This window comes from Granulicella sp. L46 (assembly GCF_009765785.1).
GTDB lineage: Bacteria > Acidobacteriota > Terriglobia > Terriglobales > Acidobacteriaceae > Granulicella.
Map to the genome: position 1 here is coordinate 226,144 of NZ_LMUT01000012.1, position 57,671 is coordinate 283,814.

At 58.3% G+C, this 57,671-nt stretch carries 48 protein-coding genes, 1 tRNA gene and 2 pseudogenes (1 of these 51 running past the window's edge); 31 read left to right on the plus strand and 20 right to left on the minus strand.

What is annotated here, in order from left to right; genetic code table 11:
- The 4 genes from GSQ80_RS10255 to GSQ80_RS10270 form a co-directional block, all read right to left on the minus strand.
- A partial coding sequence (locus tag GSQ80_RS10255; protein WP_371315728.1) for a dTMP kinase occupies positions 1-176 on the minus strand: 176 nt, incomplete at its 3' end.
- Positions 177-665: 489 nt separating this feature from the next.
- Complete coding sequence (locus tag GSQ80_RS10260; protein ID WP_158787556.1) at positions 666-1,025, minus strand: hypothetical protein; 360 nt, start codon at positions 1,023-1,025, stop codon at positions 666-668.
- A 181-nt stretch (positions 1,026-1,206) separates the two neighbouring features.
- Complete coding sequence (lpxD, locus tag GSQ80_RS10265) at positions 1,207-2,244, minus strand: UDP-3-O-(3-hydroxymyristoyl)glucosamine N-acyltransferase (protein ID WP_158787557.1); 1,038 nt, start codon at positions 2,242-2,244, stop codon at positions 1,207-1,209.
- A 10-nt stretch (positions 2,245-2,254) separates the two neighbouring features.
- Positions 2,255-2,797: a hypothetical protein gene (locus GSQ80_RS10270; protein WP_158787558.1), complete on the minus strand. Its 543-nt coding sequence runs from the start codon at positions 2,795-2,797 to the stop codon at positions 2,255-2,257.
- Positions 2,798-3,117: 320 nt separating this feature from the next.
- On the opposite strand from GSQ80_RS10270, the gene GSQ80_RS10275 reads away from it, so the two are divergent.
- A complete protein-coding gene (locus tag GSQ80_RS10275) occupies positions 3,118-4,320 on the plus strand; it encodes an OmpA family protein (RefSeq protein WP_158787559.1) in 1,203 nt (400 codons plus the stop codon).
- A gap of 26 nt (positions 4,321-4,346) precedes the next feature.
- Here the strand turns inward: GSQ80_RS10275 and GSQ80_RS23895 are convergent.
- Positions 4,347-4,658 (minus strand): annotated as a pseudogene (locus GSQ80_RS23895) (hypothetical protein); the annotation flags it as partial.
- A gap of 72 nt (positions 4,659-4,730) precedes the next feature.
- On the opposite strand from GSQ80_RS23895, the gene GSQ80_RS10280 reads away from it, so the two are divergent.
- From GSQ80_RS10280 to GSQ80_RS10295, 4 genes are all read left to right on the plus strand, one after another.
- Positions 4,731-5,252, plus strand: a complete 522-nt coding sequence (locus tag GSQ80_RS10280) for a glutathione peroxidase (RefSeq protein ID WP_371315729.1) — start codon at positions 4,731-4,733, stop codon at positions 5,250-5,252.
- A 398-nt stretch (positions 5,253-5,650) separates the two neighbouring features.
- On the plus strand, positions 5,651-6,607 hold the full coding sequence (locus tag GSQ80_RS10285) for an OmpA family protein (RefSeq protein WP_216850260.1): 957 nt from the start codon (positions 5,651-5,653) through the stop codon (positions 6,605-6,607).
- Between the two features lie 324 nt (positions 6,608-6,931).
- Complete coding sequence (locus GSQ80_RS10290) at positions 6,932-8,782, plus strand: CCA tRNA nucleotidyltransferase (protein WP_158787562.1); 1,851 nt, start codon at positions 6,932-6,934, stop codon at positions 8,780-8,782.
- Positions 8,783-8,905: 123 nt separating this feature from the next.
- Positions 8,906-10,564 carry an FAD-dependent oxidoreductase gene (locus GSQ80_RS10295; RefSeq protein WP_158787563.1) on the plus strand — a complete coding sequence of 553 codons (1,659 nt, stop codon included), beginning with the start codon at positions 8,906-8,908 and terminating at the stop codon, positions 10,562-10,564.
- A 249-nt stretch (positions 10,565-10,813) separates the two neighbouring features.
- Here GSQ80_RS10295 and GSQ80_RS10300 read toward each other — a convergent pair whose 3' ends face one another.
- The 3 genes from GSQ80_RS10300 to GSQ80_RS10310 form a co-directional block, all read right to left on the minus strand.
- Positions 10,814-12,676: an APC family permease gene (locus GSQ80_RS10300; protein ID WP_158787564.1), complete on the minus strand. Its 1,863-nt coding sequence runs from the start codon at positions 12,674-12,676 to the stop codon at positions 10,814-10,816.
- Positions 12,677-12,773: 97 nt separating this feature from the next.
- The gene (locus GSQ80_RS10305) at positions 12,774-13,205 is read right to left on the minus strand and encodes a VOC family protein (RefSeq protein WP_158787565.1); all 432 of its coding nucleotides are present in this window, start codon (positions 13,203-13,205) and stop codon (positions 12,774-12,776) included.
- Between the two features lie 92 nt (positions 13,206-13,297).
- Positions 13,298-13,648, minus strand: coding sequence for a hypothetical protein (locus GSQ80_RS10310; protein WP_158787566.1), 351 nt, complete (start codon positions 13,646-13,648; stop codon positions 13,298-13,300).
- Between the two features lie 248 nt (positions 13,649-13,896).
- Here GSQ80_RS10310 and GSQ80_RS10315 point away from each other — a divergent pair, with 248 nt between their 5' ends.
- Complete coding sequence (locus GSQ80_RS10315; RefSeq protein ID WP_158787567.1) at positions 13,897-14,547, plus strand: response regulator transcription factor; 651 nt, start codon at positions 13,897-13,899, stop codon at positions 14,545-14,547.
- 16 nt (positions 14,548-14,563) lie between these two features.
- Here the strand turns inward: GSQ80_RS10315 and pruA are convergent, their stop codons facing one another.
- Positions 14,564-16,126: an L-glutamate gamma-semialdehyde dehydrogenase gene (gene pruA / locus GSQ80_RS10320; RefSeq protein WP_158787568.1), complete on the minus strand. Its 1,563-nt coding sequence runs from the start codon at positions 16,124-16,126 to the stop codon at positions 14,564-14,566.
- 599 nt (positions 16,127-16,725) lie between these two features.
- Here pruA and GSQ80_RS10325 point away from each other — a divergent pair.
- Positions 16,726-18,420, plus strand: a complete 1,695-nt coding sequence (locus GSQ80_RS10325; RefSeq protein ID WP_216850262.1) for a hypothetical protein — start codon at positions 16,726-16,728, stop codon at positions 18,418-18,420.
- 183 nt (positions 18,421-18,603) lie between these two features.
- Here the strand turns inward: GSQ80_RS10325 and GSQ80_RS10330 are convergent, their stop codons facing one another.
- Complete coding sequence (locus tag GSQ80_RS10330) at positions 18,604-22,131, minus strand: polysaccharide deacetylase family protein (protein ID WP_158787569.1); 3,528 nt, start codon at positions 22,129-22,131, stop codon at positions 18,604-18,606.
- A gap of 94 nt (positions 22,132-22,225) precedes the next feature.
- On the opposite strand from GSQ80_RS10330, the gene GSQ80_RS10335 reads away from it, so the two are divergent.
- The gene (locus GSQ80_RS10335; protein ID WP_158787570.1) at positions 22,226-23,602 is read left to right on the plus strand and encodes a glycosyltransferase family 39 protein; all 1,377 of its coding nucleotides are present in this window, start codon (positions 22,226-22,228) and stop codon (positions 23,600-23,602) included.
- 12 nt (positions 23,603-23,614) lie between these two features.
- On the opposite strand, the gene GSQ80_RS10340 is transcribed toward GSQ80_RS10335, so the two are convergent.
- The 3 genes from GSQ80_RS10340 to serS form a co-directional block, all read right to left on the minus strand.
- Complete coding sequence (locus tag GSQ80_RS10340; RefSeq protein ID WP_158787571.1) at positions 23,615-24,337, minus strand: outer membrane lipoprotein-sorting protein; 723 nt, start codon at positions 24,335-24,337, stop codon at positions 23,615-23,617.
- Positions 24,338-24,455: 118 nt separating this feature from the next.
- Positions 24,456-24,833, minus strand: a complete 378-nt coding sequence (locus tag GSQ80_RS10345) for a hypothetical protein (protein WP_158787572.1) — start codon at positions 24,831-24,833, stop codon at positions 24,456-24,458.
- On the minus strand, positions 24,830-26,161 hold the full coding sequence (gene serS, locus GSQ80_RS10350; protein WP_158787573.1) for a serine--tRNA ligase: 1,332 nt from the start codon (positions 26,159-26,161) through the stop codon (positions 24,830-24,832). Before serS ends, GSQ80_RS10345 begins: the two co-directional genes overlap by 4 nt.
- 105 nt (positions 26,162-26,266) lie before the next feature.
- On the opposite strand from serS, the gene purH reads away from it, so the two are divergent.
- The 4 genes from purH (at position 26,267) to GSQ80_RS10370 (ending at position 31,506) form a co-directional block, all read left to right on the plus strand.
- The gene (gene purH, locus GSQ80_RS10355) at positions 26,267-27,850 is read left to right on the plus strand and encodes a bifunctional phosphoribosylaminoimidazolecarboxamide formyltransferase/IMP cyclohydrolase (protein ID WP_158787574.1); all 1,584 of its coding nucleotides are present in this window, start codon (positions 26,267-26,269) and stop codon (positions 27,848-27,850) included.
- Positions 27,851-27,996: 146 nt separating this feature from the next.
- The gene (locus GSQ80_RS10360; RefSeq protein WP_158787575.1) at positions 27,997-30,078 is read left to right on the plus strand and encodes a tetratricopeptide repeat protein; all 2,082 of its coding nucleotides are present in this window, start codon (positions 27,997-27,999) and stop codon (positions 30,076-30,078) included.
- 65 nt (positions 30,079-30,143) lie between these two features.
- Complete coding sequence (dgt, locus tag GSQ80_RS10365) at positions 30,144-31,313, plus strand: dGTP triphosphohydrolase (protein ID WP_158787576.1); 1,170 nt, start codon at positions 30,144-30,146, stop codon at positions 31,311-31,313.
- A 118-nt stretch (positions 31,314-31,431) separates the two neighbouring features.
- Positions 31,432-31,506, plus strand: a tRNA-Glu gene (locus tag GSQ80_RS10370).
- 64 nt (positions 31,507-31,570) lie between these two features.
- On the opposite strand, the gene GSQ80_RS10375 is transcribed toward GSQ80_RS10370, so the two are convergent.
- Together GSQ80_RS10375 and GSQ80_RS10380 are read right to left on the minus strand one after the other, a co-directional pair.
- Positions 31,571-31,837 (minus strand): tyrosine-type recombinase/integrase, encoded by a 267-nt coding sequence (locus tag GSQ80_RS10375; RefSeq protein ID WP_158787577.1) that lies wholly within the window; start codon positions 31,835-31,837, stop codon positions 31,571-31,573.
- A gap of 448 nt (positions 31,838-32,285) precedes the next feature.
- Complete coding sequence (locus tag GSQ80_RS10380; protein ID WP_158787578.1) at positions 32,286-32,594, minus strand: hypothetical protein; 309 nt, start codon at positions 32,592-32,594, stop codon at positions 32,286-32,288.
- Between the two features lie 379 nt (positions 32,595-32,973).
- Between GSQ80_RS10380 and GSQ80_RS10385 the strand changes: the two genes are divergently transcribed.
- The 11 genes from GSQ80_RS10385 (at position 32,974) to GSQ80_RS10435 (ending at position 46,916) form a co-directional block, all read left to right on the plus strand.
- Complete coding sequence (locus GSQ80_RS10385; protein WP_158787579.1) at positions 32,974-33,306, plus strand: hypothetical protein; 333 nt, start codon at positions 32,974-32,976, stop codon at positions 33,304-33,306.
- A gap of 130 nt (positions 33,307-33,436) precedes the next feature.
- Positions 33,437-34,654 (plus strand): YcaO-like family protein, encoded by a 1,218-nt coding sequence (locus GSQ80_RS10390; RefSeq protein ID WP_158787580.1) that lies wholly within the window; start codon positions 33,437-33,439, stop codon positions 34,652-34,654.
- Positions 34,647-35,276: a TOMM precursor leader peptide-binding protein gene (locus GSQ80_RS23900; RefSeq protein WP_158787581.1), complete on the plus strand. Its 630-nt coding sequence runs from the start codon at positions 34,647-34,649 to the stop codon at positions 35,274-35,276. Before GSQ80_RS10390 ends, GSQ80_RS23900 begins: the two co-directional genes overlap by 8 nt.
- 59 nt (positions 35,277-35,335) lie before the next feature.
- Positions 35,336-36,535 (plus strand): YcaO-like family protein, encoded by a 1,200-nt coding sequence (locus GSQ80_RS10400; RefSeq protein WP_158787582.1) that lies wholly within the window; start codon positions 35,336-35,338, stop codon positions 36,533-36,535.
- The gene (locus GSQ80_RS10405; protein WP_158787583.1) at positions 36,532-37,887 is read left to right on the plus strand and encodes a TfuA-like protein; all 1,356 of its coding nucleotides are present in this window, start codon (positions 36,532-36,534) and stop codon (positions 37,885-37,887) included. The genes GSQ80_RS10400 and GSQ80_RS10405 overlap by 4 nt, the downstream gene beginning before the upstream one ends.
- Positions 37,874-39,643 carry a nitroreductase family protein gene (locus GSQ80_RS10410; protein WP_158787584.1) on the plus strand — a complete coding sequence of 590 codons (1,770 nt, stop codon included), beginning with the start codon at positions 37,874-37,876 and terminating at the stop codon, positions 39,641-39,643. Before GSQ80_RS10405 ends, GSQ80_RS10410 begins: the two co-directional genes overlap by 14 nt.
- A gap of 2 nt (positions 39,644-39,645) precedes the next feature.
- Positions 39,646-40,338 carry a nitroreductase family protein gene (locus GSQ80_RS10415; RefSeq protein WP_158787585.1) on the plus strand — a complete coding sequence of 231 codons (693 nt, stop codon included), beginning with the start codon at positions 39,646-39,648 and terminating at the stop codon, positions 40,336-40,338.
- 92 nt (positions 40,339-40,430) lie between these two features.
- Positions 40,431-42,536, plus strand: coding sequence for a lantibiotic dehydratase (locus GSQ80_RS10420; protein WP_158787586.1), 2,106 nt, complete (start codon positions 40,431-40,433; stop codon positions 42,534-42,536).
- A 19-nt stretch (positions 42,537-42,555) separates the two neighbouring features.
- Entirely contained in the window at positions 42,556-43,374 is an 819-nt protein-coding gene (locus GSQ80_RS10425; protein ID WP_158787587.1) for a thiopeptide-type bacteriocin biosynthesis protein, read from the plus strand.
- Positions 43,371-44,993, plus strand: coding sequence for a hypothetical protein (locus GSQ80_RS10430; protein WP_158787588.1), 1,623 nt, complete (start codon positions 43,371-43,373; stop codon positions 44,991-44,993). Before GSQ80_RS10425 ends, GSQ80_RS10430 begins: the two co-directional genes overlap by 4 nt.
- A gap of 1,035 nt (positions 44,994-46,028) precedes the next feature.
- Entirely contained in the window at positions 46,029-46,916 is an 888-nt protein-coding gene (locus GSQ80_RS10435) for an MBL fold metallo-hydrolase (protein ID WP_216850264.1), read from the plus strand.
- A 155-nt stretch (positions 46,917-47,071) separates the two neighbouring features.
- Here GSQ80_RS10435 and egtD read toward each other — a convergent pair.
- Positions 47,072-47,948, minus strand: a pseudogene (gene egtD / locus GSQ80_RS23905) (L-histidine N(alpha)-methyltransferase).
- A gap of 388 nt (positions 47,949-48,336) precedes the next feature.
- Here egtD and GSQ80_RS10445 point away from each other — a divergent pair.
- The 3 genes from GSQ80_RS10445 to GSQ80_RS10455 are packed head-to-tail and all read left to right on the plus strand — an operon-like array spanning position 48,337 to position 49,544.
- Positions 48,337-48,594, plus strand: coding sequence for an alcohol dehydrogenase catalytic domain-containing protein (locus GSQ80_RS10445; RefSeq protein WP_256369889.1), 258 nt, complete (start codon positions 48,337-48,339; stop codon positions 48,592-48,594).
- Positions 48,587-49,150 carry a zinc-binding dehydrogenase gene (locus tag GSQ80_RS10450; protein ID WP_158787590.1) on the plus strand — a complete coding sequence of 188 codons (564 nt, stop codon included), beginning with the start codon at positions 48,587-48,589 and terminating at the stop codon, positions 49,148-49,150. The genes GSQ80_RS10445 and GSQ80_RS10450 overlap by 8 nt, the downstream gene beginning before the upstream one ends.
- Before the next feature lie 40 nt (positions 49,151-49,190).
- On the plus strand, positions 49,191-49,544 hold the full coding sequence (locus GSQ80_RS10455; protein ID WP_158787591.1) for a UBP-type zinc finger domain-containing protein: 354 nt from the start codon (positions 49,191-49,193) through the stop codon (positions 49,542-49,544).
- Between the two features lie 72 nt (positions 49,545-49,616).
- Here GSQ80_RS10455 and GSQ80_RS10460 read toward each other — a convergent pair whose 3' ends face one another.
- Positions 49,617-50,483 carry an N-acyl homoserine lactonase family protein gene (locus GSQ80_RS10460; RefSeq protein ID WP_216850266.1) on the minus strand — a complete coding sequence of 289 codons (867 nt, stop codon included), beginning with the start codon at positions 50,481-50,483 and terminating at the stop codon, positions 49,617-49,619.
- Between the two features lie 342 nt (positions 50,484-50,825).
- On the opposite strand from GSQ80_RS10460, the gene GSQ80_RS10465 reads away from it, so the two are divergent.
- The gene (locus tag GSQ80_RS10465; RefSeq protein ID WP_158787593.1) at positions 50,826-51,428 is read left to right on the plus strand and encodes a cytochrome P460 family protein; all 603 of its coding nucleotides are present in this window, start codon (positions 50,826-50,828) and stop codon (positions 51,426-51,428) included.
- 35 nt (positions 51,429-51,463) lie between these two features.
- Here the strand turns inward: GSQ80_RS10465 and glgX are convergent, their stop codons facing one another.
- The 3 genes from glgX to GSQ80_RS23910 all read right to left on the minus strand — a co-directional run bounded on the left by glgX (position 51,464) and on the right by GSQ80_RS23910 (position 54,247).
- Positions 51,464-53,533, minus strand: a complete 2,070-nt coding sequence (glgX, locus tag GSQ80_RS10470; RefSeq protein ID WP_158787594.1) for a glycogen debranching protein GlgX — start codon at positions 53,531-53,533, stop codon at positions 51,464-51,466.
- 321 nt (positions 53,534-53,854) lie between these two features.
- Positions 53,855-54,001 carry a hypothetical protein gene (locus GSQ80_RS23040; protein WP_216850268.1) on the minus strand — a complete coding sequence of 49 codons (147 nt, stop codon included), beginning with the start codon at positions 53,999-54,001 and terminating at the stop codon, positions 53,855-53,857.
- 27 nt (positions 54,002-54,028) lie between these two features.
- Positions 54,029-54,247, minus strand: coding sequence for a redoxin domain-containing protein (locus GSQ80_RS23910; protein ID WP_216850356.1), 219 nt, complete (start codon positions 54,245-54,247; stop codon positions 54,029-54,031).
- A 224-nt stretch (positions 54,248-54,471) separates the two neighbouring features.
- Between GSQ80_RS23910 and GSQ80_RS10480 the strand changes: the two genes are divergently transcribed.
- The 4 genes from GSQ80_RS10480 to GSQ80_RS10495 form a co-directional block, all read left to right on the plus strand.
- Entirely contained in the window at positions 54,472-55,350 is an 879-nt protein-coding gene (locus GSQ80_RS10480; RefSeq protein WP_158787595.1) for an enoyl-CoA hydratase/isomerase family protein, read from the plus strand.
- A gap of 479 nt (positions 55,351-55,829) precedes the next feature.
- A complete protein-coding gene (locus tag GSQ80_RS10485; protein ID WP_158787596.1) occupies positions 55,830-56,552 on the plus strand; it encodes an SDR family NAD(P)-dependent oxidoreductase in 723 nt (240 codons plus the stop codon).
- On the plus strand, positions 56,546-57,043 hold the full coding sequence (locus GSQ80_RS10490; protein WP_158787597.1) for a RidA family protein: 498 nt from the start codon (positions 56,546-56,548) through the stop codon (positions 57,041-57,043). Before GSQ80_RS10485 ends, GSQ80_RS10490 begins: the two co-directional genes overlap by 7 nt.
- Before the next feature lie 164 nt (positions 57,044-57,207).
- Positions 57,208-57,671, plus strand: the 5' portion of a protein-coding gene (locus GSQ80_RS10495) for an alpha/beta fold hydrolase (RefSeq protein ID WP_158787598.1). The gene runs 403 nt beyond the window's last position; 464 of the gene's 867 nt are visible here — the first part of the coding sequence; its start codon is at positions 57,208-57,210; its stop codon lies beyond the right edge, outside the window.

The window sequence follows — 57,671 nt, forward strand, 5'->3', positions numbered from 1 at the left end:
CGGATGCGGTCGCCGAGGGGCGTGCCGCCGGGCTGGCGGAGAGTGACGACACGGTGGCCGCCGGCTACGAGCGCCGTGGCGAGGTGCTTGAGTTGCGTGGTTTTGCCGGAGCCGTCGAGGCCTTCGAAGGTGATGAAAAGGCCGCGGTTCGGGGTTGGGATGGATGCTTGGCTCACGATGCGAGTCTACTGCAATGGCCGGTGGGCTCACCTATGCGCGGGAGGCGGCATCTCACTTGGAGGAGACGGAGAACGAGGCGCCTTCGGAAAGGAAGCCGCATGATCACAGTCATCTTTATTTGTTTTCTGGCAATTCTTTCTGTTTTCTTTGTTGCGACGGCCTGGGGGGCTAGTGAGCCTCGGCCTGTGGAGATACGGCGCCGTCGTTAGCTCCGCCGCGAAGTCGGAAGGGCGTACCTAGTTGGAGGGGGTGGGCATCCAACAGCAGAAGACCGAGCAAGGCGGGCTTCGGGAGGACGTCTTATGGGTATCGCGCTGCTTGGTGCGTTTGTTACGGTTTTGGCTGTATTTCTTGTCGGCCTGATTTGGGCGGGGACTGCGCGGCGGAAGGGAGAACAACCCGGGCTTCCGTCTGAAGAGACTCCGAACGGGCAGGAGATCGATCAGTCACCGGGTCAGGGGCCGGAGGGTCGGCAAGGGTGAGGGTTAGTTGGAACGGAGATTGGACTGCCACGTTGCCGTGGTGGGGGTGATGGTGGTGGTGAGGGTGCCTTCCTGGCCTTCGGTGAGGTTGGGGCCGGGGACGGTGTGTTGTTGCTGTGCGGCGTCGGTCCAGAGGATTTTGGTGGGGCCGTCGCCTAGGATTTTGAAGCGGTAATGGTAGGTGGCGCCGGCGGCTAAGGTGTCAACGCCAAAGCTGGCGGTGGGGTAATCGACTTCTACCAGGGTGATGGGGTTGGGGGTGGTGTTGTGGATGTCGATGGAGACGTAGTGGGAGTGGCAGCCGGTTAGGGCGGCGAGGGTGAGGAGTGCGAGAGAGACGCGTGTGGTTGTGAAGAGTCTCATGGGTTTAGGGTAGCAGCGGTTTCGCGTGGGATTACTGGGATTCGAGCAGAGGGCATACCCAAGGGCTAAAGCCCGACTTTACTTTTGGGCCATGAGACCCAAGGCTGAAGCCTTGGGGTACCTGGAGACAAGGGAGAAGATCCTCTGCTGGCCTCGAAGAATGACATGCTTGAGCGGCGAATTATTCGTCGTTCTTAATGTGCTTTTCCAGGAGGGTGACGCGCTTGAGGAGGTCGGGGAGGCGGTTGAGGGCGGCTACGGTGCGGAGCCAGGTGCGGTTGTCGGTAGCGGGGTAGCCGCTGACGATGGCGCCGGGAGCTACGTCGGAGGGGATGCCGCTCTGGGCCGTGGCGACTGCGCCGTCGCCGATGGTGAGATGGCCGGCTACGCCTACCTGGCCCGCGAGGATGACGTTCTTGCCTACGGTGGTGGAGCCGCTGAGGCCGGTCTGTGAGCAGAGAAGGGTGTTTTGGCCGACGGTTGAGCCGTGGCCTACCTGGACCAGGTTGTCGATTTTGACGCCGCTTGCGATGTGGGTTTCGCCTACCGAGGCGCGATCGACGCAGGCGTTGGCCTGGACTTCCACGGCGTCTTCGAGGACCGCGGGGCCGGACTGGACGATCTTGGTCCAGCGGCCATCGGCGTTCTTGGCAAAGCCGAAGCCGTCGGCGCCGATGATGGCCCCATTCTGGAGGACTACGTCGTCGCCGAGCTGGCAGCCTTCGCGGACGACGGCGTGGGCGTGGGCGAGGAAGCGGTTGCCTACGCGGACGTTGTCGTAGAGAACTGCGTGCGGGAGTAGAACAGCGTCGTCGCCGATTTGGCAGTGTTCGCCGATGACGACGTAGGCGCCGATGTGGGCGCGTACGCCGATGCGCGAAGTGTGGCCGATGACGGCGGTGCGATGAATGCCGGGCTCGTAGGAGGGAGCGGGGTGGAAGAACTCGATGGCACGGGACCAGGCGAGGTAGGGATTGGGGGTGCGGAGGGTCGGGGCTTGGATGGCGGGGAAGCCGGGCTCGACGATGAGGGCAGCGGCGCGGGTGGTGCGGGCCTGTGCGGCGTACTTGGGATTGGCGATGAAGGTGAGGTGGGTGGGGCCGGCGGTTTCGATGCCGGCAACTCCAACGATGGCGCGCAGGGCAGCGGCTTCGAGGGTTTGGCCCTCGCCTGCAACCAGTTCGGCTTTCAGATGCTTGGCTAACTCGCCGAGGTTCATAGAGCGAATTTTACTCGTCGAAGAGGCTTGGTTGCGTGTCGGTTGTCACGCGAGGCTTCGACTTGGTTCCGGATTGGGCTGCGCGCTGGGCGGCTAGGCGGAGGGAGGGAGCGGTAACGAAGCCGAGAACTTCGATGGAATTGAGCGCCATGCGAGGAACGAAGAGGCGCAAGGTGTTGGAACGCGGGTCGGGTGGTGTGAGGAAGAGTCCGTGGTCGTCGAGGAGGGTGTCGGCGAAGGCCATGTCGAGGGTGGTGAGGCCTTCGAGGAGCTCATCGTCGCGGAAGGTGAGTTTTAGCCAGATACCGTCGCCGCGAGGGCGGGCGGGGAAGGTCATGCGGCCGATGCGCTCGGGGTCTACTTTGTCGTCGAGATTGAAATCGCGGATATAGGCTATGCGCTTGAGGGCCTTGACGGGGTAGGGTGTGAGGCGGCCGTCGGTGGCCATGAGAGTGATTTGGCCGTCGCGCAGGAAGCCGGATTGGGGAAGGTATCCCCAGGCGAGTTCGTTCGTGAAGCTGCGAAGGATGACTTTCTTCTGAGCTGGAGCCATGGGGTGTGGATGAGTGACGTTGCTGACACCATGATAGAGCCGTGGCGGGTGGGTTTGGGTAGGAGGCAAGCAAGGTAGCTGAAAACTGCGTTTCTCGGACTCAATGCGTCCCTGGTGGCGTCTTGCTCACCGAGAAACTTCGCTTCAAGGGGTTGCGTGCCGTCCCTATGTACGGACTTGAACAAGGTTATTGATGCGACGAAAAAGCTATTGTGAAAATTCGTTCGTCCTGCTTGCATTTCTCGGCGTCAGGAGTCTAGGCTAGCCCTCGAAATACGATGTGTCCGTTCGTGCTTTTCCATCCAGGAGGCAAGCTAACGGTGACAAATCCTACCTTCACAAATCTTCTTTCCTCAGCCCTCCCCACAGAGTCGATTCAAGGGCTCGCTAGCCACTTCGGGGCTTCGCCCACCACCATCGCCAATGGGATCCAGTCATCGATAGCCGCAGTCGTCAGCGGTCTTGCACAGCGATCCGGCGATCAGGGCTTTCTCAGCCAGTTGTTGAACTCGGCTTCAGCGACACCTGCGAATGCAGTGGGTTCCGCACTGTCGAGCGGTTCACTGACCAATCCCACATCGAGCTTTTTCACGGGGGGATCGCAGCTGCTCTCCACCATCTTTGGCGGTCGGCTCGGCTCGATCGCGGAAGCTCTTGGCACCCAAACAGGGTTGCGTGGTGCGGGCGCCACCGCACTCCTGGTGCTGGGCGTTCAGACGGTCATGGGCTTCGTCGGCGGGAAGGTCCGCGATGGCAGCCTGAATGTGAGTAATTTCCCGGGCTTTCTTGCGCGCGAAAGCGACGCGTTGAAAGGGTTCCTACCCGCGGGCTTCCAGCAACAGCCTGCGCCCGTTGCCGCGCACGTCAATCCAGTCGTAGCTCGGCCCGTGCTCGAAGAGAAGAAGAGCTCGGTACTGCCGTGGCTGCTCGGCCTGTTGGTGCTTGCGCTCTTGCTGGGCTTCTGGTGGTATCACTCGCGTCAGCCTGAAGTCGCGACTCAGCCAGTGACCGCTCCCGCTGTAACGACTCCTGCCACGATCACTTCGTCTAACGGGGTTAACCTTGGCGGGTTAGTTGACGTCACCTTGCCAAATGGGACTGTCATTCACATCCCGGAACTCGGAGTCGAGAGCAAGCTTCTTGCGTTCATCAAAGATCCGGCACTGAGTCCTGACAAAACTACGTGGTTTGACTTCGACCGGCTGCTGTTCGACACAGGCTCAGCTACGCTGCAGCCGCAGTCGCAGGATCAACTCAACAACATCGCCGCGATTCTCAAGGCCTATCCCGCTGTGCACCTCACTATTGGCGGCTACACCGATAACACGGGGGACGCGGCGCAGAACCTGAAACTCTCGCAGGATCGCGCCGACAGTGTTGTGCAACAGTTGGAGTCCGTGGGCATTGGCGCAGACAGGCTGGTGGCGAAAGGATACGGAGAAGAGCATCCGGTAGGGGACAACTCGACTGCTGATGGTCGAGCTGCCAACCGGCGCATCTCCATGTTGGTGACCGCGAAGTAGCGAGGACGGCGCGTGGCTTCGAGCCAGAGGCCGTCGCCGCGAGGGCGAGCGGGAAAGGTCGTGCGGCCGATGCGTTCGGGATCGACTTTGTCGTTGAGGTTGAATTCCCGCACAGAGGTGAATTTCCGCACATACGCTATGCGCTTGAGGGTTTTGATGGGGTAGGGAGTCAGGCGGCCATCGGTTTCCATAAGGGTGATTTGCCGGCGCGCAGGAAGCCGGACTGGGGAAGGTATCCCCAGGCGAGTTCGTTCGTGAAGCTGCGAAGGGATCCGCCCCGGAGTTGCCGGCGGGGTGGGGCACGCGGTGCGAACATCGGTGACGGCGCTGTGCCTCAAATTGACCCCACAATTACACTGGGAACATAACGATTTCTGGAGGCGCCCGTGCGAAAGATCTATCTGGTTCTGATGTTGTTGTTCCTCAGCGGCGTGGCCGTGGCCGATGCCGGCGCGCCCATCTACAAGTTCAAACTGAGCACCATCGATGGCGACCCCACCACGTTGGGTGCATACAAGGGCAAGGTGCTGCTGGTGGTCAACGTGGCCAGTGCCTGCGGATTTACGCCGCAGTACACCGCGCTCGAGGCCGTCTACGAGAAGTACAAGGACAAGGGCCTGGTGATCGTCGGCGTGCCGGCCAACAACTTCGCCAACCAGGAGTCCGGCACCAATGCAACGATCAAGGAGTTCTGCAGCTCCAAGTTCCACGTCAAATTTCCGATGATGGCGAAGGTCTCGGTAAAGGGCGACGATAAAACGCCGCTCTACCAGTACCTCACTGCTGCGCCCAACGTTAGCGGCGAGATCAAGTGGAACTTCACCAAGTTCCTCATCGCGCGCAACGGACAGCCGATCGCTCGCTTTGAGCCGGCCGTGACGCCGGATTCGCCAGAGGTCATCGCGGCAATCGAGTCTGCGCTGAAGTCATAGCCATTGCGACGTGCGCGAGCCCGCTCTTCGGAGCGGGCTTTTTTTTAAGCTGCATCTCGTGCAGGAAGAGTCGTTCGACTTCGCCCTCATACTTCAGCAGAGGTTCCCGATAAGTCGGCTCTTCGGAAAGTTCGAGAGAGTAGGGACCTAGCGTCACGTGATTTGAAGCTGTTGAGGTCTCAGATGGATCGTGTAAGTCTCTTGTTATCAATCGGGCGAAAAGTTTTGCACTGGTGGGTGGAAACGATTTACTTATGCTGGCCTCCCTTTGCGGGAAATTGGCGTCCTAGTGTAAAGCTTCGCCGCGACCCCTACACGGGTGTCGGGGGCGAGGATACGGTCGCGATAGAACGGACATCGAGCCGCGGGACCGGGACTTATATCTAAGGGAGTAATGCATGCAAATACAGCGTCAGCTTAGAACTACCTGTGGCTTGGCACTTTCGTTGGCGATGGTCTCATCGCTTGGTCTCACGGCAATTGCCCAGGAAGCGACGGTCCAAGGTATGGTCATCGGAAGAAATGGTCCGCAGATGGCGGTCAAGACGGCCGATACCCCGAGGCTCATCGTGCTTCTATCGGACAGCACCAAGGCTACGCAAAAAGGTGGCTTTCTTGGTATGGGCGGAAGGGACCTCGGCGTCGAGGCTCTTGTTCCCGGCCTGTCGGTAAAGGTTGAAGGGGCGTATAACCCCGATCACCAGTTGCTGGCAAAGAAGGTCGTTTTCTCGAAGGGTTCACTGAATACGGCAAGGGCAATCGATGCGGGTCTGGACCCTGTGAACGCGAAGCTTGGCGAACAGCAGGATCAGCTTGCGAGCAACAAGCGGGACATCTCGCAGAGCCAGGACATGATTGCGAAGAACTCGCAGGATATCGACGCGACCAAGCAGGGTCTTGCGACGACTACCCAGGCGACCACACAGAACACAACGCAGATTGGACAGACCAACACGCGCATCGGCACGCTGGATCAGTACGACACCAAGGACAGCATGACGATCAACTTTGCCAATGGCAAAGCGACGGTTAAGCCGCAGGATAAGGACGCACTCACAGACTTTGTGAAGGCGGCTGCCAATACTCCGGGCTTCATGATCGAGGTGCAGGGTTATGCCTCGACCGTTGGGTCCGCAACGTTGAACCAGAGGTTGAGTGCGGAACGTGCTGACGCTGTGCTGGCAATCATTCAGCAGTCAGGCGCGGTTCCGATGACCAGAATCCTTGCGCCCGCGGCGATGGGCACGAGCAACCAGGTCGACACCGATCACACGCGGAAGGCGCAGGCTCAGAACCGGCGCGTCGTGGTGACGATTGTAGTCAACAAGGGAATTGTCGGTTCAACGGGCAGCTAAGCGCCGTTGGACTGCTACCTCACGGCGGTTTAAAGGACTGCCATTCTCGGCAAAATCACGCGATAGTGTGCGAACGCAATGTTCGCGCACTATCGCGTTGCCGCGTAGGGACTCAATAAGGTATTGCCTCCATATTTTTCGGAGACTTTATCGCTTCGATGCGAACTGACCCTTTCCCAGTGCAAAACAGTAGCCAAGTGCTTGAAAAGGGTGTAGAATTGGACGTTGTGTCCTCAGGTTACACCTATGTAAACGATTGATATGCAGCAAGTTAGGGCGGGCGCTTGAGATGCCGGCGACCGCTCGGAGCAAAGTACATTTCTCATGGCTGACTACATTTATCTGCTGCAGACCCGCCTTACGCCGTACCAACAATCCGCCCTCGAACATGTTCGCCAGGTAGCCAAGGCTCGCGCGATGACCGTATTTCTGGTCGGCGGAGCGGTGCGCGACTTGACCAGCGGAAGCCCGATTCGCGACCTGGATTTCGCTGTCCAGGGCAATGCGACCAAACTCAAGAAAGAGTTGCAGAAGGCTGGCGGGGTGGTGATCGGCGAAGACGAACCGACGCAGACTCTTTACTTTACGTTCCCGGGCGGGGTTCGCCTGGAGGTTGGTTCGACGCTGTGGGCGACGTATCCCAAGCCGGGCAAGCCGGTGTATAAAGCGGCGCCGATTTTGGACGACCTGCATCGCCGTGACTTTACGGCGAATGCGATGGCGCTGTCGCTGAACGACGGATCGTTTGGGCTGCTGATGGATCCGCTGAACGGCGTGGCCGATATTGAGAATCGCGAGCTGCGGCTGGTGTCGAATTACGGGTTCATTGAGGATCCGGCGCGGATGATCCGAGCGGCACGTTTTGGCGCGCGTCTGGGCTGGCAGATGGAAGAGAAGACTCGTCAGCGGTATGAGAATGCCAAGGCCGACAACGCGATCGCGGCGCTGAGCACGACGCTGCACCACTATGAACTGGAAGAGGTGTTCCATGAGGAAGATCCGCTGCGGGTGCTGAAGCGCCTGGAGGCTGAGGGTTGGGCGAAGGTGCTGTTCCCGGCGTGGACGTCGTCGAAGGCGAACGAGGCGGAGCTGGATAAGCTGCGCGACTTGATTGGGCGGCTGGAGTCGATGGGGATCTCTCCCGATCCGTCGGCTGCTTACTTTCCGTTGCTGACGGCAAAGTTGACACCGAAGGACGTGGCGGACCTCAAGAAGAAGTTTGCGCGGCCTGGATTTGCTGAGCAGATTCCTGCGCTGGAGGCGGACACGAAGGAGTTTGCGACGCTGTTTACGAGCAAGGCTGCGGCTGCGCCGTCGGACGCCTGGAAGATGCTGTTTGCGGCGAGGCCGGAGGCGGTGTTGTGGCTGGCGCATACGACCAAGAGCGCTCCGTTGAAGGCGAGGTTTGAGGCGTTCTTCAATGACTGGTCGCAGGCGCGGTTGAAGATTCCGTACCAGCTTATGCAGGAGATGCGGATTACGCCCGCGCTGCCCGGCTATAACGAGCTGGTGGAGAAGTTGTTTTTTGCGGTGATGGACTCGAAGCTGGACACGCCGGAGGCGGCACGGGCATTCCTTGAGCCGTTCTCTCCGCCGGCGCCACCACCTCCGGTGAACATGCGGCGGCGTGCGGTGAAGCGCGAGGCGAAGGTTCCGAAGCCGCGCGGGAAGAAGGCTGCTGCGGCGGTTGCGGATATTGATCTGGCTGAGGGCGGCGATACCGCTGCAAGCGCGCCGGTCGATGGCGCGAAGGCGAAGGGTACTGCGAAGGCTGTGGCGGTTGCTGCTAAAGCTGCGCCGGTCGCTGCCAAGGCTTTGCCAGTCGCGAAGAAAGCGGTGGCCGATAAGGCTCCGGTGAAAGCCGCTGCCAAGAAGGTTGTGGCGAAGCCTGCAGCGAAGAAGGTTGTGGCTAAACCTGTTGCCAAGAAGCTGCCCGCTAAGCCTGTCGCGAAGAAAGCTGCTAAGCCTGTGGCCAAGAAGGTTGTCGCCAAGAAGGCTGTGAAGGCGGTAGCGAAGAAGGTTGTCGCGAAAAAGGTGACGAAGCCTGTCGCGAAGAAGGCTGCTGCGCCGGCTAAGAAGAAGCCGGTGGCGAAAGCCAAGCCAGCCGCGAAGAAGGCTGCTAAGCCGGTGGCGAAAAAGGTGGCCGGAAAGCCGAAGCCGAAAGCTAAGCGCTAGGAGCGCCGCAGGGCGCTAGTGTGAGTAACCGCGACGGTAAGCCGAAGGGCTAACGACCTTCGGCACCCGTTGGCCCCGTTCGCGATACATACTCTTGCAACCGGGAACATGGGACAATCTAGTATGATTTCTCCCACCGAACTACAGGCCATCCCCATCTTTGCGTGTTTGGACGAAGCGGACCGGAAGCGGTTTGCTGAGCGGGCAGCGGACGTGCGCCTGCAGCCTGAAGAGTGGCTGATTCGCGAGGGGGAGGCGCCGGGCTTCTTCGTGTTGCTGGAGGGGGAGGTGCAGCTGGTGAAGGATATCCTGGGGCGACCGAAGGAGCTTCGGGATTATAAGGCTGGGGATTTCTTCGGTGAGCTGCCGATCCTGCTGGGTGCGCCTTCGCTGGCTTCGTGCCAGGCAGTATCGAAGTCGCGGGTGGCGCGGTTTGAGGCGCAGCATCTGCTTGAGTTGATCCAAGGTTCGGCCGCTTGCAGCGCTCTGATCCTGCAGACGATGACGGACCGGTTGAAGACGGTTCGACAGTTTGTGTCGGAGCTGCCGACCTCGCGAGTGCTATTGATAGGTACGCAATACGACAATGACTGCCGGGAGATTCGGCAATTTCTTTCGGCGAACCGGATACCCTATGAGTGGATTGATGCGGATAAGGACGCCAGCCGGATGCCGGTGTGCATGAATGGCGAGTATGACGGGCCGGCGGTGGTGGTGGATCAACATTATTGCGTGGAGACGCCGACGGTGCGGAGTGTGGCCGAGGCGCTGGGGATTCGGACGCAGCCGCGCTTTGAGGACTATGACGTGGTGGTGGTGGGAGGCGGGCCGGCGGGCCTGGCGGCCGGCGTGTACGGCGCGTCGGAGGGTCTGAAGGTGCTAATCGTGGAGAGGTCGGCGGCGGGCGGGCAGGCGGGGACGTCGTCGCGGATTGAGAACTATCTTGGGTTTCCGAATGGGATTTCGGGCGAGGATTTGAGTGAGCGGGCGCTGAAACAGGCGGGACGGTTTGGCGCGGAGATCGCGATGACGCGCTGCGTGGAGCATATCGAGCCATTGGGCGATGGGCGGTACTGCGTGGAGTTGGATGGCGGGCAGAGGGTGTCGGCGTGCGTGGTGCTGATTGCGACGGGGGTGGAGTGGCGGATTCTGAAGGCGGAGGGCGTTGAGCGCTTTCTGGGGCGCGGCGTGCTGTATGGGGCTTCGCGCAATGAGGCGAGCAACGTGGTGGGGAAGCGGGTGGTCATTGTGGGCGGCGGAAACTCGGCGGGGCAGGCGGCTGTGTTCTTTGCCAACTACGCGGCGAAGGTGGTGGTGCTGGTGCGGGGCAAGGGGCTGGAGCTGACGATGTCGTCTTATTTGATCGATCAGATTGCGACAAAGAAGAACATTCACGTGGCGTCGTATACCGAGGTGGTGAAGGCCGAGGGAGACGACCACCTGGAAAGGGTGACGGTGCGTACGCGTCCTCCGGAGGGTGAGGAGACGACGGGGACATATGATGTGGATGCGCTGTTCATCATGATTGGGGCGAAGGCGAGTACGGGCTGGCTGCCGGAGAGTTTGCAGAGGGATGCGGCCGGTTACCTGTGTACGGGGCGCGACCTGACGGCTTGGGGGCTTCAGGAGCGGGTGCCGTTTCCGCTGGAGACGAATCTGCCGGGTATCTTCTGCGCGGGGGATGTGCGGCATGACTCGATTAAGCGGGTGTCGAGTGGTGTGGGCGAGGGAAGCATGGCGATCGCGTTCATTCACCAATATCTGGCGCTGAAGAATTTCTAGTCCTGCGCGGACAGCGAGAGTTAGTCGTGGTGGGGATGGAGATGGGAGGCCGGTCGCGCGTTGCGCGGTACCCACTCATGACGACGGAACCGTCATGAATGGGGCACCCGGCAACAGCAAAAGATGAAGCAGATTCCCAGAGAGAATGACTGAAAGATAAGCAACGGCAAGAACGGGAGACAGCAGGTTCCTCGCTGCGTTCGGAATGACAAGTTCTTTTGGAAATTGTCAAAAAAAGGCGAAGACGGCTTAGAGGTACCAGGGGATATTGATGACGGTGATGCGGGGATTGCCGCGCATCAGTAATAAGAGCTTGAGGAGTTGCGCACGCTGGTTGTGGAGGGGTGTCTGCCACCAGTGCTTCACGACGAGTTCGGGGACGAGGACGGCGATCTGGCACTCGGGGTGGTCTTGCTCCAATTGCAGAACGTAGTCGAGCAGCGGCGTGAGAACGAAACGATAGGGTGAGGCGAGAAAGACGAGCTTCGGGACGGGCAGGCCCGCTGCAGAGATTGGCGCGACGACGTTGCGCTGCCACATGGCTTCGACGTCGTGGCGAACTTCCTCGGCGTCGACATGCACGCCTTCGACGCGGTCGGTGAGCTTCATGGCGAAGCGCAGACCTTTCTCGGTGATGCGTGTCCAGCGGTCGATGGGGACTACGACGATGGGGCGGTTGAGGTTGTCGAGGTGAATGGGGCGATCGATGTTGATCTCTTTGGAGACGCCGTCGTAGTGGCGGCGGACGCCGGACATCAGATAGATGAGCGCGGGAACGAGGATGGCGGTAATCCATGCGCCGTCCTTGAACTTTGCGACGAGGACGATGAGGAGGGTGATGCCGGTGGCGGTGGCTCCGATGGCGTTAATGATAATGCGGTGGTAGGAGCGTGGGCCGGGCTGGCGCATCCAGTGCACGACCATGCCGGCCTGCGAGAGGGTGAAGGCGAGGAAGGCGCCGATGGCAAAGAGCGGGATGAGGCGGTCGGTGACGCCTCCGAAGGCGATGAGCAGGAGGGCGGAGAAGGTGACGAGCGCGTAGATGCCGTGGGAATAAAGGAGGCGGCGTCCGCGGATGAGGAAGACGTGCGGAAGGTAGTTGCGTTGGGCGATGGCTCGGGTGAGGCGGGGGAAGTCGGCGTATGAGGTGTTGGCGGAGAGAGCAAGGACGAGCAGGATGGAGCCGATGCCGACGTAGTAGAACCACCCGCGGCCGAGGACGGCGGAGATCAACTGGGACAAGATGCTCTGGTAGCCGGCGCCTGTGGGGTCGGTGGCACCGATGTTGTAGGCGCGGCAGAGGAGCGCGATCCCTCCGAGGAAGATCATCAGGAGGACGATGATGATGGTGAGGGTGCGTTTGGCGTTGCCCTGGGTAGGTTCGCGAAAGGCACCTACGCCGTTGGAGACGGCCTCGACGCCGGTCATCGCTGTGCAGCCGCTGGCGAAGACCTTGAGCAGCAGCCAGGGAGACAGTGCGAGCGCGACCATGGGCAGGTGCGGCGGCGAGATGACGGGGATGGGGTGGCCGTGTGCGAGGATGGTGCGGATGCCTCCAACGGCGATGACGAGAAGCAGCGTTCCGATGAAGAGATACGTGGGGATGAGGAAGGCTTTGCCGGTGTCTCGAACGCCGCGCATGTTGATCACGGTGAGAATGAAGAGGATGAGCAGGCACAGAGCGAGCGTGTGGGGCTGGAGTGAGGGAAAGGCGGAGACGAGCGCACCAACGCCTGCCGAGATGCCTACGGCGACGTTGAGAATGTAGTCGATCATGAGCGCAGCCGCGGCGAAGAGGCCTGCAGTGTCGCCGAGGTTTTCGGAGGCTACGGTGTAGCTGCCGCCGCCGTTGGGGTACGCGTCGACGGTCTGAAGGTAGGAGAAATAGACGATGGCGAGAAGGCCGATGATGGCGAAGCTGATGGGAACGATGTGCGCGATGCCGGCGACGCCGAGGGGGATGAGGAGGGTGAGCGCGGCTTCGGGACCGTAGGCGGCGGAGCTGAGAGCGTCGAGACCGAAGACCGGGATGCCGGCGATGGGGCCGATGTGCTCGGCGCGTTCCTCGGAGGTTGCGAGGGGCTTGCCGGCCAGAAGATCGAAGAGGGACATGCGCTTCCTTCGGGCGCAATAAGACCGGCCCGGCGTAAGGGTACGCCGGAAGCGTGTAAGAAATCCGTAAAATTTGCGATGAACTTCGGTGGGGATTTTATTTGGCGAAGAGCTGGCCGAGGTCGGCGAAGGCTTTGAACTCGAGGGCATTGCCGGCGGGGTCGAGGAAGAACATGGTGGATTGTTCGCCTACCTGGCCTTCGAAGCGGGTATAGGGCTCGATGACGAAGGCGATGTTGGCGGCACGAACGCGTTCGGCTAACTGCTTCCAGTCGGAGGGTGTGAGGACTACGCCGAAGTGGGGGACGGGGACGTCGTGGCCGTCGACCGCGTTGGCGTCTGCCGCGTTGCGATTACGTGGCGCGGCGGCTGGTTTGAGGTGTGCGACGATCTGGTGGCCGTAGAGGTTGAAGTCGATCCAATGGTCGGCGCTGCGGCCTTCGGGGCAGCCGAGGATGGATGCGTAGAAGTGGCGAGCGGCGTCGAGGTCGTCGACTGGGAAAGCGATGTGGAAGGGTTGGACCGACATAGGTCGATGATACCTAGAACGGAATGCTGGCGGCCAGCGCCTCAGGCTCAAGCAATTGAGCGAGCGGCGCTGGCCACTGTTTCATGCGATGACTAATTGCGGTTGTAGCCGCGTTGATAGCCGCGGAGATAGGCGTTGCGGAAGGCATCGCGGTAGACAGGGAAAGGCCCTAGCTGCGGGTCGTATCCCGGGGTGTCATGGAAGGCGCGGGTGTGTTGCGGGCGAGGCGGCATGCCACGCTGAGCGTCCATAGCTCCATCGGAGCGACCGGTCTGGAATCCGTTGCGGTCGGCGAGTTGAACGAGTGTAGGTCCTTGGGCCATGGGAGGGGGTGGCGGTGGTGGGGGAGGGTAGTAGGGGTGAGAGCAGCCCAGCGCAACAAAGAGCAGAGGTGAAGTTACGGCGAGCATCAAGATGGACCGTTTCATGAGCGTGTTTTTCATCAGGTTCTCCATGCCGCGAGCGGCATTGTTGTCTTCAACGCGGGCAGGGAAACAAAGTTGCTGAAAAACCGCGGACATTCATGTGCGGAGTGTCATTGTCTTCGCCGAGGGGCTCTCCTTGTAGTGAGTGACTGGGGAAACTTCAATGATGTCCCATGAAAATACACACGCGGAATTTCATTGCATTGCCGATAAGGAATTCAGAGCTGCGAAACAAGTTGCACGCGAGCCTAAAGGAGTTTTGGCAGATGCAGGTGATTCTTGCAGACAACCAGGCGATTTATCGCGCAGGCATCGCGAGGGTGCTATCGGAGGAAGTGACGACGGAGGTTGTGGCGGAGTGCGCCAAGCTTTCGGAGCTGATGGAGGCGGTGGCGAACCTGCGCTGCTCAGTCGTGGTCTTTCCGTCGAGTTTTGCATGGGAGCAGCACAAGCTTCTGGATCGAATCGAGCAGGCTGGAAGCCGGGCAGTGATGATGCTGGAGCCGGGCGTGGATCTGGATGAGTCGATCAGTGAGCGGCTGCAGGGCGTGGTGACGCGTTCGGTGGCGGCTTCGCAGCTAATTGAGTGCCTGTATACGGTTGCAGCGGGGGAGCGCTATGTTCGGCGTGGGGTGGTGAAGACGATGGCAGGTCCCGACCATCTCGGCGTCAAGGCTGCACAGCGGCTGACCGCGCGTGAGCTGCAGATCGTCGCTCTGATCTGCGAGGGGTTGAAGAACAGACAGATTGCGCACCAGCTGGGAACCAAGGAGCAGGTGGTAAAGAACTACCTGCGCAATATCTACGCGAAGACCAATGTGTCCGACCGGCTGGAGCTGGCGCTGTTTACGGTGCACCACCGCGCGCTGGCGGAGGTGGTGGAGGCTACGCGGCTGGAGTTGGTGCGAACCGCGTAGCCGCTCGCGCGAGAAACTAGCTGCGTTTTTCGGCGATGGACTTGGCTTGGGTGAAGAGGGTGAGGTAGTCGGGGCCGCCGGCTTTGCTGTCAGTGCCGCTCATGTTGAAGCCGCCGAAGGGATGAGCGCCGACCATCGCGCCAGTGCACTTGCGATTGAAGTAAAGGTTGCCGACGTGGAACTCGGCTTCGGCGCGATCGAGCTTCTCGCGGGAGCTGGTGTAGATGGCGCCGGTGAGGCCGTACTCGGTGTTGTTGGCCATGGCGAGGGCTTCGTCGAAGTTGTTGGATTTAATAATGGCGAGAACGGGTCCGAAGATCTCTTCCTGCGCGATGCGGGCCGTAGGGGCGACGTCGGCGAAAACGGTGGGGGCTACGTTGAAGCCGTTGCCGGGGGTGTCGACGGCGATGCCACCGGTGATCAGGCGGCCTTCTGTTTTGCCAATGGCGATGTAGTCGAGGACGCGCTTTTTGGCGACTTCGTTGATGACAGGACCGGTTTGGAAATTGTCGGCTGGCGTGCCGTGGGTGAGGGCTTCGACACGCTCCTTGAGGCGGTCTAGGAAGGTGTCGTAGATGGGCTCGGCGACGATGGCGCGGGAGCAGGCGGAACACTTCTGGCCATTGAAGCCGAAGGCGGAGGCGGTGACGCCGTCGACGGCTGCGTCAAGGTCGGCGTCGGCGTCAACAATGATGGTGTCCTTGCCGCCCAGCTCGAGGATGGTGCGCTTGAGGAAGTGCTGGCCGGGCTGGGTTTTGGCAGCGCGCTCGTGGATCTCGAGGCCTACTTTTTTGGAGCCGGTGAAGGCGATGAAGCGGACTTGCGGGTGCTCGACGATGGTGCGACCGACTTCCGGGCCGCCCTGGACGAGGTTGATGACGCCGTCGGGGACGCCGGCTTCTTCCATGACGGAGAGGAATTTGGCGGCGATGGTGGGGGCGTCGGGTGAGGGCTTGAGGACTACTGTGTTGCCGCAGACTATGGAGGCGGTCGTCATGCCGGCCATGATGGCGAGAGGGAAGTTCCATGGAGGAATGACGGCGCCGACGCCGAGGGGCACGTAGCGGAGGAGGTTTTTCTCGCCGGGGTATTGGATGGGGGTGGTGGCGGCGTCGAGGCGCAGGGCTTCGCGGGCATAGAACTCGAGGAAGTCGATGCATTCGCCTACGTCGGCGTCGGCCTCGGCGTAGTTCTTGCCGACTTCGAGGACGAGCCAGGCGCAGAAGTCGAAGTGGCGCTGGCGGATGAGGTCGGCGGCGCGGATGAGGAGGGCGACGCGGTCGGCGACGGAGGTCTTGCGCCAAGCGGCGAAGGCGAGCTGCGCGGCTTCGACCGCGGCGTTGGCTTCCTTGGCGGTTGCGGCGTAGTGGATGCCGATGACCTCGGAGGGATTCGCGGGGTTCACGGACTTTAAGGTGTCGGAGGTCTGGAGATCGCTGCCGCCGATGATGAGGTCGTAGGTCTGGCCGAGCTCGGCGCGGGCGCGGTCGAGGGCCAGGTGCATGGCGCGCTTGTTCTCCGCGGTGGAGAAGTCGGTGAAGGGCTCGTTGCGGAAGGGCGGGAGGGACGGGTTAGCCATCCTTATAGTTTATGCGATTGGGGGGTCCTGCGCGGATGGCCAGAGGCTTCGGTGGTGGGCGAAGGGTGGGTGGTTGAGCAGGTTCCTCGTCGTAATTTGTTCGAGCCAAACAATTCCAATCTGAGTACATTACCGGGATGAACAAAGAACAGAAATCCGATACTTCCCAAATCTTATGGCTGGATGCTGCGGTGGTCTTGATCATCGCTGTCATTGCGATCGTGTCACACCACGGGCGCTAGGTAGGATAGTTTTCGGGATTTGCTGGCGCCCCAGGCTGAGCCTCGGCGAAGATCCAAAGGACGGCGATCGCCCTTGTGAACGTAGTTGCCGAAAACGCGACTTCTTACGGGAATCTGCTTGGAGAAGGTTTGATACAGAACGCGACTGCGGGTCTGGAGAGACGCAAGAGGATTCTATGGCTGAAGACGCATCGGACAGAAGGTTTTCTAGCGTGTCGGCACCTTTTGATAGCCTCCTGAATTCCTAAGATCATCAAGCCGCCTGGTGGTTGTGTTTGCTACTTCCCGCATAATGTAATATCTGTCACTATTCGCGGGTGAATGAGTTGATTTCCTCTGTAAATGCCCCAATGTTCCATGTTAACCACGATCTCAGCCAATTCGGGACGCGGCCTCAGCCACCTCGGCGCTTCCAGGGCACGGCGGTGGCTTGACGCCCTTCTGCTGTTCGCGATCCCAGGCTATCTCTTCCTCAATCTCTTCACCCTGCGCGGCGTTCCACACCTCATCGTAAGCGACGACGGCCTCTTCGCCCACGACGCCCTGCGCATGCGCGAAGGGCTGCTAATTTATCGCGACTTCTTCCAGTTCAACGCACCAGGCATCGACTACATCTACGTCCTTGCCTTCTATCTGTTCGGTGTCCACACCTGGGTCCCCACACTGGTGATTCTGCTGCTCGGCACCTCTCTATCGTATGTATGTCTTCACCTTTGCCGTCGCATCATGTCTCGACGGTGGGCCGATCTGACCACCGTTCTCTTTGTCGTCTTTATCTATGGCCGATCGCTTGACGCCACGCATCACTGGTTCAGCCTCATGGCCATTCTTGTGGCAATTGTCATTCTTATTCCGGACCGTTCCCTCTCGCGCATAGCCATCGGAGGCGCCTTGATTGGCATCGCCGCCTTCTTCACGCAGGCCGCGGGGGCGGCAGCATGGCTGGCCTTCGCGCTCTCACTCTTCTATGAGCGCGCACCTTTGTCGCCTCAGCGAGCCATGCTCCGCAAACAGGCAAGCCTCCTTCTCTCCGCTCTTCTCATGTGGTCTCTTCTCAGCGCCTCCACGCTCATGCGCGTTGGTTGGCGCACCGTGTGGTACTTTCAGGTCGTGTTTCCCCGACGCTACGAACTCCGAGTCGACACCAACCCCCTCGTAACCCTGGTGCGTGTCTTCCCCCACAGGCTTACCTTGTCGCAGTTCGAGCCTGTCATTTTGTACGTGATTCTGGTATCCATGACACCGATCGCAGTATGCTTTCTGTTGACGTCGCGCCTGCAAAACAAGATGTATCCCGGTGACAAGCGGATGCCTGCCGTTCTGCTCGCGTCCACCGGCCTGCTGCTCATGGCAGAGGTCGTCAGCCGGCCTACATGGATACGGCTTTACGCAGACTTCCTGCCTTCATTGATACTTTTACTTGCGGCATTGGAATACCTTCTGCGCAGCCGTCCACGCCTCTCCCGATTTGTCATTGCAACGCTCTGGTCTGCCGCAGTGGTTTCAGGGATACGTAAGATCATTTTCAACCGCTCCACACACGCCAGCATCGCATCGCTCCCGACGGGGCAGATTGCACTCAGCCCCCAGGAAGCCGATGAGTTCCGCGCCATTGCTCAGCGCACTCACCCGGGCGATCTCTTTTTCCAGGCCGTTAGCGTCAGTCTCTATCTTCCCCTCGGCCTGCGTAGTCCCGTCTATATGGACTATCTTCGGCAGTCCTCCCTAACCAGGCCCGAGTTCCTCGTAAATGCAATCCAGGCGCTGCAGGCGAATCGAGTTCGCTACGTCGTCCTTCGACCCCCAGCCGACATCACCTGGGATCCGGCACAGAGCCATGTTCTAGATCCCTTCTACACTTGGATAGAAACGCACTACACTCGCGTACGGTGCTTTCCGGACGGTGAGCAGCTCTGGGAGTTGCGGCCAAGGAGCATTCCCCTTGAAGCAAGACCGACCGCTGCAGCGCCGCCTGACGCACCTGAATCATTGCGTCAATCGACAACGCCCCGTCCGCAGCTTCTCGTCGACAAGACCGTGCGCGCGAAATGACAGATACCGCGCAGCATAGGAACCGCCACAGCGACATTGCGACATTAGAACCTATCACTAAATATTAGTGAACAGATGTGGTTTCTCGGTTGATGACTTCAGGCCGAGTCACTCATTGAGGGGTCTCGAATCGACTTGAGGAACGAAGTTCCCGGGAAACGAGGTTTTCGGCAACTACTAGAGTCAGCTGAGGGTGGAGGCGTCGGCGGCTTTGGACATTTTGCCGGTGCGCTCTAGCTTGTCCCAACTGAAGCTCTTGCCGTCGATGGCGCGCTTTACCGTGCGGATGAGGACCCAGGAAAAGAGTTGGCGGTAGGTGAAGCGCTGGATCCAGATGTGGAAGAGCAGCCAGGCGTCGCCTTTGCTGGCAGGGTGTTTGCGCTCGAGCATGAAGGCGAGGGCGGAGGCGGCGAAGTCGATGAGCAGGAAGGCGGCGAAGAAGGTGATGAGCTTGTAAATGTCGGCGGAGCTGGTGGTGTCGGGGTGGAAGTGCTTGTCGATGAAGTAGTGGATGACGCCAGCGACAAACATGAAGTCGATGAGCGGTGAGACGAGAGGCAGGAGGATCTGGAAGACGACGATGTTGGGTAGCGCAAAGAGGCCCATGGCGCGGCGGTGGACGATGGCGCCGCGATGTTTGAAGACTGCCTGAAGGATGCCGAAGGACCAGCGGAAACGCTGGCGGGCGAGGCTGTTGGCAGAGGCGGGAGCTTCGGTGAAGGCGAGGGCCTGGTCTTCGTAGATGACGGCATAGCCCTGCTCGAGCAGGTTCATGGTGAGGTCGGCATCCTCGGCTACAGTGTCGGGATGGTAGCAGCCGCCGGCTTTCACGGCTGAGGTGCGCCAGGCCCCGATAGCTCCGGGAACGACCATGACGACGTCGAAAAGGTCGAGGGCGCGGCGCTCGAAATTTTGCGAGGTGATGTATTCGAGGGCCTGCCAGCGCGTCCAGAGATTGACGCGGTTACCGACCTTGGCGTTGCCGGCGACGGCGCCAATGTGCGGATTAGCAAAGTGGCAGACCAGGCGGCTGATGGCGTCGTGCGCAATCACGCCGTCGGCATCGATGCCCACGTAAATCTCTTCGTCGGTTTGCGCGAGCGCGAAGTTGAGCGCGTCGGCCTTGCCGCCGTTGGGTTTGGTGAGAACGGTGACGCGACCGGCAGCGATCTCCTTCGCGTAGGTCTCGCAGGCGATCTTGTAGGTGTCGTCCTTGGAACCATCGTCGATGACGATGATGCGGATGTTTTTGTAGTTCGACATCAGCGCGGAGCGGATGGTGCGGGCGATCACCTTCTCTTCGTTGTAGGCGGGGATGAGGACGGCGACGCGCGGCTGGTAATCCGGGGTGGAGTAGTCCTTGCGCTTGCGGAAGCGGTCGATGACGGCGCATACGCCGATGATGATGAGGCGGCCGCTCATCAGGATGTCGCCGATGAAAAAGACGCTGATGACGAAGTGGTTGAAGAAGGAGATGAGGGCGAAGGCGATGGCGTCGACGAAGGCGTAGTAGCGTTGGCGGCCCTTGACGGGGGGCATGACTTCGGCGCGTGATTTGCCGATGAGTTCGGAGACAGGAACGATCTCGTAGCCGTGGGCGCGGAGGGCGTTGATGAGGACGGGAAGGGCGGCGACGGTTGCGGAACGATCGCCGCCACCATCGTGCATGAGGATGACGGAGCCGCGCATCCAGGTCTTGGTATCGAAGAGGGCGATCTGGCTGAAGACGCTGTCGACGATTTCCTGCGGCGACTTGCGGGGATGCTCATCCCAGTCGTTGGTATCGATCTTGTCGCCGACGATGACGTAGCCGAGGCGCTGAATGTTCTCGATGGGAGCGGCCTGGTCGTTGGTGTCGGGCTCCTGATCGATGGAGTAGGGCGGGCGGAAGTAGACGGGCTGGACGCCAATCTCGGCGGCGAATAGGCGCTCGGTGAGGTTGAGTTGGAGGTCGACCTGGCCCTGAGAGATTTCAGAGATGTCCGGGTGCGTGTAGGTGTGATTGCCGATCTCATGGCCGTCCTTGTACACGCGTTTCATGAGGCCGATGTTGTCCTGGGCGACCTCGCCAATCATGAAGAACGTGCCGACGACGTGGTACTGCTTGAGGATGGCCAGGATTTTGGGAGTCCACTCGGGATCGGGGCCGTCGTCGAAGCTGATGGCCACCTTCTTGGGATGGTAGCCATACTGCGAAACGGTGTAGGGGAGCGGATAGGAGTCCATCGACTCGGAGACGACGCTGAGGTAGGGCTTGGGAATCGTGGGGTCGTCGTCCATGGCGAGGGTGCGATGGCCGTTCTGGGGCAGGCTGGTGACGCGCAGGATGTCGCCATCGCCTTCGGTGTCGACGTCCTGTCCCGGCGAGACCTCGGCGAGAGCCTTCACGGGATCTGATTGGAGGGGCTTATCCCAGATCTTCCAGAGCGAGTCGTCTTCGAGACCGAGGCGCTGGAGGGCGAAGGTTTCAATACCAAGAGCTCGAGCGACGCGCATCTGATTGACGGCGGTGACGGCGTCGAGGAACCAGACGGTGTGACGTTGCTTCGCGTCGACGTCGTCGTAGGCGAAGTGCGGATTGAGCGAGTCGTCGAGCGTAATCTTAGCGTCGGCGTCGGAGGCAGCCTGCCAGGCTTCCTGGGTGGAAAGAATGTTGGCGTCCGTGCTGTCGGGATCGGGAGGCTTGTTCTTTTGGCCGGGAGTGGGAAGCGGGCTGGACCAGTCGTAGCCGTAACCGCCGATGGAGCAGATGATCTTCTGCCGCGGCACTACCTTCATGATCTCGCGCAGATTGTTCTCAAACCAATCCTGGCCGGCGACCGGACCGGCGACTGTGCCGGATTGATGCTGCCCGTAGTTCATCAGAACGAGGCCGTCGGAGTGGGCGGCGAGGAATTGCAGATCGAGCTTGCCGGCGTCGATGGGAACTTCGATGTAGAGGCGAAGGTTGTGCTGCTGGAAGTCGCTGTAGAGGGCCTGGGCGAGGAGGCTGTAGGCGGCCTGGGCGTCAGGGGGAAGCGCCTGAAAACTGAGGGTGAGGCCACGATAGCGGGTGTTGGTGGCGAGAAACTGGTCGACCTGCTGAACGAACGTCGCGCGCGCTTTGGCGCTGAGGAGGAACTGTTCTACATTCGGGTTGAAGGCGCCTTCGACGGGGCTGAAGTTGTTGACCATCGGGAAGATTTCCGTGTCTTCGCGGGCGGCCTGGATGGTGCGGAGGATTTTGTTTTCGCGGTCGACGCCGTGGACGCCGGCGGAATCGATGACGGGGAAGGGCGTGTTGTCGGAGGTGAAGGCGGTGAGCGAGCCGTCGGGCGTGAGGACGTGCAGCCACTCGGGAAAGAGGATGTCGATCTGCTTGACGTGGGCTTTGAACGACGCGTAGCTGGCCGGATCGAGGTCGGTGTAAAAGGCGGCGCGCAGGCCTTCGCCCTGGTTGAGGGTTACGTCGGAAGGTTTGAGATCGGTCTTGCGATGGGCAGAACGATTCAGCTTCTCGCGGGACGTGAGCTCCAGTGCGGGCGGATTCGAGAGCGCGCGGTAACGCTTGGTGGCGGAGCGAAGGTCGAGGCCCTGCATGGGCTTCATGCGGACGAGGCCGACGATGAAGATTACGCCGACCAGCGCGCCCAGGAGAGCGAGCACGTCGAATATTCGCCGCAGGCGCTTCCAGCGTTTGCGTTGCGGATCGTAGAAGACTTGTTTGCTCATCGATAGAAGGGCGTGCTTCCCATGATACTACCCGCGCTGGGATGTCGGCAGCGGGGGTGCCGGGAAGTGCTGGTGACTCGTATGATGCAGAGAAATGGAGAAGAGGCGAGCGAGGTACGGCTGGGGCGCGGCGCTGGTTGCCGGGGCCCTGCTGCGACTGCTGTTCTTCCACCTTCGACCAACGGTGGCTGGCGACGCGCTGATGTATGGCGACCTTGCACACAATATGGTCGCACATCATGTGTATGGATTTTCGGGGGCGGTGATTCAGTCGACGCTGATCCGGCTCCCGGGGTATCCGCTGTTCCTGGCAGCCTGCTTTGCGGTGTTCGGTACGGGGAACTACAGGGCGGTGGTGGTGGTGCAGATGTTGGCGGACCTGGCCGGGTGTGTACTGCTCGGGATTCTGGCGGGGCGGCTGGCGGGACGACGGGCTGGGTTGGCGGCGGTTTGGCTGGCGGCGGTGTGTCCGTTTACGGCGAACTATTCGGTGGTGGTGTTGGCCGAGACGCTGAGCGTGTTCTGCGTGGTGGTGGCGTTCTTCGCGCTGGAGCGATGGGTCGCGCTGGGGCGGGCGTGGGGATGGGTGCTGGCGGTCGGGTGCGCGATGGCGGCGGCGGTGTTGCTGCGGCCGGACCAAGGGATTCTCGCGGCGGCGATTTTGCCGGTGTTGCTCTGGTTGGGGATGCGGTGGCGTGATGTTGGATTTGGCAGGCGGGTGGCGCCGGCGGTGGTGGCAGCGCTGTTGGTGGTGCTTCCTCTGTCGTTGTGGACGGCGCGGAACTGGCGGGTGTTTCATGTTTTCCAACCGCTGGCGCCGAGGTACGCGAACGATCCTGATGAGGCAGTGCCGTTGGGATTTCAGCGATGGTTTCGGACCTGGGCCGTCGATTACAAGGCTACCTACGACATCTACTGGAACTATGACGACACGCGGATGAGAGTGGAGGATTTGCCGGCGCGGGCGTTCGACAATGCGCAGCAGAAGGAGAAGACGCAGGCTCTGTTTGCGCGGTACAACAAGGTGGTGTCGGCGACGCCGGAGTTTGATGCGGCATTTGCGCAGCTTGCGGCGGAGAGGATTGCGGACCATCCGCTGCGGTATTACGTGGTGCTACCGGTCGCGCGGGAGGCGGATATGTGGCTGCGGCCACGCTTTGAGCTGACGACGATGCCAGTGGATTGGTGGAACTTCGATCGACATCCAATGCGATCGGCGGAGGAGTTGGGGTACGCGTTGCTGAATGCCGCATATCTTTTGCTGGCCGTCGTGGGATTCGTGATCTGGCGGAGGCGCGGATGGGATGGCCGCGGGGCTATTGCGTACGCCATGCTCGGGTTTGTTGCGCTGCGATGCGTTTTGTTGCTGACGCTGGATAACTCCGAACCGCGTTACACGCTGGAGTGCTTTCCAGTGGTGATCCTGCTGGGGAGCTTCGCGGTTGCAAAGCTCCGCGCCGAGCCTCAATGATTTGCGGCAGGCCTAGTGATTCACGACCGTCGTGTTCTTGTCTTTCTTGATTGCGAACTGGTCTTTGTGCACGTTGCCGTTGACCTTGATGGCTGAGTAGGTTGCGGTGCGGTAGTCGCCGCTGGCGATGTAGAAGATTTGCTTGAGGGAGACGGCGCGGGTGAGGTCGACCCAGATGGTGATGTGGGTGAAGTTCTTGCGAGCGTCGGCGTCCTTGCCCACGAGGTCGAGCTTTTCGACCTTGACGGGCTGACCGTTGTCGGTGAGGGTCTCGGGACCGAGGTCGGTGATGTTCCAGGCGCGGGCGAGGTCGGTGCCACTGCCGCCGAAGCCCAGGGTGAGGAAGCTTTCAATTGCTGACTGATTGCCGGTTTGGTTAAATACGGTGACCTGGTCGACGCCCGGATCGAACATCTGGAACGTACCGGCCTGGTATTGGATTACTTTGATGGGCTTGGATTTGGGAGCCGCGTTCGGATCGACCAGGATGGCACCCATATCGGTGGAACCCTTCTCGCGTTCGAAGTAGATGGAGCCTTTCTGGGTGGAGGTGTCGTGGACGATCTTCTCGTAGTAGTCCCACTGGAAGTCGGCGGTAGCGCGTTGGAACTTCACGCTGGCGGTGTCGAGCTGCTTGAGGACGAAGGTGAGCTGCGGTGATGGCGCCTGGGCGTAACCGCTGCCGGCGACTGTCAGTGCGAAAACCGCCGCGAAAAAAGGACGAAGGTGTTTCATGAAATCAAACTCCTGCACAACATTTAAGTCAGACTGCTGGTCGCCGTTTAGGTCAGACTGCTAGTCAACATTCTTTAGATGGAGATTTTCGGAAAACGTGGCCTGCGGGGGGTTCGGGTTAGTGAACGATCGTTGCGTCATAGGCGATGACGTGACCTTTGGGATCCGCTACCGGGGTGTATTTCTCGAGAGTGACAGCGCCGGCGATTGGTTCGACCACCTTGAGAATTGCCTCGCGAATGTCCGCGTCGGTCTTTGCTCCGTGCAGGTCGTCGACGCGAATCTCATAGACGAACTGGGCCTCTCCGTTGGAGCTGCGCGCGGCCTTCACCAGGACCTCGCTCTGCTGCATGGGAATCTCCGGAACGGGTTTGTCCTGGAAGTCGATGAAGCGTGGCGACACGAAGAGGAACAGCAGGATCAGCGTCACCATGATGTCGTAGTGGAAGCTGCCGCGCTCGTAGGTCCAGAAGAAGTAGCTGCGAAGAATCTTCATAGCGCACGTCCGAAGGATTGGCGGCGAATGACCGTCTCGCCGTTCATGTAAGGCTGGAGCGCGTCTGGGATGCGGACGGAGCCGTCGGCCTGCTGGTAGTTCTCGAGTATAGCGAGATAGGTGCGGCCGACGGCGAGGCCGCTGCCGTTGAGGGTGTGGATGAACTCGGATTTTTTGGCGCCCTCGGGTTTGTAGCGGATGTTCGCGCGACGGGCCTGGAAGCTCTCGAAGTTGGAGCACGAGGAAATCTCGCGGTAGGTCTGCTGGCCGGGAAGCCAGACTTCGAGGTCGTAGGTCTTGGCCGCGCTGAAGCCCATGTCGCCGGTGCAGAGGAGCATGCGGCGGTAGGGAAGGCCGAGGCGCTCGAGCACCGTTTCGGCGTGGTGGGTGAGGGCTTCGTGCTCGGCGGTTGAGTCTTCGGGCCGGGCGAACTTGACTAGCTCGACCTTCTGGAACTGGTGCTGGCGGATCATACCGCGGGTGTCCTTGCCGTGCGAGCCGGCCTCGGAGCGGTAGCAGGGGGTGTAGGCGGTGAAGGAGATTGTGCCGGAGCTGAGGTCGATGGTCTCGTCGCGAAATATGTTGGTGACAGGGACTTCGGCGGTAGGAATGAGCCAGTGGTCGCTCTCCTGCAACTGGCCGGGGACGTAGGGGCCCTTGTCGTCGCAGTGGAAGAGGTCCTGGCCGAACTTTGGCAGATTGCCCGTGCCGAAGAGCGAGCGGGAGTTCACAAGGCTGGGAGGGAGGACCTCGACGTAGTTGTGCTCGCGGGTGTGGAGGTCGAGCATGAAGTTGGCGAGGGCGCGCTCGAGACGGGCGCCGGAGCCTAGCTGCAGGACGAAGCGGGCGCCGGAGATCTTGGCGGCGCGCTCGAAGTCGAGGATACCGAGCTGTTCGCCAATCTCCCAGTGAGGCTTGGCAGGGAAGTCGAAGGTGGGGATTTCGCCCCAGGTCTTCTGGCAGACGTTGTCGTGCTCGGAGGCGCCGGCGGGGACGGAGTCGTTAGGGAGGTTGGGAAGGGATTCGATGAGCTCGCGGAGTTTGAGGTCGGCCTCAGCGGCGCGGGCTTCGAGCTGCTCGGTCTTGTCTTTGAGCGAAGTCGTTTGTGCAGCGACGAGAGCGACGTCGCCGCCTTCGCGCTTGATGCGTCCGAACTCGGCGGACAGGGCATTGCGCTGGGCCTTGAGGGTCTCAGCTTCGGTGATGGCCGAACGCCGTGCTGTATCGAGATCGGAAAATCCCTGGAGGAGGCCCGGGTCTACGCCACGCAGACGGAGTTTTTCTTGGACGAGCGGGAGGTTCGCCCGCACAAACGCTAAATCGTGCATACCGGTCTATTTTAGCTTGCTAGACGGCTGCGACTGGCGGAGGTGTGCGGGCTGTAGTTCCTGGTGCGGCGAGTCCACAGGGTTGGAGCGTAAAATTTGAGGAATATGAGCGAGATGAAGACGGTGAATCGTGCCCTTTTGTCTGTTACCGACAAGACTGGGCTGGTGGAGTTTGCGGGTGTACTGGCGGGCCTCGGAGTTGAACTGGTGTCGACCGGCGGGACGGCCAAGGCGCTGCGCGAAGCGGGGCTGAAGGTTCTGGATGTGGCGGAGCTGACGGGCTTTCCCGAGATGCTCGATGGGCGCGTGAAGACGCTGCATCCGGGGGTGCATGGGGGGATTCTGCATCGTCGGGATCTGGCTGAGCATGTGGCTGCTGTGGCGGAACATGGGATCAAGCCGATCGATATGGTGGTGGTGAACCTGTACGCGTTTGAGAAGACGGCGGCCCGGGAGGGCGTGACCACTGCGGAGTTGATCGAGAATATTGATATTGGCGGACCGTCGATGCTGCGCTCGGCGGCGAAGAACTTTGCGGATGTGGCGGTGGTGTCGGATGCGGCGGATTATCTCGCGCTGACGGAGGAACTACAGGCCAATGGCGGCAAGCTTAGCTTGGAGACGCGCTGGCGATTGGCGCGTGGAGCGTTTGCGACTACGGCGGCGTATGACTCGGCGATTGCGAGCACGCTGGAGGCGCTGCCGGCTGAGTTTGGGGATGTTGAGGCGTCGGTCGAGACCGTGCTGCCGTCTACGCTGAGGATTTCGGCGCGGCTGAAGAACTCTCTGCGCTATGGCGAGAATCCGCACCAGGCGGCTGCTGTCTATACGGATGGTTCGGGCAGCGGGATCGCCAACGCGCAGCAACTGCAGGGAAAAGAGCTGAGCTACAACAACCTGGTTGACCTGGATGCTTGCTGGGCGCTGGCGAGCGAGTTTGAACAGACTGCCGTGATCATTGTGAAGCATACGAATCCTTGCGGGGTGGCCCTTGGAGCGACCGTCGAGCAGGCATATTTGCGCGCGTTGGAGGCAGATCCAGTGTCTGCGTTTGGCGGGGTGATAGGGGTGAACCGTACGGTCGACGGCCCGGCGGCCGTGGAGATGGCCAAGCTGTTTGTGGAGGCAATCGTCGCGCCGGACTTCACGCCCGAAGCCCTGGCGGCGCTCAGCGCGAAGAAGAACCTGCGCGTGTTGCGGATTGTTCCTCCGTCGCCGGCACGGGTGATCAAACAGATCTCCGGCGGGTTTCTGTTGCAGGACGAAGATCGTGCTCCGGTTACGGCGGACACGCTCACCTATCCGACGTCGCGGCAGCCGACTGACGAGGAAATTGCGGGTCTGCTCTTCGCCTGGAAGGTCTGCAAGCACGTGAAATCGAACGCGATCGTGTATGCCCGCCTGCAGGAGGGTTTTGGGCAGACTGTCGGCGTGGGCGCAGGTCAGATGAGCCGCGTGGATGCGGCTCGGTTTGGGGCGATGAAGGCGGCTCTCCCGCTGCCGGGGTCGGTTGCGGCCTCAGATGCGTTCTTTCCCTTTCCGGATGGCGTGGAAGCCATTGCAAATGCAGGCGCGACGGCCATTATCCAGCCCGGCGGATCGGTGCGGGACGCCGAGGTGATTGCCGCGGCAGACCGCCTTGGCGTCGCGATGGCGTTCACGGGGATCCGTCATTTCCGGCACGGATAGCACATTTTGACAGCGGAGAATTGGCGTTGGGACTGGTAGGATCGCACCCAAAGCTTGTAATGTACCGTCTAAGATGTAGATCGAGTGATGTTGAACCTGCCAGGCGGCAGCATCTTCTTTAAGACCAGGTACTTCAGGACCTATTCATGAGCCGAATTCTCCGCGCAGCCCTCGTACCACTTGCCCTTGCCGCTCTCGCTGCGCCGACGCTTGGAACCGCGCAATCCGCTGCGACAACCCCTCTGACCCCGCCAGTCGATCACGCTGACTCCTACTACCACTACGGTCTTGCGAAGCTCTACGAGGAGCAGGCGGTTGCGTCCGGACGGCAGGATGTGGCCACGCAGGCCATCGAGCAGTACAAGATGGCGCTCGATGCCGATCCGAACTCCCGCATTTTGCAGGACGGGGTCGCCAACCTATATTTCCGGCTGGGCAGGATTCGTGAGGCGGTCTCGGCTGCCGAGGATCAGATCACTAAGCATCCCGACGATGTGGATGCTCACATGCTCCTGGGGCACGTTTACCTCCGCACCCTGGGTGATGGCCAGGGACCGAAGGCTACCGAGATGCTGCAGGCGGCTATCAAGGAGTACGAGACTATTGTGCAGTTGAAGCCCAATGATCTCGACAACCGGCTGCTGCTGGGTCAGCTTTATGGCCTGAACCACGACTCTGCGAAGGCCGAAGAACAGTTCAGGGCTGCACAGAAGATCGATCCCAGCAATGAGGATGTGGTGCTCGACATCGCGCGCGAGTACTCGGAACAGGGCGATCTGAATCGCGCTGCGAAGGTGATCGCAGACGTGCCGGAGAGCGATCGTTCCGGCCGCATGGACTTCGCGCTTGCGGCGCTGTACGACGAATTGAAGCGGCCCAAGGAGGCGGCTGCGGCTTACCAGGCCGCCGTGGAACAGGATCCCAGTAATACGGATGCGCAGCGCGGTCTGGCGGCGGCACTCGCGGCTTCGGGCCAGATGGAAGCTGCCGCGAAGGTGAATGCACAAATTCTCCAGACCGACCCGCAGGACCCGCAGGCGTTGATTCGTGCAGGTGAGATTCAGCGGCAAAAGGGCGAATATGAGCAGGCGCTGACGACCTTCAAAAAGGCCGAGGCGCAACTTTCCAACGACAAGGATCCAGAACTCATTTATAACGAGGCGCTGACGTATGCAGGACTGGGACGCTTCGATGATTCAATCAAGGCCGTAAAGCAGTTGCTCGCGCTTACCGCGACGCCGGATGGAAAGTACACGGATGATGCCCAGCGGAACCGCGCCGCTCTGCTTCAGTTGCTAGGAACGGTTGCCCGCCAGTCCGGCAATACGGAAGAGGCGATCGACGCTTATCAGCAGATGCGAAGCCTGGGCGGCGATTATGCGGCGCGCGGGTCGGACGCACAGGTGGACACCTATCGCGAGGCTCATCAGTGGGCGAAAGCATTGCAGGTTGCTGCCGAAGCAGCCAAGGCTATGCCCACCAATCATGATGTTCAATTGACCTATGCGGTTCAGCTGGCGGACGCAGGCAAGCTGGATGAGGGGCTGAAGTTAGCTCAGGCTCAGTTGACGGGAGCGCCTGACGATCGGGAAGTTTACTTCGACGTTGCCGAGATGGATGTGCGTGCCAAGCGCTGGAAGGATGCGTCGCACGCGTTTGATCAGGCGGGCGCTCTCGCGGTTACCCCCGATGACAAGGTGAATCTCTACTACTATCGTGGCGATGCCGCGCTGCGTGAGAAGCTTTACGATGAGGCCGAGCTGGACTTCCGTAAGGGACTGGCTCTCGACCCGGAGAACGCCTCGATTGAGAATGATCTTGGCTACATGTATGCTGACCGCGGCATTCGGCTTGATGAGGCCGTAACGATGCTGAAGAAGGCCGTGACCGCCGATCCGCAAAACTATGCTTTTCTCGACTCGCTGGCGTGGGCTTACTACAAGCAGGGCCAGTATGCGATGGCGGAAGACTACGAACGCAGGGCATCGCAACGGATGAAGGGCGATCCGACGCTGCTCGATCACCTTGGGGAGATCGAAGCCAGGAACGGCAAGCTACAGCAGGCGATCGCAGACTGGAACAAGTCGTTGCAAGAGTACTCGACTTCGCTTGCTGCCGATGCGGATCCTGCTGATGTGGCGCGTGTGCAGCATAAGCTCGAGAGCGCGCGTGTTCGCCTGGCTCATGCCGGCAACGTTCCGGCCGATAACGCTCCGGCGAAGCAGTAAGCTTCCTGGATCTCAACCTGGGCAGCGGCCGTCGCCGTGGTTGCCGCTCACGCTACACTTAAGCGATGGTTCACAACCTGCATGCCCTGGGTGTCTTTGGCGAAGACGAGCGCGTGCTCTCTGCACGTGCGCATCCGGCGCCAACCAGCGACGATCGCACGGCCTTTGAGCGCGATCGCGACCGTGTTGTCCAGGCACGCGCGTTCCGCCGGCTGGCGGGCAAGACGCAGGTGTTCACGAGTCGCGCGTCAGATCATTTCCGCAGCCGCCTGACCCATACGATGGAGGTCGCGCAGGTGGCCCGCCACGTGGCGTCCGCCCTCAATCTCAATGTTGACCTCACCGAGACACTTGCCCTGGTGCATGACATCGGGCATCCACCGTTCGGGCATGCAGGGGAGCGTGCGCTGGATGATTGCCTTCGCCATCACGGTCTGCGGTTCGATCACAATCTTCACGCGCTGCGGATCGTTGAGCGATTTGAGCAGCGCTATGCGGGCCACCGAGGGTTGAACCTGACGCTGGGAACACGCGAGGGCATCATCAAGCACTCTCGCGACTACGCGGCGCTCGAGCATCCGGAACTGTCCGAATATTTTCTAGGGCTTCGTCCGCCGATTGAGGCACAAGTGATCGACCTCGCCGATGAGATCGCGTACCTGACCGCAGATCTCGACGATGGGGTTGAGTCCGGGTTGCTTGAGATCGGGCACGTCCGCGAGCATGTCGACATCCTTCGCCAGAGCTACCTGCCGGTGGAACGCGCTCACCCGAATGCGGAAGAGAAGTACATCTTTCACGATGCGCTGCAGGCCATGCAGAAGACGCTGATCATGGATCTTATCCACACGACTGCAGCGAACGTCGAACGTGCCGGCGCGAAATCGCTGGCGGATATCCGTGCGCTCGATCATCGGGTCGCGATCTTTTCACCGCAGGCCGAGACGCAGCGCCGTCAGGAAAAGCAATATTTGTATGACACGCTTTATACCTGCGAGGCTTTGGAGCTCGAGCACACCAAGGCAGAGGAGGTCATCACGGAGCTCTTCGAGTTCTGGGTGAACTACCCGGAAGAGCTGCCGGAATCGTATGTGGACGATGTGAAGACCGATGGCCTGGCGCGCGTAGTCGCCGATTACATCGCCGGCATGACGGACAACTTCATTCTGCTGCAGTACGCCGAGGTTCGCCGCCGCGTGCGACTAGGGCGTGTGCCATTTCCTGAGCATCGCTAAGCCGCAGGAAGACTGAATCGATGCTGCGACAGATCTTAAAGCAGATGTAGGATGCTTTGACAGTCGCTCCGCATATTGTTAGCGTTAGAAGAGCGTCTATTGGTCTGATAGACCGCGCGTCCCCGTCGTCCAGTGGTTAGGACATCGCCCTTTCACGGCGGTAACACGGGTTCGAATCCCGTCGGGGACGCCAAACATTCCAAAAGACTTAGTGGAAATGCCCCAAATGGGCCGTGGACCCATCGTGGACACACGATTTATGCACCTATGGCCACGGCATCAGCCGCCTCCGGGCGCATCATTTGGACTACCTTGCGCTGTGCCTCTCGTTTGGCAGGCATCTGTGCCTGGGAATAGATGTCCAGTGTCACCTTCGTCGAACCGTGCCGCAGTAGCTCCTGCACCACCTTCACATCCACGCGATTAGCTTGCAGAAGCGTGGAGTAGGTGCGACGGAACGTGTGCCAGCTGACCCGCTTGTTGATGCCGAGACGCTTTACCACCGGCTGAATGTGGTAACGCATCACGGTCGACACTTCGCGCCCCCCTTCTTTAAGGGCTTCCGTGCAGTTTTCTTTGCAGGCTTCTTCTTTGCAGCCTTGTTAGGGGATTCTTACGGGCCTTGGTTGGTTTGCACTGCCAAGGCTCCATGGTGTTGGCCACATGAACTTCCTACAACTATGTCATAACTGGCAGTACAGATGGAGGGAGTCTCTGACGTGTCGTTTATAGGTGCGAGGTGATCGGAGCATTGACAGGCCACCAACACCGCAAGGCAACCACTAATGGAGTCTGACGTTCCTGAAATCGTAGTTGCCGTTTTACGGGAACTGAGACGAAGTCGAGGAGTCCATTAACCTGTTCTCGCCAACCGAGGCTTCGCGCCACAAGAATTTAAGTGAACACGAAGCGACTTCCTGTTACCTGCGCAGGCGCCCGGCCCCACCAAGAGCCTGAGGCGGTACGTCCGTTCTAAGGACAGCCACCCCACCCCCAGCCGTCTTCCGTGGACCAGTGAAGAATACAGTGATGCCGGTCGGTACACCCCCATCCAAAGCATTTTGTTGCGGCAGTCGCACGTACTGTAAATTGGGGTGGCGCCTTCACTCCATGCTTCGCCAGGAGTTGTTCCAGGTCAGAATTCGAAGGATCCACTTCAAACTCTTCGATCGCTGCTGAGACGCTTTCACTTTCAAGAAACTCGAACAAGCTGTCAATACGGCGTTTCAATGTTGCGAGGTCGCCGCGAGGCGCATTCTGCGTTGATAAGGCATCTGGCATCTCAAACTCCTTTTCACGGGAATGGAAATATGTTGCAACTGGGACGTAAAACAATGCAACTAGTTTCGCGATCTCTCTCTGAGGAATTTAGTATCTGGCTGAAGCCATTGCAGGCCCTCCGGGCGCCAAGCAGAGAACAACCCCATGCGCTTTGAAAGGTTGCCTCGAAAATGGCCCGACTCTCAACAAAAACTTAGGTGCGCCACAGCAATCGTTGCAAAAAAATAAGAATACTATTGACTTTTCCTTCATGCGGGGCGAATACTTTTCGAGTCTCTTGAGCTAGTGGTTTTTCACGGCACGGTGTGGTGTTCAGTCTGGCAACTTTATAGGGTTCAGCGAGCCTTATTTGTCGTTGGCCCACGACAGGAGAATGATGATGGCAGAAAAAGTTCCCGCAGGAATTCAAAGCGCTGATGTCTTCGTTCGTAAGTTACAGGAGAGAGCGGTCAAAGCTGGCCCCGTTTCGGCTTCTGGCGTTTCTAGTCTTTCTTCTCTTTGCACTTCCGCCTGCTTCTCCTCAGCCAGCACTATTTGCCACAGCAAGCTGACGGTGCTGGCCGAACATGAACCGGAAGTCGCGAAAGCTTTTGTAACGCTGCAAGATCGCGGTGTTGCCGTTATGGGCGAAGATGCCTTTATGGACGAAATCATCAAACAGGCGAAACTTCACCCGCCTGCCAACATCGTCGCGACTGCGAAAGTCCCTTAGGGTAGAGGGCTTGCAATCAGTCGGTCCTCAAGAGACCATTGCCGAGGATTCTGAATATCTTCGGCAATTGGCGGGTAGACTGTCTCTCGCAGTTGATCCAGCCTGCGGCATTATTAGGTCAGTACTGGAAATGGAATTAACCCCTGAGGTCGAAGGCCTGTTTCATGGTTCGGCTGCCGAACTCGGTTGTCTCCATGAGCTATATCCAGGCGAGATTCAGACTGAAGCGGGTCCAGTCGCCGGTTATGGCACCGCAGAGTCTGTCGAGCTGGCTAGGGTTCGAGCCCTCTGTGAGGGCCTGGAGCGTTATTGCAGTTTTATGCCCCCTCCTTCAGCCTGCCGTCTGAGTGCGACCGCGCAAGAGCTTGGCGAGATGGCTCTCGATCTAAGACTATTGCCTCAGTGCGCCGATAGTGAGCATGCTGCAGCATTCGAAGGTTTTCGGTTGGCGCCACCGAGTCCGGAAGTCCAACGGGAATGGGTTCCGGGTTTTTCTCTGACCAAGCAGCGGGAGATCTGGATTCCACTTTCTTGTGTCTACCTAGGTCTTCCAATTCCGCTGACGGAGCACCTAAGTTATCCGATCTCGACAGGGTTCGCCGCCGGAGAGACGTATGAGAGTGCAATCCGCGCAGGGCTTTTTGAGGTAATCGAGCGGGACAGCTTAGCGATTTGGTGGCTGGCGCAAGCTCCATTCCCAAAGCTCGAGGCACCATTTATCGATCAGCCTGCCTTATGGCATCTTCTCGCGAAATTAGAAGAGCGAGGATTAAAGTCGCATCTCTTCGACCTGACCACCGATCTTAAGATACCCGTTGTCGGCGTCGTGCAGCTTTCACCGCAAAGTTTCCCGCATGTGGTTACTATGGCTGCGTGCCGACGATCGACACAGGACGCTGCGATTCGCGTTCTCGAAGAAGCGGCGAGTTTGAGAACAGCTCTCACTGTAAGTCGTCGACCCAATGATGATTTCTCAGACGTCTTGGCCGGCTTTGCTGTCGCCGCAGAGCGTTTCGGCCTCTATCATGCAGGTCTGGCTAGCATGAAGAAGTTTGAAGACCGCATTGCGGTCGCGCCCGTAACCAAGAACGGCGCTTCCGCAATCAAGGACATCGGTATCTCGCCTCTCGTGTCCCATCTGAACAGTTTGGGCCATGAAGTCTTCGTGGTCGACGTAACGGCACCGGAAGTACGCGACCTCGGCATCGTAGTTGTGCGCGTTCTCGTGCCCACTCTGATGCCGCTCACCTTTTCTCACGCGATCCGGTACCTCGCACACCCGAGGTTGTCGGCTTGGACCGCCCACTATGGCACGAGCGTGAGCCATGAGCCAATCCCTTATGCTTGACCGCGCATCCATTCTTCTCATCACCAATGGCACGATCGGCGCATATGTCAATGAGTTCCTGCTCGAGCACGCGGACGTTACCCATATCTCTACGTCGGAACCATTGCCGGATTTGGTCGGGTACGACTGCGTCGCATTGGCAGTAGATCGGCCATATCCACACGTGGCCGATGCAATAGATGTGGCCTGCCACAGAGCAGGGATCCCATGGTGCGGAGCCGCTCTAATAGCCCACACGGCAGAGATTGGTCCAATGGTGATCCCGGGTCAGACCCCTTGCTATCTGTGTTGGAAACGAAGGCGCGCCACGCAGGCGGAAGATCCAGATCTCGCTCTCCTGATCGACCGAATTGGAAGAGGCTCCGTTGGCCCGTGGTTCGCGGGAGAACTTCCGGCCTTCAACCGGCAAGTGGCTGCGTTGCTTGTCTTCGAAGCGTTGCAACTCGCTCATAAGCGTGATTCGCCACCGCCAGAGGCCATGGGAGATTTCTGGCAACTTGACGCACTGACGGGTGAGAGCATGCGCCATATCTTTGCCTCCGTTGGTTACTGCTCGCGATGTAGAAACCTTAAAGAGGCGAGTGACGTGAGAAATCACCTGCGACTCTCGGAGGTGCTGTGAGGAGTCCCCTCGGCGATCTTGAAGAAGCTCTATCCACTCACGTGGTAAAAGGCTTTCGTATGGGCACCGATCGTCTGATCGATCCCGGAGAAACCCTTGCAAAGATGCGCCCATTAATGCCGCTTATGGGAATCACGCGCATCGCGATGATTACTGGGCTCGACCGCATTGGTATTCCCGTAGCGGTCGCGATTCGGCCTAACGCTCGATCTCTCGCGACTTCACAGGGCAAGGGATTGACGGCCGACCTGGCACGGACCTCCGCTTTAATGGAGGCGGCCGAACTTTTTCACGCTGAACGCTCCACGCTCCCCTTGAAGTTCAATTGCCGCCGAGAATTGCAGGATACGGGCCACGTCATGATTGACCTTGACACGCTTCCCAAGACTCCCGATGCTCGGCTCGATGATGAGCTCGAGATTTGTTGGGTGGAATCGATCAATCTGATTGACAATACGCCGCTCTGGATCCCTTACGATCTTGTTCACACAAACTACACTCTCCCCGCCGTGCGATCATGTCACGCATTCAATGCGACATCCAACGGGCTTGCATCCGGCAATCATCTTGCCGAATCGTTGGTATCGGCATTGTGCGAAGTTGTAGAACGCGACGCGACTACCCTTTGGCAACAACAAACGAAGAATTCAAGAGATGGTTCATTAGTCGATTTGTCGACGGTTCAGGATACGCACTGTAGCGACATCCTTGGCCGCTTTGATAAGGCCAACGTTGCCGTGGCCGTCTGGGAGGTCACCTCCGATGTCGGGGTACCAGTATTTTCTTGCACTATAGTCGACCGCGAGGACTCGGTTTTTCGCCCCACTCCAGCTGCGTCGGGCATGGGCTGCCATCTGGACAGGCGAATAGCATTGAGCCGTGCGCTGACAGAAGCCGCACAAAGCCGACTCACCGTTATGGCGGGTTCCAGAGACGACGTAAGCTGGAAGGACTATTCTCGGTTCCATGACCGCGCCGTAATAGCGCTTATTCGATCCCGCATTCTGGAGGCGTGTCCGAAACGAAGCTTTGACGAAGCTCCTACTGTCTCGCACGACACTTTCTCGGCCGACATTGCGTACATAGTCGAACGTTTTCGGTGTCTAAACATCACACAGGTCGCCGCGGTAAATCTTACTCGCCCGGATCTCAACGTCCCGGTTGTTCGTGTCGTTGCCGGGGGCCTCGAGGCGCCCGCCGCGTCACCCGATTACGTCCGAGGATCTAGAGCACTTTCGCTACTGGGAGAGACGGCGTGAGTGTCATCGTCTTTGCCGGCCCTTCGATCAGCGGCGAAGAGGTCGCCAAATTACTGCCGGGCTCGATCCTGCGCCCCCCTGCGGCGCAGGGCGATCTCTATCTAGCCGCTCAGGAAAGGCCGCTAGCTATTGCACTGATTGACGGATACTTCGATCGAGTACCCGCCGTATGGCACAAAGAGATTTTGTGGGCCCTCGCTGAGGGCATCCCAATTTTTGGAGCCTCGAGCATGGGAGCTCTCAGGGCTGCCGAACTCGCAGCGTTGGGTATGGTCGGAATGGGCGAAGTCTTCGAAGCCTTTCGTACAGGCGTTTTGGAAGATGATGATGAGGTTGCGATAGCTCATGGGCCTTCTGAATTCGACTACCGTCACTTGTCTGAAGCGATGGTCGATATCCGATCCACTTTAGCTGCAGCTGAACTTCAGGGAGTTATCTCTTCTCGATTGGCGGAGCGAATCCTCGAGAACGCCAAGGAGCTGTACTATCCTGAGCGGACGATTGCTGCCGCCCTGGATCGCCTTTCCTGTGCTGCCGACTTCGCGAATCAGATATTCAAATTGCGAATCTGGCTAAAAACTAATTTTGTTTCGGTAAAACATCAAGATGCAGTGTTGTTGTTGAAAAGCCTGGCTGAACTCCAGAGAACTGGGTTCACCCTTCCGAAAATGACTTTCAAGTTCGAATACACAGAGCTATGGCAACACGCCGTGCAGGCTGCGAAATCGATCTCAGAAACTCGCACACCGCTTGAGCTTTCCGCTGAGACGGTGCTGGATGAGCTGCGTCTGCAGCCGGCATTATTAGTTGAGGCGCGTGAAAAGGCACTCCTCCGATGCCTCGCAGAAGATTACTTGGCGAGACAAGACTCGCGATTCACAGCCACTGACATCAATATTCAGGCTGAGACATTTCGTAAATCACGTGGTTTGGAAGATGCAAAAGATTTGCAGAATTGGCTCGATAGGCATCGCCTCGATCGACGAAGTTTTTTGCACTTGATGACTCAAGAGCTCTGCATGAGCCGAACCGAGGCTTCCCTAAAATCACAGCTCGACGCATACATTCTCGACTATCTCCACGTGACAGGCAATTACGAGGCCCTTTCCAGGCGAGCCGAAGATAAAGCGCAAATCGAAGCGGCCCTGGGTCGGATTTCGATCGACGACCTGGATCTCGATGAGTCTGAGCTGGTGGCGTGGTTTGTATGGCGAACGTTCGAAAAACCATTAAGTATCACCGCACAGGATTATGCCGATGAAGCTGGCTTTGCTCTAGTCGAGAGTCTGCTCACTGCGCTTGCCCGAGAATACGTCTATCAGACGGAGAGACCCGACGATGCACGAAGTTGAGGTATATAACGCGACAGGCCTGACATCCGCGGCAGAACAACTGCCGGAGCTAACGCTGCCAGTCAAGCCTCGCTTCGTTGAAGACCTTCTTTGCCTTCCTCATAACGGCGGATACTACGTACTTGGCGCCGAGCCACAATTCCTAGGCGGAGCCACTATCGGATGGGTGTTTGAGAAGCTTGTGCCCCAACTGCGCGGTCTCAAGACCGTCGACGAAATCGCGAATGAGCTGCCTGACATTGCCCCTCGTGCACTCACGGATGTCCTGACACTTCTACTCATGCACGGCATGATCGAAGAGGGAGCAGCTCCCTTTGCCAAGACACCGCTAAGTCCCGATGAGACTAAACGCCAAGCGACTTACTACAGTCGCTATCTTCGTATTACCGGACGATACACGGATCGCGACGCACCTCTCAACCATCTCGCGGAGACGAACGTCTGCATAGCGCTGCTCGACACTAACTTGACGGGATTTTCCCGTGCGCTGGAGCGCAATCTAGAGGATCATGGGATAGGCCACGTCTTTACAACGGGCAACACTGAGGCCTTGGATACTTTAAGTTCGAAGGTTGATTTACTCATAGCGTTGGGAGTGATCAGCGACCAGCGCTCCATGAACAGGCCGTTCGCAGGAAAGAGCTTACCAACTCTTTTTGTTGATCCTCTGTCTTGCGTGCTTGGACCTTACACAATACGGAGGGTCTCTGCGTGCCCTGACTGCGTGCGACTCCAGATCGGGGAACAGCTCTCGGATCTCTCGCGCGTCTCACGCGATCCCAATGATCCATTCCAGCTTGTCCTTGTTCAACGCACCGTGCAGCGCGCACTTTGCGCGTTGACTGGAATATACGGAGTAGACGATACGACTTATGTTGAAAAATGGGATCAGAAGGCGCGGTCCTCCAAGCGCTTCAGCGCCCTGCTGCCGCTGCCAAACTGCCCATCATGTGGAGTCGAAATCCTTCCGCGAACTCAGCGTTTGCCCAGTGGTCACCAGGAGAACGTGAGCATGCTCTTCCATCGCGGCACCTCAATCAAGCCCTGGGATCTGGGCAGTGCCGCACTGGTACAAAGGCACCTCCAACCCAGCATCTTGCGACTGACTATCTCTGACAACTCGCCGCGCTTCCAGGCAGAGCGGGAGATCCCCGCCAATCTAATCTTGCTCGCCCAGGAGTCGAAGAACCTGTCAAGACCTTCGATTAACGAGAGCGATGTTCCGGTCATGGATCCGCTGACTCTCTCAAGCCTCGGTCCGCTGCTTAAATACAGTGCGGGAGGCACGATGGTGAGTCTCGGTGGCAGTTCGGTTTATTTAAGCCGATACACTGCGTCCGGGGGAAATCTTGGCTCCGCAAAAGTATATCTAATCGTGCAGAACATGAAAGACCTGAGGACGGGGGTCTATCGATACGATCTCCTCGAACATGGACTGTGGCGTCTCCCCGGATGCTATGAGCGTGGGGCGGCCGATGCCCGCTGGGCTGATGCGCCACTTGGGGAACGGGCCAATGCTATATTGGCCGTCTCCTGCGATTTTTCGCTGACGTTTGAAAAATATGGCGGGCGTGGCTATGTTTACAGTCTCCTTGACGCTGGTGTTATGGCACAGCGTTTATGCAAGCTCGCGGAGATAATGGGTCTTCAATCCACGCTCGCCTGGGATTTCAACGATAACGCAGTCCTTGCGAGCCTGGGAAAACTAGCACCCGATTGTGGGGTTGGCTGTTTGCTTGCCCTGGCGGAGGCTTAGCCATGGCTCGCATCAGCCCGCAGCACTTAGTCGCCCAGATGATCACGAGCGCCTCCGCTCGAGCCAACCCTCCTTGTGAACTGTCCTTTTCGGTTCCCCTTCCAGGGCTCCTGGAAAACTCTATTTCCTTGCCAGCCACAATTTCCGAGCCTCGACGCTCCTTGTTGGAAGTGATCCATGCTCGGCGAAGCGGCGGCTTGCGCCCGGGGCCGATCCCCGTGAACGCCCTGAGCGCCTTGTTGAGCACGAATTTCGATGTTTTGCTTCAGAAGGCTTTTGGCCCACACTCGCCCTCTCCCGCGATCATTCCAATTCTCTGGAATGTAACAGGGATTCCGGGCGGCGTCTTTCGTTACCGTTCTGAGGACCATCGGCTGCTACCAATTCCGACAAACGACTCAACTTCCAGGTTGCACGCGCTTTTCACTCAAAGAGAACATCAGTCCGCATCCGCCGCATTGGTGTTTCTTGCACCCATGAGCGCATGGCTTGCTCGAGGGGAACGGGGATATCGCGCTTCTGCACTCCAGATCGGGATGATCACCGATGCTATCTATCTCGCCGCAGAGTTGGAGGGCCTGACTTATTCCGCTTCGGGAGGCTTTCCACCCGCTTCAATGGATGCAGCACTGGGATTGGATGGAGTAACATACACAGCATTTTTCTCCTTTGTGATCGGCGGTCTACGCCGGTGAGCGATTGGCGATTCTTACGCTGGGGGGCAGTGCGGGTCGCAGGCCTCGACGCTGGGTTGCCGAGCCGACTCCGACTCGTGCAAACCTGCCAAGTGTGGGATGCGATCGCTTGCATTCGCAGTCAGGAAGCAGAACTTTCTTTCAGGTTGTTCCCGTTCCTGCACCTGGAAATAGGGCAACCGGACATCAGCGCCCACACCAGACGGTGGCTGCTCAACGTGAAACGAAGCTTGTTCAACGGACGAGCAATATCCGATTCCTCTGTTCCACTTGATATCGGTTCGGAGCTGAGGATACTTTTAGCTGAGCATCAAGTCTTGGAAAGCAGCAAGCAAGCGATGACTCGAGATTTGGAGATAACGTTCAGGCGAGAAATGCGGCAAATTCATGGAGAGATGAAAGAGTGTCTTGCCGAACCAAACCTCCTCAACGGTCTCCTGCTATCGAGTTCTGCTCTGGCAGATTTCGCACTCGCATCCGTCAGGAGCGATAAAGCTAATCCCCGGCTGAAAGCAAGAAGAGTGAAGTCGCTATCTGCGATCGCAAGATTCGCGACGCGAGCGGCCGTCCGGCCCACGCCTTTCAGCACGTTTGCTGCTGCAGGCATTCTCGACTGGCAAAAGAAGTCGGCGAGTCGCCCGAGCTTGCAGCCAGATGCAATCTCCACCAGACTCGCAGTCTCCGTTTCGGCGCTGCGCACCTTACTCACTGAAGGGGACAGTTGTGATTCCGGCTCGCGCTTGATCGGAGATCAACATAATCTTGAGGAACTCGGCAGCAGATCGCCGAAGGCTGCTTTCCTGGCAACCACCCTGGCGCGGTACGTCTCAGCACCCCCTCCTGATAGGCAGTCGATCTTGCAGGAGATCAGACGAGTGTTCCATGTGGATGACTCTAAGACTGCGCCACTCTATGAGGATGTTGATATAGATCTGCTCGACGGGCCTGCTCCGCCGTGTTCAGCGCGGGAAGCGCTGGCTGTATTCGATCCAGTGCTGCGTCTCGCGCGTTCTTCAGGAACAGAGATGCCTCACATTCAAATGTGCCAGGCCTTTATGCTCCGCTACGGCTTAAATGGCGTTTGCGAAGACGTAGGCGAGTTTATCTCCGGTCTCATGCAACAACACGGCTTTGTTGACAAGCTTAGGGTGGTAGCGAGTCCTCCAGCTTGGTTGAACTCACCACTCCGGGGGGCAGCGGATAGCACTGAACAATTTTGCGTGGAATGCCCGAAGGGTTGGTTTCTCGATTTGCCCGTCAGCGATGCTCCCTGCGACATTGCCCTATTCTTTAGCCTCGGCAAGAACGAAATGGTTTTAACTGGGTTACAGAGTGGAAGGAGCAAATATTTATCTCGATTTCTGTCTCCCAACAATCCGCGACATGTCGGCGTGCTGCAGGATATCCGCGAGTTCTTTTCAAGAGAAAGTCCTTTACCAGTTGCGATTCCTGCCGACCTCGACACGAACTTTCAGATACATCCGCCACTCTGTGCCTACGTGTTTGATTTTGGTCAGCCTGGTATTTCAGGAGTAGACAAGCTCCCGCTCGGAGATTTCACATTGCGATTCGATCAGGAGACACGTTGTTTGAATCTGCATTCGCGAACTCTGGGCTGCACGGTCGAACCAATCCACCTTGGTTTTTTGCGCGATATCAACCTGCCCGACTCCCTGTTTCTCCTGCGCGCTCTATCCCCTCGACTACGAGACGAGACATTGAGCGAGCGAGTAGCGATTCACCAAAGTTTGGATATGAACTGCATGTATGCCGGCAGTACGCCACCGCTGTTTCGTCCTCGGCTCGTCGTGGGGCACCTGGTCCTTGAGCGCGCTCGATGGATCATCCGAGCAGACGAGATTCCGGTCTCAGAGCCTGGCGAAAAGGACATTGTTTATATCGACAGGCTCTTTAGTTGGTTGGCCGCGAAAGGTCTGCCGCGGCAGTGCACCATTCAACCCCTTGAATTGAACATGCACGCGACACCTCAATTTCTTGATTGGGCAAGTCCGTACGTCACTTCCGTTTTGCGCCATTTGAGTCGGGGGACGTCTCACAGCCCTGAAACCTTTCTGCTGATCCGCGAGCATCTCCCCCTTTGCGAGGAAACCCCAATGATAAGAAACGGGAAGCCCCATGTTGCAGAATGGGTTCTGCAGGCATCCTTTCGAAAGCCCGTGAGGGAGGGTAGCCGATGAATTATGGGACGTCCATGCCATGGTGAACTGGAGCTACGTCAAGATACTTCACGACCCTGGGCCGTCCGGCGAAGTTACGGACATCATTCTCTGCAAAGCAGTTCTTCCATTTTTACGGGAATTGTATGCCGAAGGCCTGTATACCCTGCACTTCTTCCTCCGCTATTCGGACGAAACCGGACCGCATCTGCGACTACGACTGAATGCGAAAGGCCTCGAAAACCGAATCCAACATAGCCTTGGCCTCCGCCTCGAAGACTTGGCTCCCGACTGCCGCATAGTCCCCGGGTGCTATGAGCCGGAACTTGCAAAATACGGAGGTCCAGAGGGCATGCCCCTTGCCGAATGTCAGTTTCATGCGTCCAGTGAATTTGCATTTGCATGTCTGGCTTGTACGGAGCGTAGCTACGATGCCAGGTTGCTTATTGGAGCGCGTGAAATGTCTTGGCTAATAGAGGCAGCGATGCCGAAAGCCGAGGATCGAGCAACCGCACTGGCGTACTATGTGGATCATTGGAGGCGCTTCCTCAACGATCCACGAGTGGATTCCCGCCCAACGCTGAAATGCGATAGCGACATGCGGGCGTTTTGGATCGAGATGGTCGCAAATGACGGTCTCGTGACATCACTTGGATTGCGGCCCTCTCTTATCGAGTGGCGCAATGCAACCTCTACAGTCTTGGGACGGTTGATTGAGCTCCAGCAGACCGATAGACTGAGCGTCGCAGCATCTCATATTGCGTTGAACTTCGTCCATACGTTCAATAATCGCCTGGGGTTGTCAATTGCACACGAGATCCTGATGGCAGAATTACTCTTGGAAATGGGTGCGCTATGAACGCGCATCCGGCCATACCCGGACCGTGCGTCTGGCTCCTTTCTTCGCCATCAGCCTGGGACACATGGAAACGTCTAGCCGAGAGAATTGAAGCCGAAAAGCTATTCGCTATGCCGCTTAGTGATCATCCATTCTCACCCTGGATCTCACTCACCGAAGGCCGCGCTCAAGGTTCCCGGCTAGCTGATCGGTTGGCGAACGGGCAGCGCGGCGTGCTCACGCTGGACGATCCGCTCCTCCCGGACCCGCGCGGAGCCTCCGAGGCTGTATTTCAATGGCTGTCCGAACAGGCATTAGAGAAAAATGTAATTCTTCATATCCTGAGGCCGGAACACTGGCACTTGGATAGCATTGATACTTTTCTCTATTTGGCCCGGCGGCTCGAGACGGAACACATCGCGATACTGGCAGACGCGACTGCTCTGATGAGAGCACCTTTGTGGCGGCGAGTGTTAGAGACTTTGAAAAATGAGATTGGATTCTCTGTGGAGAGCCCGCAATCTCACGCACCCGACGGCCCTGACCCCATTGATCAGGTCCAGACCGATGGTTCTATAAAACAATTTGCCTCATGCGGCGCCCACCATGCTGCCCGTGCGCTTCTGGAACGAGAAGATCTGTTGCGAGAGACCTGGAAGATCGCAAGGTTCCGAGCACTCTTGTCGCTTTCGGCAGGGGATGATGCCGCCGTAGAACTCGCAACAACGCGAATGAGTTCACTTGCACCGAATTCCAGGGTGAGAGCTCTGTCTTTGCGCATTCGCATGCTCTCGATGCACAGACTCGGGAATGTGGAGGGAATGGTGGCAGCCGTGGAAGCGGCGCGACACTGCCACGCCGATCCGAGCATTCCACGAGGGTGGGTTTGTTTGGATGAGGCGCTCGCTCATTCTTTGATTTCTGCTCCGCAGAGCCACATCCGCTGGCTTGATTTGCTTTTAAGTCTCCCGGATGCAGATGTTTCCTTGTCTTGTCGTGCTACGGCATTCATTTGGCGGGCTGCAGCCGCGTACAGCCGGGGTGAAGGTACCTTTGCGGCGGACGCTCTTTCAGCAGCGCTGCCAATTCTTGATCAACTTGGCGAGGTCACTCGCGCCACGCACGTACGCCTTCGGCTCGGGCTATTGTTGTCGGCGCTCGACCGATCAGCAGACGGAGCTCGGATGCTCCGCACTGCGGCAGCGAGTGCAATAGCTTTGGGTGACATGAATTCCGCAGCGGTAGCAGCCACAGAGGCAGCTTGTGCGGCCGCTACAAATGGCGAGCCAGCGCTGATGGCTCAGGTTGCGGCTTTCTGCGGATGGAAGGCCGAGCATGTGGGAGCAGAGATCCGCGCGGCCAAATTGCACTATCAGATAACAGCGTACGCTGCACTTGCGTCCGGGCGTCTTGATGATGTTCTCGATAATGCTTCCTATCTGGAGAAAGATGCATATGATCAGCCACGTCTATGCTTCGAAGCTGCCATCTTACGTTTGCTTGTTGCATCCAGGCAGCGCTTCCCGACAAAACCGTATGTCCACGCCGTCACTTCGCGTTCCAAAATGTTGGGAGGCGAGGAGCAACCGCTTGCCCTAATTCGCCTTGCCCATATTCAGGATTATCTAAAGATTCATTAGCTAATCGCTGGAGTTGACGCGTTATGCGTCGTTGTACTGCCGATCTTGGTGGTCTCAACTGATAGCTCGACAATACCTGTCGAAACGGGGCTGGGGATGGAATCCCAGAGTGGCGTCCCTGCAAAGTCAGGTTTTCGGCAACTTCGGAGTTTCCGGCTATCTCGACCGGGCCAAGTTGTCCGCAACGCCATTTTTCATGAACTCTTACGTCAATTGCACGATGGGAGCTTCTGTGGAAACTTCACGAAGGTGCTTTCGGTGCAGGTTCGTGTAACACCGTCTCTACTTTTTCTGAACGGATTGCTAATGTGGAGAAAGCTAATCGCTGCGGCGACCGTGCAGTCGGCTACGAGATAGATGGATACCCCAGTCCTTGAAATCTGTACTTCCGACGCGACGGGACGGTAACGAGTTTTCCGTGGACCTTCTGTGGCCCCATTTTGCTGTTGCTAATGCGTAAAGGATGCGTTCCGATGGCTTCCTGCGCATGTTTTTTCTTGCAGTTGCGGTTTACTCGGCTACTTTCACGGCGGTAACACGGGTTCGAATCCCGTCGGGGACGTCAAACATTCTAAAGAGCTTAACGTAAACCTGTGAATTCGCCGGGGATTATTGGGGGACCAGTTGGTCCCTGTACTACGCCTCTTCATTACTTGAGTCCGAAATTCTTCTATCATCTTCAGCTGAGCGTTCGTCGTGTCCTGCATTTTTGCTTGTGCGTATAAATCCATCGTGATCCGCACCGAGCCGTGACGTAAAAGCTCCTGCACCACTTTAACTTTTTCGTTATTGGCGGTTAGCAGGCTGGTTAAGGTGCGCCTGAGAGTATGCCAGAAGGTGACCCAACGCCCAAGGTGATCAACAAAACAGTCGGAGCGATGTTTCAGAGCCGTATCGCATCAACGAGAATGCCAAAAGCCCGCAGTCGCCGATACTTTGGTATGGGTCGATACGTTCGTCCAATGGAATTGCGGTCAGGTTTCTACCAAGCTTGTCTTGGACAGTCGTTGGCGTTGACATCGAAAGGAGTTCCAAATGGCCGGCAAACGTGAATTGAAGGAGAGCGCGGGTGTGACCACGCCTATTGCGCCGAGCCCGCTTGGCGTAAACGTGTTTACCGCGCCAGGAAAGCCTATGTTCGGCGAGCGGCCGAAGCCATTCGGCGAAGCGCTCGGCTTTGACCCGATTACGTCGACTTTGATCTTCGGCGAGTACGACGCGGTGCTGGTGGACGCAATGACGACCGTGGCTGAGGCCGAGGCTCTCGCGGATTGGGTTGCGCTGCACAATCGCAACCTGGAAACCATCTATATAACCCACGCCCATTTCGACCACTTCTACGGTCTGAGCATTCTGCTCGACCGTTTTCCGAGCGCTCGAGCGATAGCAACGCCCAAGACGCTGAAGGCCATGGAGATGTCTTTCACCGCCCCGGTGGAGCGGTTAGCCCGCCGATTGTTTCCTGGGCAACTGGCCACGAAATTCGTTGCGCCTCAGCCCTATGAGCACGAGACGTTCACTCTCGAGGGCCAGGAACTGCGCATCATCGAGCAGGGCCACACCGACAGCGCCGATACGACGTCCCTATACGTTCCATCGATCGGCCTCGTCGTCGCCGGCGACGTGGTGTACAACCAATGCCGCATGTTCGTGGGCGATACCACCCCGGAGAGCCGAAAGCATTGGATCGCGGCGTTGGACCGGTTAGCGGCGCTGAATCCGACAATGGTCGTTGCCGGTCACAAGAAGCCTGGCGCGCCTGACTCTCCCTCGGCGATCCAGGAGACCAAGCGTTATCTGCAGGATTTCGATCGAGTGAAGAAGGCCGCGACGTCCGATCAGGACCTGTTCGATCAGATGACGGAGCTGTACCCGCATTGGGTCGCGAACCAGTCGTGGTTGATGTTCGGATTCCCGCAGTGATACCCCACATTAACCTGCGATAACCCATTCGCCTCCGGGCGAATGGGTGGCTCTCATTTCGGCGGATAGGTTGGACCGTTACCCGCCGTAAGCCCTTCGGTTATGCACTCTCATGCGTTAGGTCCGTGGGGCGCAACTGATTCACTCCGATCTGTTCATTTGCCAATGCGACTGAGGGTCAGTGCGTACCATTGTTGCGGGTCTTTCCATGTCATCTCAGGCTGGAAGCCCGATTCGAATAGAAGTGCGCCGAGGGTTTCGTCCGTAAACTTGTAGCTGCTCTCCGTATGAATTGTTTCGCCACGACTAAAGGTAAGCTCAAGTTCGGCGGCTGGAATTTGAACGACCTGACGGCGTACGCTTTCGAGATGCATTTCGATGCGGGACTCGCTCGCGTTCCAGCGGGCACAATGGCGAAAGCCGGTAAGATCGAAGTCCGCACCGAGTTCGTTGTTGAGGCGACGCAGGATGTTCAGGTTGAATGCTGCCGTTACGCCCTGGCTGTCCTCATAGGCTGCGACCAATATCGACTCGTCTTTGACGAGATCCGTTCCAAGAAGAAACGCATCCTGGTCGCCTAGTTGAACCCACATTGCGGAGAATCGTTCGCGATTCTCCTGGGGTGAAGTTCTCAATGCTGGTGCCAAGATAAAGTGCGAGCGTAGAGCCGTCGAATTCCCGGAGCTGCGGTGGAGAGTCGACGTAATTTACGGCCAGTGGCTCGAGGAGTACTTCTGGAAATGCATTCTGTATATTCTCGCATGCGAGGTCCAGGGCCTCCGTCGATACGTCCAGAGGCATATAGGCGACGTCGATCTACATACGCGCAGCAGCGGCCAGCAGTAGACAGGTTTTTGAAGCCGAGCCTGCGCCGAGCTCGACGACACGTAACGGTTGGGAGCCGTGCGCAACGGAAGCAACAATTGTATTGGCCTGGCCTTCTAACAGCGCGCGTTCGGTGCGAGTGGGATAGTACTCGGGTAGGCTGGTGATTTCCTCGAAAAGACGGGATCCCAAGTCATCATAGAGCATTCATGGTTTGAGCGAGCGCGGCCTGGAACGGAAACCATCCAGAACTCCGCGGATGAGTTCAGTACGGGCGTCGACGAGGGGCTGACGTTCAAGGTCAAAGAGGGGTGAAAGGGTCGTCATGCGGTAGCCTTCACTTTGCCGAACGTATGCCGCTGAACTTCCACCGCGTGGCGGGCCGAAAGAAATTGCGATACGCACGGCCTCGCGGAACGGCACCTCAGTGGGCGAACATCCGCGCAGGGCTGAACCCTCTGATCTTCTGCCGATAACGTTGCTTCAGTGTGGGTAGTATCCATCTTCGCCTCCCGTGCTTCTCCAGTAAGCCGGGAGGAAGTAAGAGAAAACAATCGGACGATGGTATCGACAATACTTTGGTATTGAACGGCTGGTGCGGGTCGCAGTCGCGGGGGTGAATCCGATTGACTGCAAACGACGCGCTGGATTGACGCAAGATTTTTTATCCATGCAATTCCCGAGCCTTATTGGAATCGATTTCGCTGGGACAGTCATTAGGATTGGGCCGGGCGTAGAGGACTTCGCCGTCGGCGACAATGTGTTCGCGATGGCGGACAATGCCTATGCGGAGCTTTGCGTTGTAAAAGGCGGCCGTCCTGTCGAAGGTCCCGAAGGGGCTCGATTTGATTGAGGGGCCAGCGCTACCGCTGGTCACGGTGACGGGCAACCAGCTTCTGTTGGCCACGGAGATTAGCGCGGGTCAAACGGTCCTCGTGCTTGGCGCCGCGGGAAGCGTTGGGCGTTCGGCGGTGTTCACTGCTAAGCAACGCGGGGCGAAAGTGATTGCGGGGATTTTAGCCAAGCAGACGGATGAGGCTAAGAGTATCGGGGCGGATCAGCTCGTCGCAACCGATGACGAGGCGGCGATTGCGAATCTGTCGCCGCTCGATGCGGTTGCGGATACGGTCGGCGGAAAAACGACTGCAAAGCTGATGGCGATGGTCAAGCCGGGAGGGGTGTTTGCTGCGGTAAACGGGGTACCGCAGAATGGCGCCGACTACCCAGCGGTCAAGGTCGTGAAAGTGTTCTCGAAATTCGACGGGAAGACGCTCGAGTCGATGGCCGACGCCGTACGAGTTGGCAAGCTTGTAATTCCAATCCGTGAGAAGCTGCCACTGAGCGAAGCGGCGGAGGCTCAAGCAGCAGTTGAAAAGGGTGGCACCGGGAAGATATTGTTGGTGCCGTGAATTGATAGCTTGAGATAAAACGACCCAAGAGAAATTCAAGATGAAGAAAGCTCAGAGTGGAGTGAATTTAGCTTCGAAACCGAGCGGCGACGGATGTGCGGACTGTCTCGCAGCCCCGGGAGGCTGGTGGCTCCATCTGCGTCGGTGCGCCGAGTGCGGGCACATCGGATGCTGTGACAGTTCACCGAGTCAGCACGCATCAAAGCACTCTGCGGCCGCAGGGCATCCGATCATTGCAAGCTTCGAGCCGGGCGAGAACTGGTTTTACGATTACGAGAAGCAGGAGATGATCCCGGGTGTGGAGTTGTTTCCGCCGCGAGCGCATCCGAAGAACCAACCTACACCTGGACCCGCCGGAAAGGTGCCGGCTGACTGGGAGTCTCTGTTGAACTAACCGACACGCGTACGCAATACGCGTATCACGACGCAGCGGTTGGACACCTCCCAGGAATTTGCGAGGTGGCTGTCACTCATAATATGCGGGTAGCCTTTTCTGCGCATCGCTTTGGATTTGGTCGTGGTTGATCCAGAGCTGGGCATGCTCTTTCGCCATAATGGCGGCGATCTTGTCCATGGACAGGAGCGAAGCCTGCTTGTTCCAGTTATTGGACGGGACGTAGCGATGGTCGAAGCTTGTTTGGAAATGCGCGACATCGCCGCTGAGGATCACAGGCCCGGTTTTGGGAAGCCGAACAAGCAAAGATTGATGGCCGGGAGTATGTCCTGGCGTTGAGAGGAGCACCAGGCTCCCATCGCCAAAGATATCGTAGTCGCCATCGATGAGCTTGACCGGATGCTTCTTGCTGAATGCGACCGTGTCCTGCCGGCTACCGGCCCATTCATATTCGACCCTTTGAACCAGCATCAACGTGTTGGGAAACATTTCGACGTTGCCAGCATGGTCCGGATGACTGTGGGACACTGCCATCAGCTTGATATCCGAGGGCTTCACATGTAGCTCTTCGAGCTGAGCGGCGAGCGTTATGGGTTTGCGCCAGATCGGGCCAGTGCCAGGACCCCATTCATGCAACACCAGTTCGTGATGAGGCAATTTTGCTACGTCATCGGAAATTCCGGTGTCCCACAGGAACCATCCTTGGGTGTGGTGGATTAGGTAGCAGTGTCCTGGGAAGCCGATCGGGACTTCAACGTTGACTCCCGGTGTCCAACGCGATTCGTCGGTAGCACTGCCATCGCCGCAGTCGATCACATAGAGACGGTCGACGCCGGACTTGGGGTGCGGGTTGGACGATGCAGGAATTTGTGCGCGAGTGGTGGTGGCGGCGAATGCCAGGATAGCAACCGCGGCGGTGAAGGTGGCCTTTGCTTTCACGGAATCTCCATTCGGAACGACTCGCAACTTGCTGCTGTGCTCACTGCTTGCGACAGCAGTGGGGCCGGATGGAAAGGCCGGTGCACGCATCCCGCCACTCAAGCTGTCACCATTCAGCCAGAAGAAGCCGGCTTGCGCAATTGGACGAAGGTATCTCCCACACCTTCGTATCGAGGCCGTTTGTTCAGACCTGAGGTATGTGGTGCTGAACTAAACAGTTGATACGAACGTACTGCCGATACCTTCGTCCAATTGCTCGTTCTCGTTCCGTCTGGCCTAATCGAAGTTACTTGAGACGCAAGCCGATCCGGCTTGGAAGGCTTCTAGTTGAGGAGAACGTACATGTCCAAACTTGTAACGAAATCCGCAGGACAGTGGAACGGGACGACGGCTAGCCGTAGTTCCCTGAAGCAGGCAAAACATTTTCCCGCCGTTACGACCGTTCTGGGGGTGCTGGCGCTCTTTGTCGCGACCGTCGTTTACGCGCAGAGCAAGTACTCGTTGATATCCCCTGGCGGGATCGCGTTCTCCGACTTCAAGGGATACGAGGACTGGGCTGTCGCCTCTTCTGCCCGGACCGATGAGGTACTCAAGGTAATCGTCGCCAATCCGAAGATGATCGGCGCATATAAAGCCGGCGTACCCAACAACGGCCAACAATTTCCAGATGGATCCATGATCGTAAAGTTGCAATGGAAGCAGAAGAAGAGCACAGAGGCTCCTTTCGTCGTAGAGGTGCCCGACGTCTTCAAGCAGGTGTTCGTCATGGAAAAGGACAGCAAGAGGTTTCCAAAGACGGGGGGCTGGGGATACGCGGTGTTCGACTATGATGCCGCATCAGATAAGTTTACTCCCGATCCTACGAGCCTCGCGGATTGCGGAAATGCGTGCCACACGGCGGTGAAGGCAAAGGACTACATCTTCCACCCCTACGACAAGCGTTGACCACGCGGGCGGCGCTGCCATGGCTGGAGCCGTATTCATTGAGGATCTGTTACGTGAGAGCCGCAGTGGCCCGTCGTCAATAACACGATCGACCGAGGTTGAACGTCATATGCGCTTTGACTCACTGTTTGGGCTCCCTGCTCTAGGAAATCTGAGGGCGCGTCCTGGTACGTATCGATAAGGCGGCGCCAAGGTCCGCAACCATCCGGAACCACAGGCAAAGCGAAGGATAGGGGTTCCCAATAAGCGTTGATCATCAAATGAAATGCACCTCCGTTGTCGACAGACGCAGTACAGGCGAGACTGTGAGAATCAACGGAAAGATCAGGCGCGGCCAGGTGGACCCCGTCCCATTGCACTTTGGCGCGTTCGATAAAATCGGCGAGCGAGAGAAAATCTCCGCTTCGATTTGCGGCAAATCGTACCCGCAATTGAATCAGAAGTCGAACGAACCGGTGAAGGCCCGCGTTCTTCTGGAATAGGCTCCAGTCAAACCAACTTACTTCATTATTTTGGCAATATGCATTGTTATTGCCAAGCTGCGTCCTCCTGACTTCGTCCCCCATCAGCAGCATCGGAGTACCGACTGAGAGCAGGTTGAGCGTGAAAGCGTTGCGTATCTGGCACACTCGCAGGCGTTCGACCTCTGCGTCGTCGGTCGATCCTTCCACTCCGCAGTTCCACGAGTAGTTTTCTGCAGATCCATCACGATTGTTCTCCCCATTTGCTTCATTATGTTTCTGATTGAAGGAGAAAAGGTCATTGAGCGTAAAGCCATCGTGACAGGTTACAAAATTGATACTTTGCTCTGGGGGCTGGTTTCGCTTGGAATAAATATCGGGACTTCCGAGAAGCCTCTGTCTGAAATCGAGGACGGTATTTCGATCGGACTTGAGAAAACGCCGAACATCATCACGGAATCGTCCATTCCACTCCTTCCAACGGTCTCCGCCGAACGTCCCAACCAGGTACAGTCCGCCCGGATCCCACGCTTCTGCAATCAACTTCCGGCCCGCAAGCACGGGGTCGGAATCGATTTCCCAGAGGATCGGAGCGTCATCATCCGGTCTGCCGTGTTCGTCCCGAGTCAGAACTGCAGCGAGATCGAATCGAAAGCCGTCCACATGCATCTCGGAAACCCAGTATCGGAGACTGTCGCCGATCATCCGGCGGACGACCGAAAAGTTAGAGTTGAGCGTATTGCCTGTGCCGGTGTAATCCGCGTAATGTGCGAAATCATCCGACAGAAGGTAGTAGAACCGATTGTCGAATCCCTTGAAGGAGAATGTAGGTCCGTTATCACCACCCTCGGCGGTGTGGTTGTAGACGACATCGAGGATCACCTCAATGCCGGCTTTGTGCAGGGCCTTTACCATGTCACGGAATTCGTCCAGGCATCCCAACGGGTCGCGTCGCGAGGAGTAACCACCGTGGGGCGCAAAAAAGGACATCGGGCTATAGCCCCAGTAGTTCTCCAGCCCTGGTGGCGCATCCTGAGCGTCGAACTGGAAGACAGGCATCAACTCGACCGCAGTAACTCCCAGATCCTTCAGGTACGGAATCTTCTCGACCAGGCCGGCGTAGGTGCCCCGCTTCTCCTCGGCGACGCCTGAATTGGTGTTCCGCGTGAATCCGCTGACGTGTACTTCATAGAGAACGGTACGGGAAAACGGGTGATCGAGGGGGCAATCGTCCCCCCAGTCGTAGGTACTTAGGTCTGCCACGACGCTCTTGGCTGCGGCTGCAGCATTGTCCCCCGGCCTTGCAGCAGCATCGCGTTGATAGTGCCTCGAAGAAATCGCCCGGCCATAAGGATCCAGCAGAATTTTCTCAGGATCGAAACGGTGACCCAATTCTGGAGCGTAAGGCCCGCTCATTCTGTAGCCGTACAACTGGCCTGGCTTGATTCCAGGGAGATGCACGTGCCAGTAATGCGAGGTGCGGTTCGTCCCGGGGGCGAGATTAATAATGTGGCTCGGCTGAATAGCATCTTCGGCGTCGAAGAGTAGCAGCTCGGCACCCGTTGCATAGTTGGAGAAAACGCTGAAGTTCACACCTGTCGCCGTGATGCTCGCGCCGATTGGATGTGGGCTTCCGTTCTTCATCCTCTATTCCTCGATTTCTCTACAAAGAGAGAGCGGGACGTCCTCAGAGGAGCCGCTTGTCACTTTGTTGACCTGTCCCCATTCTTCCACGTAGAGATGGAATTCCAAAGTGAAACTATTGTCGCTAATGACCAGACTTTGTAGCCGATCCAGAATGCGCACATAATCAAAAGAAGAGTTCCCGCAGTGGTGTGATTGGGTAAGAACGATAATGTCACGACTTGGCCTCGCATGCCGCGAGGGTTGGTAGTGCGCCTTTATTCCAACCGTGGAACGGCAGCCGGTCTCCGGAATCCCAGGCTGCGCGGAGGCCAAGGGCGCTCAGATCCCAATCGGCCGAATCTCGGTGGTGACAATGCGCAAGTCGTGCCAGAGATCAACGGTGGAGGGGCGCCCCCAGAACCAATAGCCGTTGTAGATGCTGTAAATCCTCAAGCCCGGTTTGAGTACCAATGTGTGGGGAATCATTGGATTGTGTTCGGGATCGGTGTACTCCTAAATGTCGAGGTCCTTCTGGATTGTCCGTTCGGGATCGGACAAGAAGGTCCACTGCGCGCCGATCGAAACGCGAAACTCCTGGAGCGTGTGGTGGTCGTCGGTGGAGATTGTCACGACCTGGGTGTAGCTGACTGCAATCTTCGGATAGAACGAGGCGAGATCCAGGTGCTGCTGGTGCTCCTTCGGGCAATAGTGGCCGCGCGATAGCGTGAGGATTAGCGGATCGCCTCAATTAGACGATGGTGTTGGCCATACCTTCGTCTCGGGTGTTCTTGTTACGAGTTGACTACACGGCCGAAGGTGATACGAAGGTATCTACAACACCATCGTCTGATTGCGAAGCGCGCCGAGTTCTGGCTGAATGGAGGCATCACTCGGCCGCTCTCAGCGGCGGGCTTCGACTAGTCCTCCAATCACAGACGAACAACGAGGAGAATCCGATGACCACTTCGATAGCACCTGTAAATGCTGCGCAGATTCGAATTGCACGGCGCTCGCCTGCCTACTGGCGCGTTACAATCGACAACCCACCGATCAACGTCATGGGTCCGGAGATGGTTCGTGAGTTCCAGGAAATCCTCGCGACCATTGAGGGAGACGATCAGGTTAGGGTTGTGGTCTTCGACAGTGCGGTTGATGGGTACTTCCTGAATCACTCGGATTTTAAAGCGAAGCTGGAAGACCTGACTTCCATGCCAGCGGGCCCTACGGGCTTGCCGCAGTGGCCAGACTTTTTGGTGCGTCTGACCCGCTCTCCAGTGGTTTTCATCGCCCTAATCCGTGGGCGAGCGACAGGCAATGGCAGCGAGATTACACTCGCTTGCGACATGAGCTTCGCTAGCTCCGAAAAGACCATCATCTCTCAATGGGAAGTTGGCATCGGAATGGTCGCGGGCGGGGGCCCGATGGCCAGGCTGCCTCGATTGATCGGTCGGAACCGTGCCCTCGAGGTGCTGCTGAGTTCCGAAGATCTTAACGCTCGTCAAGCCGAGCAGTACGGCTACATCAATCGCGCACTGCCAGACAGCGACCTCGACGCATATGTGGAGGCGCTCGCGATCCGTATCTCCCGGTTCGACCAATGGGCAATCGCGAACACCAAGCGTCTGGTTAACGCCAGCCTGCCGCTAGACGTCGAAATCAGCGCCGGATGGAGTGCGTGCATTGATTCGCTTGGACGATCCGCAGCGCAGGAAGGCATCAAGGCCCTGACGGCCCGCGGCTTCCAGAGCCCGGGCGAGGTAGAGAATCGGCTTGGATACTACCTGGGTCAGATCGCAACTCCAGGCAAGGGCGACGCCAACAAATCCGCGCGGTGACCGAAGGAGGTTGTCGGGATAACTGAAAAACGGGTGCGTCGTGAACCTGAGCCCAGACCGGACGGACACTACCGAGCGATCTAGGGCCCGCATGGCCGCTGAAGCGCGCGCCTCAATTATTCGAGAGCAGTCTGCCGAGAGTTTTTGCTGTGGGCGACCTGCGAGCGGGAAGCATGAAGCGCGTGGCGTCCGCAGTTGCTGAAGAAGCAATTTCAGTTAGCTTCGTTCATTTCGCTCTGGCAGAACCATAAAGAGAACCAAAGGACCAAGAGATGTCGACCCAAAGCATCGAGTGGGCGATGATGATTCGACGCTCCGCCTCTCACGCGTCTCGCGACATACGCTTACCGGCCACAACGAATTGACACATACGAACGTATCGTTCAATACCTTGGTCCAATTGTTGGTCCCCAAGGATTCTGTTGCGATGGCTTTATGCCGCTGCCTTCGATTCAATCGGGCACTAGAAGGAGTACAAGATGGCCAGCAAAGAAACAGTGATAGTCACAGGAGCCTCGCAGGGAATTGGAGCAGCGATCGTGCGATTGTTCCTGGAACATGATTATCAGGTGGTCGCAACTTCGCGTAACGTGACGAAGGCTCGGTTTGGGTCGTCGGCAGACCTTGCCCTTGTCGACGGAGATATTGGTAAGGAAGAGACTGCGGAGAAGGTGGCTAAGACTGCGTTGTCCAAGTTCGGGTCAATTGATCACGTCGTCAACAACGCCGGCATTTTCTCGGTAAAACCGTTCACAGACTATACGGTTGAGGAATTTCGCAGCTTCGTCTCTACAAACCTGGAAGGCTTCATTTTCATCACACAACTTGCGGTGAAGCAGATTCTCGCGCAGGGTAAAGCCGGTAGCGTTACCACCATCACGACATCGCTGGTTGACAATCCGATTGCCGGCCTCGCAGCGTCGATTCCGATGATCACGAAGGGCGGCCTCGAGGCCGTTACCCGTAGCCTGGCGAGTGAGTATGCCAAGAGCAATATTCGGTTCAACGCGGTTGCGCCTGGCGTTGTCGACACCCCTCTTCATGAGAAAACACCGAAGGACTTCATGAAGACTCTTTCGCCCATGGGCATCATCTCCGATGCGGAGGATATTGCCAAGGCTGTCCTCTATCTCACCGAAGCTCGTCATGTCACAGGGGAGGTGCTGCACGTGGACGGCGGTGCGCACACAGGCCGATGGTAGGCGGCCAAAGGGCGCAGAGCGGCGCGGAGGATCGGCTGCAGGATCTCGGCATCCAACTGCCGGCGCCGCCTACGCCGTTCGGTACCTATGTCGAGGCATTGCAGACCGGGAACCTGCTTTTCCTAAGCGGGATGCTTCCAGTCGTCGACCATAAGGCGAAGTACTTAGGCCGGTTGGGAAGGGAACTCGACCTCGAGGCAGGGCGTGATGCCGCTTACACCGCGGCGCTTGGCGCTCTTGCCGCCGCTAAAGAGCTTTTGGGCTCGCTCGATCGAGTGACGCGAGTTGTCCGGCTCGCGGTGTTCATCGCGACCGATGGAGACTTTGTCGATCACCCCCGAGTCGCGGATGCCGCATCGGATTTATTTCGTGACATCTTCGGCATCGCGAGAGCCTCGGTCCGAACGGTGATCGGCGTTGCCGGCCTTCCGTTGGGAATGCCGGTCGAACTCGAGATTATCTTTGAGGTGTCAACAGCAGAGATCGTATGAGATGGACCTCTGTCTGCCGATGCATTCATCTCACAACTGAGTGCTGTTCCTGGAGGTAAATGATGCGTCTTCTAAAACCGTCTGGTCGGCCGGGATGTTTGCAGATAACATGTGTGGCCTTGGCTGTGATCCTAACGCCGCAAGTACAGGGAAAGGAGTCTTCGATGGAATCCCCGATTGTTTACCGTACCGTACAGGTGGATGGCCTCTCCATTTTTTACAGGGAGGCAGGGCCGAAAGATGCACCCACCATCCTCCTTCTTCACGGCCTGCCATCGTCATCACGAATGTTCCAACCGCTATTGACGAGGCTCTCAGACAATTTTCATCTGGTGGCCCCCGATTATCCGGGCTTCGGACACAGTGATTGGCCTGATCCGAAACACTTTGACTACACGTTCGATCACATCGCTTCAGTTATGACGGACTTCGCGCAAGTGTTGGGATTGTCGCATTACACGCTCTACATGCAGGACTATGGCGGCCCAGTTGGATTTCGTATGGCATTCGCCCATTCAGACCGCGTCCGGGCGCTCATTGTCCAGGACGCAGTCGCACACAATGAAGGCCTTGGCGCGAATTGGGCCGCTCGGCGAGCTTTCTGGGCGGACCGACCCGCTAACGAAGC

Excerpts from the sequence above, each read along its gene's own strand:
- GSQ80_RS10260 (WP_158787556.1), bottom strand. The coding sequence starts at position 1,025 with ATGAGACTCTTCACAACCACACGCGTCTCTCTCGCACTCCTCACCCTC.
- lpxD (WP_158787557.1), bottom strand. The coding sequence starts at position 2,244 with ATGAACCTCGGCGAGTTAGCCAAGCATCTGAAAGCCGAACTGGTTGCA.
- GSQ80_RS10270 (WP_158787558.1), bottom strand. The coding sequence starts at position 2,797 with ATGGCTCCAGCTCAGAAGAAAGTCATCCTTCGCAGCTTCACGAACGAA.
- GSQ80_RS10280 (WP_371315729.1), top strand. The coding sequence starts at position 4,731 with ATGTTGTTGTTCCTCAGCGGCGTGGCCGTGGCCGATGCCGGCGCGCCC.
- GSQ80_RS10285 (WP_216850260.1), top strand. The coding sequence starts at position 5,651 with ATGCAAATACAGCGTCAGCTTAGAACTACCTGTGGCTTGGCACTTTCG.
- GSQ80_RS10290 (WP_158787562.1), top strand. The coding sequence starts at position 6,932 with ATGGCTGACTACATTTATCTGCTGCAGACCCGCCTTACGCCGTACCAA.
- GSQ80_RS10295 (WP_158787563.1), top strand. The coding sequence starts at position 8,906 with ATGATTTCTCCCACCGAACTACAGGCCATCCCCATCTTTGCGTGTTTG.
- GSQ80_RS10300 (WP_158787564.1), bottom strand. The coding sequence starts at position 12,676 with ATGTCCCTCTTCGATCTTCTGGCCGGCAAGCCCCTCGCAACCTCCGAG.
- GSQ80_RS10305 (WP_158787565.1), bottom strand. The coding sequence starts at position 13,205 with ATGTCGGTCCAACCCTTCCACATCGCTTTCCCAGTCGACGACCTCGAC.
- GSQ80_RS10310 (WP_158787566.1), bottom strand. The coding sequence starts at position 13,648 with ATGAAAAACACGCTCATGAAACGGTCCATCTTGATGCTCGCCGTAACT.
- GSQ80_RS10315 (WP_158787567.1), top strand. The coding sequence starts at position 13,897 with ATGCAGGTGATTCTTGCAGACAACCAGGCGATTTATCGCGCAGGCATC.
- pruA (WP_158787568.1), bottom strand. The coding sequence starts at position 16,126 with ATGGCTAACCCGTCCCTCCCGCCCTTCCGCAACGAGCCCTTCACCGAC.
- GSQ80_RS10325 (WP_216850262.1), top strand. The coding sequence starts at position 16,726 with ATGTTAACCACGATCTCAGCCAATTCGGGACGCGGCCTCAGCCACCTC.
- GSQ80_RS10330 (WP_158787569.1), bottom strand. The coding sequence starts at position 22,131 with ATGAGCAAACAAGTCTTCTACGATCCGCAACGCAAACGCTGGAAGCGC.
- GSQ80_RS10335 (WP_158787570.1), top strand. The coding sequence starts at position 22,226 with ATGGAGAAGAGGCGAGCGAGGTACGGCTGGGGCGCGGCGCTGGTTGCC.
- GSQ80_RS10340 (WP_158787571.1), bottom strand. The coding sequence starts at position 24,337 with ATGAAACACCTTCGTCCTTTTTTCGCGGCGGTTTTCGCACTGACAGTC.
- GSQ80_RS10345 (WP_158787572.1), bottom strand. The coding sequence starts at position 24,833 with ATGAAGATTCTTCGCAGCTACTTCTTCTGGACCTACGAGCGCGGCAGC.
- serS (WP_158787573.1), bottom strand. The coding sequence starts at position 26,161 with ATGCACGATTTAGCGTTTGTGCGGGCGAACCTCCCGCTCGTCCAAGAA.
- purH (WP_158787574.1), top strand. The coding sequence starts at position 26,267 with ATGAGCGAGATGAAGACGGTGAATCGTGCCCTTTTGTCTGTTACCGAC.
- GSQ80_RS10360 (WP_158787575.1), top strand. The coding sequence starts at position 27,997 with ATGAGCCGAATTCTCCGCGCAGCCCTCGTACCACTTGCCCTTGCCGCT.
- dgt (WP_158787576.1), top strand. The coding sequence starts at position 30,144 with ATGGTTCACAACCTGCATGCCCTGGGTGTCTTTGGCGAAGACGAGCGC.
- GSQ80_RS10375 (WP_158787577.1), bottom strand. The coding sequence starts at position 31,837 with ATGCGTTACCACATTCAGCCGGTGGTAAAGCGTCTCGGCATCAACAAG.
- GSQ80_RS10380 (WP_158787578.1), bottom strand. The coding sequence starts at position 32,594 with ATGCCAGATGCCTTATCAACGCAGAATGCGCCTCGCGGCGACCTCGCA.
- GSQ80_RS10385 (WP_158787579.1), top strand. The coding sequence starts at position 32,974 with ATGGCAGAAAAAGTTCCCGCAGGAATTCAAAGCGCTGATGTCTTCGTT.
- GSQ80_RS10390 (WP_158787580.1), top strand. The coding sequence starts at position 33,437 with ATGGAATTAACCCCTGAGGTCGAAGGCCTGTTTCATGGTTCGGCTGCC.
- GSQ80_RS23900 (WP_158787581.1), top strand. The coding sequence starts at position 34,647 with ATGCTTGACCGCGCATCCATTCTTCTCATCACCAATGGCACGATCGGC.
- GSQ80_RS10400 (WP_158787582.1), top strand. The coding sequence starts at position 35,336 with ATGGGCACCGATCGTCTGATCGATCCCGGAGAAACCCTTGCAAAGATG.
- GSQ80_RS10410 (WP_158787584.1), top strand. The coding sequence starts at position 37,874 with ATGCACGAAGTTGAGGTATATAACGCGACAGGCCTGACATCCGCGGCA.
- GSQ80_RS10415 (WP_158787585.1), top strand. The coding sequence starts at position 39,646 with ATGGCTCGCATCAGCCCGCAGCACTTAGTCGCCCAGATGATCACGAGC.
- GSQ80_RS10425 (WP_158787587.1), top strand. The coding sequence starts at position 42,556 with ATGGTGAACTGGAGCTACGTCAAGATACTTCACGACCCTGGGCCGTCC.
- GSQ80_RS10430 (WP_158787588.1), top strand. The coding sequence starts at position 43,371 with ATGAACGCGCATCCGGCCATACCCGGACCGTGCGTCTGGCTCCTTTCT.
- GSQ80_RS10435 (WP_216850264.1), top strand. The coding sequence starts at position 46,029 with ATGGCCGGCAAACGTGAATTGAAGGAGAGCGCGGGTGTGACCACGCCT.
- GSQ80_RS10455 (WP_158787591.1), top strand. The coding sequence starts at position 49,191 with ATGAAGAAAGCTCAGAGTGGAGTGAATTTAGCTTCGAAACCGAGCGGC.
- GSQ80_RS10465 (WP_158787593.1), top strand. The coding sequence starts at position 50,826 with ATGTCCAAACTTGTAACGAAATCCGCAGGACAGTGGAACGGGACGACG.
- glgX (WP_158787594.1), bottom strand. The coding sequence starts at position 53,533 with ATGAAGAACGGAAGCCCACATCCAATCGGCGCGAGCATCACGGCGACA.
- GSQ80_RS23040 (WP_216850268.1), bottom strand. The coding sequence starts at position 54,001 with ATGATTCCCCACACATTGGTACTCAAACCGGGCTTGAGGATTTACAGC.
- GSQ80_RS10480 (WP_158787595.1), top strand. The coding sequence starts at position 54,472 with ATGACCACTTCGATAGCACCTGTAAATGCTGCGCAGATTCGAATTGCA.
- GSQ80_RS10485 (WP_158787596.1), top strand. The coding sequence starts at position 55,830 with ATGGCCAGCAAAGAAACAGTGATAGTCACAGGAGCCTCGCAGGGAATT.
- GSQ80_RS10490 (WP_158787597.1), top strand. The coding sequence starts at position 56,546 with ATGGTAGGCGGCCAAAGGGCGCAGAGCGGCGCGGAGGATCGGCTGCAG.